Annotated in this window: 64 protein-coding genes, 16 pseudogenes and 1 riboswitch (1 of these 81 running past the window's edge); of the genes and pseudogenes, 24 read left to right on the top strand and 56 right to left on the bottom strand. The window is 38.3% G+C overall.

Annotation, left to right across the window (positions count from 1 at the left end; genetic code table 11):
- Positions 1-18 precede the first annotated feature (18 nt).
- Positions 19-846: a tryptophan 2,3-dioxygenase gene (kynA, locus tag JCM13188_RS03870; RefSeq protein WP_054752275.1), complete on the bottom strand. Its 828-nt coding sequence runs from the start codon at positions 844-846 to the stop codon at positions 19-21.
- Between the two features lie 154 nt (positions 847-1000).
- Here kynA and cysK point away from each other — a divergent pair.
- The 8 genes and pseudogenes from cysK (at position 1001) to JCM13188_RS03905 (ending at position 8671) form a co-directional block, all read left to right on the top strand.
- Positions 1001-1929: pseudogene (gene cysK / locus JCM13188_RS03875) on the top strand (cysteine synthase A).
- 205 nt (positions 1930-2134) lie between these two features.
- Positions 2135-3131: pseudogene (locus JCM13188_RS03880) on the top strand (Fe(3+) ABC transporter substrate-binding protein).
- A gap of 278 nt (positions 3132-3409) precedes the next feature.
- Positions 3410-4609 carry an ABC transporter permease gene (locus JCM13188_RS03885; protein ID WP_369404808.1) on the top strand — a complete coding sequence of 400 codons (1200 nt, stop codon included), beginning with the start codon at positions 3410-3412 and terminating at the stop codon, positions 4607-4609.
- On the top strand, positions 4519-4881 hold the full coding sequence (locus JCM13188_RS20330) for an ABC transporter permease (protein WP_369404828.1): 363 nt from the start codon (positions 4519-4521) through the stop codon (positions 4879-4881). Before JCM13188_RS03885 ends, JCM13188_RS20330 begins: the two co-directional genes overlap by 91 nt.
- 4 nt (positions 4882-4885) lie before the next feature.
- A pseudogene (locus tag JCM13188_RS03890) lies at positions 4886-5621 on the top strand (ABC transporter ATP-binding protein).
- A 372-nt stretch (positions 5622-5993) separates the two neighbouring features.
- Positions 5994-7235, top strand: a complete 1242-nt coding sequence (locus tag JCM13188_RS03895; RefSeq protein ID WP_054752277.1) for an MFS transporter — start codon at positions 5994-5996, stop codon at positions 7233-7235.
- Positions 7236-7318: 83 nt separating this feature from the next.
- Positions 7319-8128: a pyridoxine/pyridoxal/pyridoxamine kinase gene (gene pdxK / locus JCM13188_RS03900; protein ID WP_054752279.1), complete on the top strand. Its 810-nt coding sequence runs from the start codon at positions 7319-7321 to the stop codon at positions 8126-8128.
- Between the two features lie 72 nt (positions 8129-8200).
- On the top strand, positions 8201-8671 hold the full coding sequence (locus JCM13188_RS03905) for an S-ribosylhomocysteine lyase (RefSeq protein ID WP_054752281.1): 471 nt from the start codon (positions 8201-8203) through the stop codon (positions 8669-8671).
- Between the two features lie 190 nt (positions 8672-8861).
- On the opposite strand, the gene JCM13188_RS03910 is transcribed toward JCM13188_RS03905, so the two are convergent.
- The 3 genes from JCM13188_RS03910 to JCM13188_RS03920 form a co-directional block, all read right to left on the bottom strand.
- A complete protein-coding gene (locus JCM13188_RS03910) occupies positions 8862-9626 on the bottom strand; it encodes an ABC transporter permease subunit (RefSeq protein ID WP_054752284.1) in 765 nt (254 codons plus the stop codon).
- Positions 9619-10140, bottom strand: coding sequence for an ABC transporter permease subunit (locus JCM13188_RS03915; RefSeq protein WP_054752287.1), 522 nt, complete (start codon positions 10138-10140; stop codon positions 9619-9621). The genes JCM13188_RS03910 and JCM13188_RS03915 overlap by 8 nt, the downstream gene beginning before the upstream one ends.
- Positions 10141-10252: 112 nt before the next feature.
- On the bottom strand, positions 10253-10486 hold the full coding sequence (locus tag JCM13188_RS03920) for a hypothetical protein (RefSeq protein ID WP_054752289.1): 234 nt from the start codon (positions 10484-10486) through the stop codon (positions 10253-10255).
- Between the two features lie 252 nt (positions 10487-10738).
- Between JCM13188_RS03920 and JCM13188_RS03925 the strand changes: the two genes are divergently transcribed.
- Positions 10739-11353 carry a spore coat protein gene (locus JCM13188_RS03925; RefSeq protein WP_054752291.1) on the top strand — a complete coding sequence of 205 codons (615 nt, stop codon included), beginning with the start codon at positions 10739-10741 and terminating at the stop codon, positions 11351-11353.
- Positions 11354-11644: 291 nt separating this feature from the next.
- On the opposite strand, the gene JCM13188_RS03930 is transcribed toward JCM13188_RS03925, so the two are convergent.
- Entirely contained in the window at positions 11645-12133 is a 489-nt protein-coding gene (locus JCM13188_RS03930; protein WP_054752292.1) for a polysaccharide deacetylase family protein, read from the bottom strand.
- Positions 12078-12314, bottom strand: coding sequence for a polysaccharide deacetylase family protein (locus JCM13188_RS17840; protein ID WP_279401358.1), 237 nt, complete (start codon positions 12312-12314; stop codon positions 12078-12080). Before JCM13188_RS17840 ends, JCM13188_RS03930 begins: the two co-directional genes overlap by 56 nt.
- A 233-nt stretch (positions 12315-12547) precedes the next feature.
- On the opposite strand from JCM13188_RS17840, the gene JCM13188_RS03935 reads away from it, so the two are divergent.
- From JCM13188_RS03935 to phoU, 7 genes and pseudogenes are all read left to right on the top strand, one after another.
- Positions 12548-12829 carry a DMT family transporter gene (locus JCM13188_RS03935; protein WP_439646604.1) on the top strand — a complete coding sequence of 94 codons (282 nt, stop codon included), beginning with the start codon at positions 12548-12550 and terminating at the stop codon, positions 12827-12829.
- A pseudogene (locus tag JCM13188_RS03940) lies at positions 12829-13150 on the top strand (DMT family transporter). The gene JCM13188_RS03935 and the pseudogene JCM13188_RS03940 overlap by 1 nt, the downstream one beginning before the upstream one ends.
- A 176-nt stretch (positions 13151-13326) precedes the next feature.
- Positions 13327-14301 (top strand): annotated as a pseudogene (locus JCM13188_RS03945) (PstS family phosphate ABC transporter substrate-binding protein).
- A 99-nt stretch (positions 14302-14400) separates the two neighbouring features.
- A pseudogene (gene pstC, locus JCM13188_RS03950) lies at positions 14401-15305 on the top strand (phosphate ABC transporter permease subunit PstC).
- A 1-nt stretch (position 15306) separates the two neighbouring features.
- Positions 15307-16189, top strand: a pseudogene (gene pstA / locus JCM13188_RS03955) (phosphate ABC transporter permease PstA).
- 53 nt (positions 16190-16242) lie between these two features.
- Positions 16243-17052: a phosphate ABC transporter ATP-binding protein PstB gene (gene pstB / locus JCM13188_RS03960; protein ID WP_054752295.1), complete on the top strand. Its 810-nt coding sequence runs from the start codon at positions 16243-16245 to the stop codon at positions 17050-17052.
- A gap of 28 nt (positions 17053-17080) precedes the next feature.
- A complete protein-coding gene (gene phoU / locus JCM13188_RS03965) occupies positions 17081-17737 on the top strand; it encodes a phosphate signaling complex protein PhoU (protein ID WP_054752297.1) in 657 nt (218 codons plus the stop codon).
- 313 nt (positions 17738-18050) lie between these two features.
- On the opposite strand, the pseudogene JCM13188_RS03970 reads toward phoU, so the two are convergent.
- From JCM13188_RS03970 to JCM13188_RS04020, 13 genes and pseudogenes are all read right to left on the bottom strand, one after another.
- A pseudogene (locus JCM13188_RS03970) lies at positions 18051-18586 on the bottom strand (YdeI/OmpD-associated family protein).
- Positions 18587-18695: 109 nt separating this feature from the next.
- Positions 18696-19070 carry a glutamate ligase domain-containing protein gene (locus JCM13188_RS03975; RefSeq protein ID WP_439646605.1) on the bottom strand — a complete coding sequence of 125 codons (375 nt, stop codon included), beginning with the start codon at positions 19068-19070 and terminating at the stop codon, positions 18696-18698.
- Positions 18983-19763, bottom strand: a pseudogene (locus JCM13188_RS20335) (Mur ligase family protein). The gene JCM13188_RS03975 and the pseudogene JCM13188_RS20335 overlap by 88 nt, the downstream one beginning before the upstream one ends.
- 41 nt (positions 19764-19804) lie before the next feature.
- The gene (locus JCM13188_RS03985) at positions 19805-20113 is read right to left on the bottom strand and encodes a Mur ligase domain-containing protein (protein ID WP_054752302.1); all 309 of its coding nucleotides are present in this window, start codon (positions 20111-20113) and stop codon (positions 19805-19807) included.
- Positions 20114-20336: 223 nt separating this feature from the next.
- A complete protein-coding gene (locus JCM13188_RS03990) occupies positions 20337-20945 on the bottom strand; it encodes a queuosine precursor transporter (protein WP_279401359.1) in 609 nt (202 codons plus the stop codon).
- Positions 20935-21342 (bottom strand): preQ(1) synthase, encoded by a 408-nt coding sequence (gene queF / locus JCM13188_RS03995; protein WP_054752305.1) that lies wholly within the window; start codon positions 21340-21342, stop codon positions 20935-20937. The genes JCM13188_RS03990 and queF overlap by 11 nt, the downstream gene beginning before the upstream one ends.
- Positions 21343-21771: 429 nt before the next feature.
- Positions 21772-22678 (bottom strand): annotated as a pseudogene (locus tag JCM13188_RS04000) (glycine betaine ABC transporter substrate-binding protein).
- Positions 22651-23337 (bottom strand): ABC transporter permease, encoded by a 687-nt coding sequence (locus JCM13188_RS04005; protein ID WP_279401360.1) that lies wholly within the window; start codon positions 23335-23337, stop codon positions 22651-22653. The pseudogene JCM13188_RS04000 and the gene JCM13188_RS04005 overlap by 28 nt, the downstream one beginning before the upstream one ends.
- Positions 23330-23725 carry a hypothetical protein gene (locus JCM13188_RS21680; RefSeq protein WP_439646606.1) on the bottom strand — a complete coding sequence of 132 codons (396 nt, stop codon included), beginning with the start codon at positions 23723-23725 and terminating at the stop codon, positions 23330-23332. The genes JCM13188_RS04005 and JCM13188_RS21680 overlap by 8 nt, the downstream gene beginning before the upstream one ends.
- Positions 23715-24302 carry an ATP-binding cassette domain-containing protein gene (locus JCM13188_RS21685; protein WP_439646607.1) on the bottom strand — a complete coding sequence of 196 codons (588 nt, stop codon included), beginning with the start codon at positions 24300-24302 and terminating at the stop codon, positions 23715-23717. Before JCM13188_RS21685 ends, JCM13188_RS21680 begins: the two co-directional genes overlap by 11 nt.
- A 116-nt stretch (positions 24303-24418) precedes the next feature.
- Positions 24419-24601, bottom strand: a pseudogene (locus JCM13188_RS21690) (M20/M25/M40 family metallo-hydrolase); the annotation flags it as partial.
- Positions 24602-24686: 85 nt separating this feature from the next.
- Entirely contained in the window at positions 24687-25703 is a 1017-nt protein-coding gene (locus JCM13188_RS04015; protein ID WP_439646608.1) for a M20 family metallo-hydrolase, read from the bottom strand.
- A gap of 10 nt (positions 25704-25713) precedes the next feature.
- The gene (locus JCM13188_RS04020) at positions 25714-26106 is read right to left on the bottom strand and encodes a hypothetical protein (RefSeq protein WP_054752307.1); all 393 of its coding nucleotides are present in this window, start codon (positions 26104-26106) and stop codon (positions 25714-25716) included.
- Between the two features lie 75 nt (positions 26107-26181).
- Here JCM13188_RS04020 and JCM13188_RS04025 point away from each other — a divergent pair, with 75 nt between their 5' ends.
- On the top strand, positions 26182-26712 hold the full coding sequence (locus JCM13188_RS04025; protein WP_054752308.1) for an ASCH domain-containing protein: 531 nt from the start codon (positions 26182-26184) through the stop codon (positions 26710-26712).
- Here JCM13188_RS04025 and JCM13188_RS17850 read toward each other — a convergent pair.
- The 14 genes and pseudogenes from JCM13188_RS17850 to JCM13188_RS20355 form a co-directional block, all read right to left on the bottom strand.
- Positions 26645-26977 (bottom strand): thioredoxin family protein, encoded by a 333-nt coding sequence (locus JCM13188_RS17850; protein ID WP_279401361.1) that lies wholly within the window; start codon positions 26975-26977, stop codon positions 26645-26647. The genes JCM13188_RS04025 and JCM13188_RS17850 overlap by 68 nt on opposite strands.
- Before the next feature lie 42 nt (positions 26978-27019).
- Positions 27020-27475 (bottom strand): SRPBCC family protein, encoded by a 456-nt coding sequence (locus JCM13188_RS04030; RefSeq protein ID WP_054752310.1) that lies wholly within the window; start codon positions 27473-27475, stop codon positions 27020-27022.
- A gap of 229 nt (positions 27476-27704) precedes the next feature.
- The gene (locus JCM13188_RS04035; RefSeq protein WP_279401362.1) at positions 27705-28628 is read right to left on the bottom strand and encodes a type II secretion system F family protein; all 924 of its coding nucleotides are present in this window, start codon (positions 28626-28628) and stop codon (positions 27705-27707) included.
- Between the two features lie 3 nt (positions 28629-28631).
- Positions 28632-29498 carry a type II secretion system F family protein gene (locus JCM13188_RS04040; protein WP_054752312.1) on the bottom strand — a complete coding sequence of 289 codons (867 nt, stop codon included), beginning with the start codon at positions 29496-29498 and terminating at the stop codon, positions 28632-28634.
- A gap of 109 nt (positions 29499-29607) precedes the next feature.
- Positions 29608-30904: pseudogene (locus JCM13188_RS21695) on the bottom strand (TadA family conjugal transfer-associated ATPase).
- 152 nt (positions 30905-31056) lie between these two features.
- Complete coding sequence (locus JCM13188_RS04050; protein ID WP_054752314.1) at positions 31057-31845, bottom strand: CpaE/TadZ family protein; 789 nt, start codon at positions 31843-31845, stop codon at positions 31057-31059.
- A gap of 20 nt (positions 31846-31865) precedes the next feature.
- Positions 31866-32072, bottom strand: a complete 207-nt coding sequence (locus JCM13188_RS04055) for an RcpC/CpaB family pilus assembly protein (RefSeq protein ID WP_054752316.1) — start codon at positions 32070-32072, stop codon at positions 31866-31868.
- 29 nt (positions 32073-32101) lie between these two features.
- The gene (gene cpaB, locus JCM13188_RS04060; RefSeq protein WP_054752318.1) at positions 32102-32575 is read right to left on the bottom strand and encodes a Flp pilus assembly protein CpaB; all 474 of its coding nucleotides are present in this window, start codon (positions 32573-32575) and stop codon (positions 32102-32104) included.
- A gap of 14 nt (positions 32576-32589) precedes the next feature.
- Positions 32590-32991 (bottom strand): hypothetical protein, encoded by a 402-nt coding sequence (locus JCM13188_RS17855; protein WP_279401363.1) that lies wholly within the window; start codon positions 32989-32991, stop codon positions 32590-32592.
- Positions 32960-33484 carry a pilus assembly protein TadG-related protein gene (locus tag JCM13188_RS17860; RefSeq protein ID WP_279401364.1) on the bottom strand — a complete coding sequence of 175 codons (525 nt, stop codon included), beginning with the start codon at positions 33482-33484 and terminating at the stop codon, positions 32960-32962. Before JCM13188_RS17860 ends, JCM13188_RS17855 begins: the two co-directional genes overlap by 32 nt.
- Positions 33485-33499: 15 nt before the next feature.
- Positions 33500-33883, bottom strand: coding sequence for a TadE/TadG family type IV pilus assembly protein (locus tag JCM13188_RS04070; RefSeq protein ID WP_054752320.1), 384 nt, complete (start codon positions 33881-33883; stop codon positions 33500-33502).
- 1 nt (position 33884) lies between these two features.
- On the bottom strand, positions 33885-34394 hold the full coding sequence (locus JCM13188_RS04075; RefSeq protein WP_054752322.1) for an A24 family peptidase: 510 nt from the start codon (positions 34392-34394) through the stop codon (positions 33885-33887).
- 33 nt (positions 34395-34427) lie between these two features.
- Positions 34428-34616 (bottom strand): Flp family type IVb pilin, encoded by a 189-nt coding sequence (locus JCM13188_RS04080; RefSeq protein ID WP_054752324.1) that lies wholly within the window; start codon positions 34614-34616, stop codon positions 34428-34430.
- Positions 34617-34631: 15 nt separating this feature from the next.
- Positions 34632-34859, bottom strand: a complete 228-nt coding sequence (locus JCM13188_RS20355; protein ID WP_439646609.1) for a DUF192 domain-containing protein — start codon at positions 34857-34859, stop codon at positions 34632-34634.
- 266 nt (positions 34860-35125) lie between these two features.
- Positions 35126-35215: riboswitch (cyclic di-GMP riboswitch) on the bottom strand.
- A 342-nt stretch (positions 35216-35557) separates the two neighbouring features.
- On the opposite strand from JCM13188_RS20355, the gene JCM13188_RS04085 reads away from it, so the two are divergent.
- Together JCM13188_RS04085 and JCM13188_RS04090 are read left to right on the top strand one after the other, a co-directional pair.
- Positions 35558-35965, top strand: coding sequence for a hypothetical protein (locus JCM13188_RS04085; protein WP_054752326.1), 408 nt, complete (start codon positions 35558-35560; stop codon positions 35963-35965).
- A gap of 271 nt (positions 35966-36236) precedes the next feature.
- Positions 36237-36956, top strand: coding sequence for a hypothetical protein (locus tag JCM13188_RS04090; RefSeq protein ID WP_054752328.1), 720 nt, complete (start codon positions 36237-36239; stop codon positions 36954-36956).
- A 95-nt stretch (positions 36957-37051) separates the two neighbouring features.
- Here the strand turns inward: JCM13188_RS04090 and JCM13188_RS04095 are convergent, their stop codons facing one another.
- The 7 genes from JCM13188_RS04095 to JCM13188_RS17875 form a co-directional block, all read right to left on the bottom strand.
- Entirely contained in the window at positions 37052-37285 is a 234-nt protein-coding gene (locus JCM13188_RS04095) for a 4a-hydroxytetrahydrobiopterin dehydratase (RefSeq protein ID WP_279401365.1), read from the bottom strand.
- 145 nt (positions 37286-37430) lie between these two features.
- Positions 37431-37907 carry a cupin domain-containing protein gene (locus JCM13188_RS04100; protein WP_054752331.1) on the bottom strand — a complete coding sequence of 159 codons (477 nt, stop codon included), beginning with the start codon at positions 37905-37907 and terminating at the stop codon, positions 37431-37433.
- Between the two features lie 120 nt (positions 37908-38027).
- Complete coding sequence (locus JCM13188_RS04105; RefSeq protein ID WP_369404829.1) at positions 38028-38399, bottom strand: EAL domain-containing protein; 372 nt, start codon at positions 38397-38399, stop codon at positions 38028-38030.
- Positions 38393-38770, bottom strand: coding sequence for an EAL domain-containing protein (locus tag JCM13188_RS04110; protein WP_369404830.1), 378 nt, complete (start codon positions 38768-38770; stop codon positions 38393-38395). Before JCM13188_RS04110 ends, JCM13188_RS04105 begins: the two co-directional genes overlap by 7 nt.
- Positions 38755-39288 carry a GAF domain-containing protein gene (locus tag JCM13188_RS04115; protein ID WP_054752338.1) on the bottom strand — a complete coding sequence of 178 codons (534 nt, stop codon included), beginning with the start codon at positions 39286-39288 and terminating at the stop codon, positions 38755-38757. Before JCM13188_RS04115 ends, JCM13188_RS04110 begins: the two co-directional genes overlap by 16 nt.
- A complete protein-coding gene (locus tag JCM13188_RS17870) occupies positions 39264-39389 on the bottom strand; it encodes a hypothetical protein (protein ID WP_279401366.1) in 126 nt (41 codons plus the stop codon). Before JCM13188_RS17870 ends, JCM13188_RS04115 begins: the two co-directional genes overlap by 25 nt.
- A gap of 267 nt (positions 39390-39656) precedes the next feature.
- Complete coding sequence (locus JCM13188_RS17875; RefSeq protein ID WP_279401367.1) at positions 39657-39809, bottom strand: hypothetical protein; 153 nt, start codon at positions 39807-39809, stop codon at positions 39657-39659.
- Positions 39810-40079: 270 nt separating this feature from the next.
- Here JCM13188_RS17875 and JCM13188_RS04120 point away from each other — a divergent pair, with 270 nt between their 5' ends.
- Together JCM13188_RS04120 and JCM13188_RS04125 are read left to right on the top strand one after the other, a co-directional pair.
- Positions 40080-40313, top strand: coding sequence for a helix-turn-helix domain-containing protein (locus JCM13188_RS04120; RefSeq protein ID WP_054752340.1), 234 nt, complete (start codon positions 40080-40082; stop codon positions 40311-40313).
- A 28-nt stretch (positions 40314-40341) separates the two neighbouring features.
- Entirely contained in the window at positions 40342-40728 is a 387-nt protein-coding gene (locus tag JCM13188_RS04125) for a hypothetical protein (protein WP_054752342.1), read from the top strand.
- 379 nt (positions 40729-41107) lie between these two features.
- Here JCM13188_RS04125 and JCM13188_RS04130 read toward each other — a convergent pair whose 3' ends face one another.
- A complete protein-coding gene (locus tag JCM13188_RS04130) occupies positions 41108-41566 on the bottom strand; it encodes a hypothetical protein (protein ID WP_054752344.1) in 459 nt (152 codons plus the stop codon).
- A gap of 108 nt (positions 41567-41674) precedes the next feature.
- A pseudogene (locus tag JCM13188_RS04135) lies at positions 41675-42100 on the bottom strand (Rrf2 family transcriptional regulator); the annotation flags it as partial.
- A gap of 192 nt (positions 42101-42292) precedes the next feature.
- On the opposite strand from JCM13188_RS04135, the pseudogene hmpA reads away from it, so the two are divergent.
- Positions 42293-43518, top strand: a pseudogene (gene hmpA, locus JCM13188_RS04140) (NO-inducible flavohemoprotein).
- A gap of 50 nt (positions 43519-43568) precedes the next feature.
- On the opposite strand, the gene JCM13188_RS04145 reads toward hmpA, so the two are convergent.
- The 14 genes and pseudogenes from JCM13188_RS04145 to JCM13188_RS04195 all read right to left on the bottom strand — a co-directional run bounded on the left by JCM13188_RS04145 (position 43569) and on the right by JCM13188_RS04195 (position 56255).
- Entirely contained in the window at positions 43569-44453 is an 885-nt protein-coding gene (locus JCM13188_RS04145) for an ABC transporter permease (protein ID WP_369404813.1), read from the bottom strand.
- A gap of 53 nt (positions 44454-44506) precedes the next feature.
- The gene (locus JCM13188_RS04150) at positions 44507-45385 is read right to left on the bottom strand and encodes an ABC transporter ATP-binding protein (RefSeq protein ID WP_054752348.1); all 879 of its coding nucleotides are present in this window, start codon (positions 45383-45385) and stop codon (positions 44507-44509) included.
- A gap of 305 nt (positions 45386-45690) precedes the next feature.
- Positions 45691-46149, bottom strand: a complete 459-nt coding sequence (locus tag JCM13188_RS20360) for a cation:proton antiporter (RefSeq protein ID WP_369404814.1) — start codon at positions 46147-46149, stop codon at positions 45691-45693.
- On the bottom strand, positions 46094-46387 hold the full coding sequence (locus JCM13188_RS21700; RefSeq protein ID WP_439646610.1) for a cation:proton antiporter domain-containing protein: 294 nt from the start codon (positions 46385-46387) through the stop codon (positions 46094-46096). Before JCM13188_RS21700 ends, JCM13188_RS20360 begins: the two co-directional genes overlap by 56 nt.
- Positions 46387-47137 (bottom strand): annotated as a pseudogene (locus JCM13188_RS04155) (cation:proton antiporter). Before JCM13188_RS04155 ends, JCM13188_RS21700 begins: the two are co-directional and overlap by 1 nt.
- Positions 47138-47393: 256 nt before the next feature.
- Positions 47394-47555 (bottom strand): hypothetical protein, encoded by a 162-nt coding sequence (locus JCM13188_RS17880; protein WP_279401368.1) that lies wholly within the window; start codon positions 47553-47555, stop codon positions 47394-47396.
- Positions 47556-47664: 109 nt separating this feature from the next.
- On the bottom strand, positions 47665-48732 hold the full coding sequence (locus JCM13188_RS04160) for an SLC13 family permease (protein WP_369404831.1): 1068 nt from the start codon (positions 48730-48732) through the stop codon (positions 47665-47667).
- A gap of 54 nt (positions 48733-48786) precedes the next feature.
- Positions 48787-50174, bottom strand: a pseudogene (locus tag JCM13188_RS04165) (tripartite tricarboxylate transporter permease).
- Positions 50175-50251: 77 nt separating this feature from the next.
- A complete protein-coding gene (locus JCM13188_RS04170) occupies positions 50252-50749 on the bottom strand; it encodes a tripartite tricarboxylate transporter TctB family protein (protein WP_054752352.1) in 498 nt (165 codons plus the stop codon).
- Positions 50750-50825: 76 nt separating this feature from the next.
- On the bottom strand, positions 50826-51836 hold the full coding sequence (locus JCM13188_RS04175; protein WP_279401369.1) for a tripartite tricarboxylate transporter substrate binding protein: 1011 nt from the start codon (positions 51834-51836) through the stop codon (positions 50826-50828).
- A gap of 509 nt (positions 51837-52345) precedes the next feature.
- Positions 52346-53020 carry a response regulator gene (locus JCM13188_RS04180; RefSeq protein ID WP_054752357.1) on the bottom strand — a complete coding sequence of 225 codons (675 nt, stop codon included), beginning with the start codon at positions 53018-53020 and terminating at the stop codon, positions 52346-52348.
- Positions 53021-53026: 6 nt separating this feature from the next.
- Complete coding sequence (locus JCM13188_RS04185) at positions 53027-54613, bottom strand: ATP-binding protein (protein WP_054752359.1); 1587 nt, start codon at positions 54611-54613, stop codon at positions 53027-53029.
- A 94-nt stretch (positions 54614-54707) separates the two neighbouring features.
- Positions 54708-55442: an aspartate/glutamate racemase family protein gene (locus JCM13188_RS04190; protein WP_054752361.1), complete on the bottom strand. Its 735-nt coding sequence runs from the start codon at positions 55440-55442 to the stop codon at positions 54708-54710.
- A complete protein-coding gene (locus JCM13188_RS04195; RefSeq protein ID WP_279401370.1) occupies positions 55443-56255 on the bottom strand; it encodes a maleate cis-trans isomerase family protein in 813 nt (270 codons plus the stop codon).
- Positions 56256-56512: 257 nt separating this feature from the next.
- Between JCM13188_RS04195 and JCM13188_RS04200 the strand changes: the two genes are divergently transcribed.
- The gene (locus JCM13188_RS04200; protein WP_054752362.1) at positions 56513-57289 is read left to right on the top strand and encodes an FAD-dependent oxidoreductase; all 777 of its coding nucleotides are present in this window, start codon (positions 56513-56515) and stop codon (positions 57287-57289) included.
- 19 nt (positions 57290-57308) lie between these two features.
- A protein-coding gene (locus JCM13188_RS04205; protein ID WP_054752365.1) for an FAD-binding protein crosses the window boundary here: on the top strand, positions 57309-57671 show its 5' end (the start). Its footprint extends 465 nt past the window's final position; the window shows 363 of its 828 coding nt (coding positions 1-363); its start codon is at positions 57309-57311; its stop codon lies beyond the right edge, outside the window.

Raw genomic sequence — 57671 nt, forward strand, 5'->3', positions numbered from 1 at the left:
GATGACGGGGGTCTTCTATTATAATTTCGTACGAACGTTCCAGAGCTCTGGGAAAAAGTAATGATCCAGTACTTTTTTCAAATAACCAACACCTGATGAGCCCCCAGTTCCAGTTTTATGCCCAATGATTCTCTCGACCGTTTTCATATGACGGAAACGCCACTGCTGCATCCAGTCTTCGATATCAACTAACTTTTCGGCTAACTCATATAAATCCCAATACTTTTCAACATTTTGATAGACTTCGATCCAAGCCGCCTCAACACTCTCATTCGCCTCATAAGTCTTTGTATAGTCACGTTCTAATACTTCTTGATTAATGTCAAAACCTGATTTTGCTAAGGCTTCGATTGCTACATCATATAATCCAGGTGCTTCATAAGCCTCTTTTAACATGGCATGAAGTTCAGGGTCCTTTTCGTAAATTTTTAACACGTGAGGCGTTTTATAACCTAAAGCGAATTCAACCATACGATATTGATACGACTGAAAACCAGAGGCCTGACCTAAGTAGTCGCGAAACTCGAGATATTCAGCCGGCGTCATAGTAGCTAACACATCCCATGCCTGTATAATCTGGTTCTGTATTTTAGACACACGCGCTAGCTTTTTAAACGCGCTATCAAAATTTCCGGATTGAATGGCTTCGCTAGCCGCCTGAATTTCATGAATCGTTAACTTCAGCCACAGCTCACTCACCTGATGAATGACGATAAATAACATCTCATCATGGTGACCGGACAATCGATGCTGCGCATTCAATATGGAATCTAAATCTAAATAATCACCATACGTCATTCGCTCTTTAAAATCAGTATGGATTCCTTTTTCATTCTTAAATGTCATACAGTTAGCCCCTACCTTTTTTCTTTTATCTTAACACATAATTCATGGCCAAAATTAAGATGCTATAATAAGATAAACTAAGCATTTGAATTCAACTAATCCCTATTGATAAACTATGATTAGGTTGAATGAAAATTGTAAGGGATGTGAAAACATGCGTGTTGTCAATAATATAGCTGAATTAATCGGAGATACACCACTTGTTAAACTAAATCGACTAAGTCCAGCAAACGGAGCTGACGTCTATTTAAAGCTTGAGATGTTTAATCCAAGCGGAAGTGTTAAAGATCGCGCGGCTTATAACATGATTGTCGAGGCTGAAAAAGAAGGTCTACTAAAAGAAGGTTCAACGATTATCGAGCCAACGAGCGGCAACACAGGCATTGGCCTGGCGATGAATGCGGCTGCACGTGGTTATAAAGCGATTCTAGTGATGCCGGATACGATGACAAAGGAACGCATCAATTTACTAAAAGCTTACGGAGCTGAAGTCGTGTTAACGCCTGGCGATCAAAAATGCCTGGCGCAATTGAAAAAGCCAAACAGCTTTTAAACGAAATTCCAAACAGCTTTATGCCAATGCAATTTGAAAACAAAGCGAATCCAGATGCCCACCGAAACTCCACTGCTAAAGAGATTAAAGAAGCAATGGACTTCTTAGGCAAACCCCTTTCAGCATTTGTAGCAAGTTCAGGAACTGGCGGAACGGTGACAGGCACTGGTGAAGAACTTAAGAAGATTTATCAAGATTTAACGGTTCATGTCGTGGAACCAGCAGGGTCACCTGTCTTATCAGGTGGTAAACCTGGGAAACATAAACTAGTCGGAACAAGCCCAGGCTTTATTCCTGATACACTTAACTTAGATGTTTGCGATGAAATTTTAAAAATTGAAGACGATCAAGCCTATAACGTGACTCGTCGCCTCGCACGTGAAGAAGGTATTCTCGTTGGACCTTCAGGCGGTGCTACGACTTACGCTGCGTTAGAGGTTGCTAAGCGCAAACAACCAGGTGATGTGATTGTCGCCATTGCCCCTGACACAGGTGAACGTTATCTATCTGGTGACTTATTTGATTTTTAATCGGCTAAAATCCACTCTTTTAATGGGAGTGGATTTTTTTATTTGTGAAAAAACTAAAGTTATTTCTAAAAACATCTTGACTTGAGAATGATTATCATTAACAATATAAATTGAAATTGATAATTATTCTCATCCATTACAAATCTAGAAAGGACGTTACTAACATGCATAAAAAATATTATTAATCGGTTCACTTGTATTATTAATGTTTTTCCTAGCTGCTTGTGGCGGGGAACAAAGTGCATCTAAGGATGACGAGCTTAACTTATACACAAGTCGCCATTACGATATTGACGATGAACTTTATAAACAATTTGAAGAGGAAACAGGTATTAAAGTTAATGTCATTGAAGGTAGTGCAGATGAATTAATTGAGCGCATGAAACGTGAAGGTGAACAAACGGCTGATCTTTTCTATACATCAGATGCAGGACGTCTTCATCGAGCTAAAGAAGAAGGCTTATTGCAAAGTGTTGAGAGCGACACTTTAAATAAAAATATACCAGAGAAGTTACGCGACAAAGATCAAGAGTGGTACGGATTAACTAAGCGTGCACGTGTCATTGTCTATCATAAAGATCGCGTTGATCCGAGTGAACTTTCTACTTACGAAGATTTAACTAACTCTAAATGGGAAGACCGAATTTTAATTCGCTCTTCTGAAAACATTTATAACCAATCACTATTAGCTTCATTAATCGAATTAAATGGTCGCGAGGAAGCTAAGGCTTGGGCTGAAGGCATCGTAAATAATATGGCACGTGACCCTCAAGGTGGTGACCGAGACCAAGCGAAAGGTGTTGCAGCTGGCGAAGGTGATATTGCTGTCATGAATACTTATTATTTAGGCGGTATGTTAAATTCAGCTGATGAAGAAGAAGTTAAAGTAGCTGAACAACTAGGTGTCTTCTTCCCTAACCAAGAAACGACAGGAACACACGTAAACGTTAGTGGTATTGCTGTTACTAAGCATGCACAAAACAAAGAAAACGCAATAAAGCTAATTGAATTCCTATCGTCAGAAGACGTTCAAAAACAATTTGCAAGTGCAAACTACGAATACCCAGTTAATCCAAATGTCGAACCTGCTGACACACTTAAGCAATGGGGGAGACTTTAAAGAACAAGATATCAATTTATCAATTTTAGGCGAAAATAACGCTGAAGCAGTCAAGATTTTTAATGAAGTCAATTGGAAATAAGCATCATCAGGTTGTTGTCCTCAACAACCTGATTTTGTCTATTTTATAACAAGTAGTTAAAAACGCTTACTCTAGGCTTTATTTTTTGTAAGATGGATATGGTGATAGAACTAAAGGGCGTGAACACTTTTGAGTTGGATTAGAAATATTAAAAACAACATGAATAGCTGGACGATTTTAAGCATCATATTTGTCAGCCTTATATTACTCCCAAACTTATCCATCATTATTCAATTTTTAGTGAATCAAATGAAAACTGGACTCATATTAGAGAATACATGCTTGGTACTTACATCACGAATTCTCTTACTCTAATTATATTTGTTGGTTTACTGACTGCATTGATTGGTTCAAGTCTCGCATGGATTATTTCAGCTTATGATTTCCCTTTACGAGGCTTTTTTCAGTGGGGATTAATCTTACCACTCGCGATCCCACCTTATATTGGTGCATACACATATCACGGTATCTTGAACTATACAGGCGTCATTCAAACAACTTTAAGAAACCAATTTGATCTCACAGTTAATCAAGATTATTTCAATATTATGAACATGCCTGGGGCTGTTTTTATATTTGTCATGTTCTTATTTCCATATGTATTTACAATCACGAAAGCCTTTCTTGCTCGCCAGTCAACATCTTTAATTGAAAACGCCAGAATCTTAGGTAGTAGCTCTTGGCGAATTTATTTTAAAATCGTCCTTCCAATTACAAGAGCATCGATCGTTGCAGGTGTCAGTTTAGTTATTTTAGAAGTTTTAAATGACTATGGTGTTGTAAAATATTATGGGATTCAAACGTTTACAACTGCCATATTCCAGACCTGGTTTGGATTGGGTGATTTAAACTCAGCGATTAAACTATCAGGCACTCTTATGCTGATCATTTTAGGGTTACTTATATTAGAACGGGTGCTTCGTGGTCGTAAGCGGTTTAGTTTTACAACTACTAAAGTAAAGCTTTTAAAGCCCATTAAGTTAAAAGGGCGACATAAGTGGCTAGCCTTTAGCTATTGCATGGCCATTTTTCTGTTAGCATTTATGATTCCATTTATACAATTAATCGGTTGGAGCTTGTTAACTTACGAACAATTTTTCTCAAGTGAATTATTAACCGTCATTGGAAACACCGTACTTGTGGCATTCACTGGTGCAACACTGATCACAATTATGGCAATTGTTATAAGTAATTTCTCTAGGCTAAATCGCGGTTTAACTGCAAAACTCTTCCCTAAAATTACTATTTTAGGTTATTCTATACCTGGTGCTGTCATCTCAGTTGGAGTTGTCACCTTATTCATAGGGATTGACAAAATAATTTACAATTGGGGATGGACATCATCTTACGTATTAAGTACAAGTGTATTTATGTTAATTTTGCATATATCGTACGTTATCTTGCTGTTGCATATAATTCTGTTGAATCTGGATTTGAACGCATCGGAACGAATTTCACAGAAGCATCTCGTATGCTAGGAAATAGTGTGACACAATCATTTTTTAGAGTAGACATCAAATTAATTCGCGGTGCTATATTCGGAGGATTTATTCTAGCTTTTATAGATATACTAAAAGAACTACCTTTAACTTTAATCTTAAGACCCTTTAACTTTGAAACACTTGCGACAAACGCGTTCAACTATGCCACGAATGAAATGATTCAAAAGGCGGCAGTTCCATCGATTTTAATTATATTGATCAGCGCATTATCAATTTATGTTTTCCATTATGTGTTAGAAAGGGAGTAAACCTATGTTTGTTCATATCCGAGACTTACATTTCCAATATCAAAATACTGATGAGCGAACAATTGACCAGTTTAATTTAACTATTAATCAAGGTGAAATTACGACTATTCTTGGCGAATCTGGCAGCGGTAAAAGTACATTATTAAGATTAATTGCCGGGTTAGAAATGCCAACGAAAGGTAACATTATGGTTGGTGATGACTGCATGTGCAGTCAGTCAAAGTTGTTCAGCCTGAAAAACGTGGAATTGGCATGGTATTTCAAGATTATGCTTTATTCCCACACATGACTGTAAAGGAAAATATACAATTTGGCCTATTAAAGTGGTCACGCAAAGAAAAAAAGGCACGCTTGCAAGAAGTTTTAGAGCTAGTAAACTTAGAAGGCTACGAAAAGCGTTATCCGTATGAATTAAGTGGTGGCCAGCAGCAACGAGTCGCCTTAGCACGTGCACTTGCACCTAAACCTAAATTATTACTCTTTGATGAACCTTTCAGTAATTTAGATGCTGATTTACAAATTAAAATTAGAGAAGAACTACGTAAAATTTTAAAAACAACTGGAGTAACCTCTATTTTTGTAACCCATGACCAGGAAGATGCACAAGCACTAGCAGATCGCATAGTCATTTTAAAAAATGGTCAGATACTGATACAGGAACTCCTGAAGAAATCTTCGGTACAGACTGCGACATTTCTGAGCGATTAGCCGTTAAACCAAGAGTGCTGTCGAAGTTATAACTAAACTCCCTCTCGCTTTAAACAAGCGAGAGTTTTATTTTGCCTACCTCCTCCCCTCTCTCTGGAAATGCGAACAGTTTTCTAGCAGATGCATACAGTTCTCCCTGATATGCGAACAGTTTTCTCCCAAATACGGACAGTTGAACTACAAACGTGAACAGTTCCTGCGAAAATACGAACAGTTTCATCGAAAATGTGGACACTTCGTTCGAAAATGTGGACAATCAATTGATTGAACACGACCCCAAGCTGTCTTAAATCTTTGCTGTTACTCCGCCTAAGCAGGTTATTCGACATCAACTTGGAATTGTGATATTATTTAGCCTAGCGAAATAAACGTGTTCCGAAACATTAGAAAGAAGGGTCTATATAATGGATCAGCATTCACGAGCAAAGCGTAATTTGGCGATCATGTGGTTCGCCAATTTTTTTGTGGCAGGTAGTATGACAATGGTGATGCCGTTCCTCTCACTTTATATCGAGACGTTCGGCAATTTCTCAGATGATTATGTACAAAAATGGGCAGGATATACATTTGGAATTACATTCTTAACCGCGTTCTTAGTATCCCCGCTCTGGGGTCGTATAGGTGACCGTTACGGAAGAAAACCAATCCTAATCATAGCGGCATTTGGTTTAGGTACAAGTGTCTTCCTAATGGGAGAAGTTCAAACGGTCTTTCAATTATTTTTACTAAGATTTGTCATGGGTGTCTTTACTGGGTTTATCCCTTTATCACAGGCGCTCATATCGACTCAAACTGAAAAAGGCATCTCTGGGCGCGTTTTGGGGACGCTACAAACAGGTACCGTCACTGGTACGCTAATGGGACCGATGCTTGGTGGTGTATTAGCCGATACATTTGGTTATGCTCAAGCCTTTCAGTTCACATCAGGTACTATTTTCTTAGCAGGCGTCCTTGTCATCATTGGATTAAAAGAGTTCAAAGTAAAAGATGATGAAAACGAACAAGAAAGTTATTCTAGAAAAGAAGTAGTAACTTTTATTTTAAAACAACCGATGCTAATTTCAGTCATCATTCTATCAATGTTTATCCAAGTGGCTCACTTCGCGGTGCAGCCGATTCTAGCACTGTATGTCAGTGAATTAAATGGTCCGGAAAACTTAGCATTCATTTCAGGAATCGCATTTTCCATAACTGGACTTGGTAACTTACTTATGACGAGACGCTGGGGCCGTATTGCCGATAAAGTCGGTTATGAAAAGATCCTAATTGCATTGCTCTTAGCAGCTGGATTAGTTTATTTACCTGGTGCGTTCGTTACTGAAGTATGGCAGCTTGTTATTGTGAGATTCTTGCTCGGAGTCACACTCGGCGGAATTATTCCGGTTAGAATGGCATACATTCGCCAGGTCGCACCAATTAACATGCAAGGTGAAGTGATGGGTTACAATACAAGCCTCCGATTCTTAGGTAACATGCTCGGACCTGTCTTAGGCGGAGTGGTGGCTGGTTTTTACAACATTTCATCTGTCTTTATCATGACAAGTGCAATGCTATTTGCCTGTGGTCTTATTCTCTTTTTCATCAAATTCAGAGAAGATCATGCAGAATCATCGGTTCGTTCTAGGACCAAGCATTCTACGTCTTAAAAATTTACTAATATAACTTATTTGTCATAAGTATGAAATTGTCTTAAAATACAAACAGGAACTAAGAAAGTGAGGGAGTCTCCATGAAAAAAGCGTTAGTATTAGCTGGCTCTGACACCAGTGGTGGAGCAGGCATTCAAGCAGATATTAAAACATCTCAAGAAATTGGCATCTATCCGATGACAGCTTTAACAACGATTGTTGCACAAAACCCATCGACAAGCTGGGCGCATGATGTGTATCCAATCGAGCTTGATACAGTAAAAGCACAACTGCACACGATTCTAGATGGTGTAGGTGTTGATATTATGAAGACAGGTATGCTTCCAACAGCGGAAGTGATCAAACTTGCGGCTGAGGTGATTGAGAAGCATAACTTACCGGCTGTTATTGACCCTGTTTTAGTGTGTAAAGGTCAGGACGAAGCTCTACATCCTGAAAACTCTGAAGCATTACGTGATGTTTTAGTACCAAAAGCACTAGTGACAACGCCTAACTTATTTGAAGCAGGACAGCTGGCAGGTATGTCGAACATCACAACCGTAGACGAAATGAAAGAAGCTGCTAAACGTATTTACGAACTAGGCGCTAAAAACGTCATCGTCAAAGGCGGTTCAGAAGTTGAAGGCGACAAAGCTGTTGATGTATTTTATGCTGGGGATGAGTTCATCTTAATTGAAACAGATGCCATCGACACAACTTACACACACGGTGCAGGCTGCACATTTGCATCTGCGATTACGGCTTATATCGCCAAAGGGCAAGAGCCTTTAGAAGCCATTAAATCAGCTAAAACATTTATTACAAATGCGATTGAAGGCGCATCAGAATTAAATCAATATGTAGGTTCGGTTAATCAATTTGCGAATCGCCATAACCACGTTAATGTCTAAAACTGGGAGGTCGGCTTGTGCCGATTTCTCGGTTTTTTTTAATACACAAAACCATTGAGAGGAGAATGCTAAATGGCTAATAAAATGAATGTTGAAAGCTTTAACTTAGACCATACAAAAGTCAAAGCACCTTATGTTCGCTTAGTTGGTGTTACGGAAGGCCCAAACGGAGACAAAATCCATAAATATGACATCCGTTTTAAACAACCCAATAAAGCGCACATGGACATGGATGCCCTACATTCTATCGAACATTTAATGGCCGAAAATATTCGTAATCACTTAGATCATGTCGTTGATATAAGTCCAATGGGTTGTCAGACTGGGTTTTATCTAGCCGTATTAAATCATGATGATTATGATGAAATTTTGAATGCATTAGAGCAAACGTTTAAAGACGTTTTAGCTGCTGATGAAGTACCAGCCTGTAATGAAGTTCAGTGCGGATGGGCCGCAAACCATAGTCTAGAAGGTGCTAAACAGCTCGCTCAAGAAATGTTAGATCAACGAAGCGATTGGGAACAAGTCTTCGGAGATGACTAAAAACTCGAGCCGTGATGCTTAACATCACGGCTCATTTATTTAGATATGTGGATACCGCTTCAATTGGTCTCGTTGATGAATCTCTATTCCCCTAGATAATAAATAAAACGAAAAATGGTAAAAACAAATGCTGCAAGCGGATACCATATAATCCATTCGTAATTATAAAGAAACGATTGCCACTGTCCGATCAACCCTGCCCATTCATTGTTTTAGAAAGGTAAACCTCAGGACCATGCAACCTTAGAATTGTTCCACCTAAAAATAACTTAAAGATCCCTAGCTGACCAATCAGAGTCAGTGTAAGAATCATTTCTTTTACCATCATCGATAAAAGGGTCCCTTTTAGATGAGGGAAAACTTGCTTAGTGGTCACCCACCAAGGACTGGCGCCTAATGACTTAGATGCGGTTATAAACTCGTTCTTTTTCAGTTCAATAGTCTTACTTTTAGTTGCCGAAAACACCCCTGGAATGCCGATTAACACCATTAGGACGGTTTGAAGAGTAGTTAGTTCAAACACGGATAATGTAGAATTAATGGTAATTCCGACTAACACGAAATATAACACTAAAAATTGCGGGATTCCCCCTAACAAACCAAAACCGAACCCTAATTTATTCGATTTAGAATTGTTCAGATTTCCAACTAAAATGCCGAGGCCTCCACCAACGACAACTCTTATAAAGGCTACGAATAAACTAATAAAAATCGTATATTTCGCTCCATACAATAACAACGTCAATATATCATAACCCCACTGATCCGTCCCAAATGGATGCTTAGCTGATGGTGGCGCAGGGTTTGTAACCATTTCATAATCTTCACCTTGTGAGATATACTCTACTTCCATTGTGTAATTATCATCATATGGCGCAATAAATGGTCCGATAATTGCGATGATGATCAGTATTAGAGTTAAGCTTAACCCTGTCCAAAGTCTCCAATTAGTCATTAGCAAAAATCCTTTCGAGAAAACGAATAAATAAGGTTAGACATAGGTATAAAAGCATATAGACAACCATTAATGCGATCAGCGTATTGACCGTTAAATTAAACTGATACGAGTAATTATTAAAAATAAAAGCCGATAAGCCATTGATATTAAACAAATACTCAACTATAAATAGGTTTGACATCATAATCGCAAGTATTTTATGTAAGTCTGCTTTTAAAAATGGCAATACATTTCGGATAACATGGTTGAAGATAATAGGTAACCGCCTTATTCCTTTTGCTTTTGCATTTAAAATGTAGTCTTCTCCCATCACATCAAATGTTCTCTCAGATAAATTACGAATTAGATAAATGAGCGGTATTAAAATCATCACGATTAATGGCAATAGTACAGCTGGTTCTTCAGAAGATTTCGTGGCCACTCTTGATACAGCAACTCCGTATTCCTCGTAAATATAAACAACCACTAGTTGTAAAAAGATAATCATGATGAAGTCTGGAATGACACTCAAAAACCTATTACATCTTTAACCCATTCCTTTTTAGTCAAACTAACCCATATCGATAAGACCAAAGATAATGAAATTGCAATTAAAGCAGCTACTAATAAGTATAAAAATGAGGTCATAAAATGACTTGGTACATCTGCAAAAAAAAGTGCTGAGTCCGATCCTTGCCTTCTGTATATGTAAATGATTCTCCTGACAAAACCCCGTTAAAGTATGCTAACGTTTTATCATAAATGATGGACCATTCAATGAGTAGTGAATCACCGAAAATTGTTACAGTTAACGGTAAGCTAGCTAATATAAAAATGACAGCGCCAACTAAACACAATGTTGAGATCGTTCGATACATGTCTATTCCCCTATAATTTAAAAAGAGCCTGTTGGCCCAATTTGTCTAAATATATTTAATTTTATAATAACATTTATTCATCAAATTGTAAGCGACTTATAGTTATTTTGTAGGATTACTAGTGAATCATACTTCTTGCCTAATGGTAATTTTTAAAACAATTTATAGTAAGTAACAGTATTGAAACTGCATATTTAAACGTGTTTTGAACCACCTTAATAATGTAATCCAAATTATAAAGGAGGAATGACTATGCATCAGCAACAGAACCCAAATAGTCAAATGAAAAACTCAAATCAAATGCCAGCTCAACAAAGCCATTCAGCACATGAAATATACGATGTAAAAGAAGTATTAGGTGGTTTAATCGGTACAATGGAGCACTACAAAATTTACGAACAAGGTATTCAAGATCAAAATTTAAAAACGATCTTAAACAAGCAACATCAACATTTAAAGCAAACCTATAACACACTAGTGGATGCTTACCAATCTGGACAGCGCCCTCCCCAACCGACAACCACTTATAACATGGAATTAAGCAACGATGTTACTTACGGTTTAACTCCAGGTCAACCTAAGTCACCTAAGGAAAACCCTTCACAGCTTAATGATGAATGTTACTCAGGATTTATGTTAGGTCATTTGAAACAGTGTGCATCAGGTGCAACCATGGCAGCTCTTGAAGCAACAAACCCTGTTGTACGTCGTGTGTTACAGGACAGTATTCCTAACATTTGTGAGATGGCATATGAAATTTTCTTATACCAAAATGACAATGGCTATTATCAGGTGGCACAGTTTGATCAACAAACTCAAGATCAACTGCTTAACGGTTTTACTAAAGCATCACAACAACAACATTAGCGTTTTAAAACCCGTCCTATTTGACGGGTTTTTTACATATTCTTAGAAAATAAATTAATTAATTCGATTAATTTTTTGGACAAGGGGTAAATAAAACCAAAGGAAGCTGATTCTAGTGGCAAACAACCAAGGAAAGAGTGGCGAAAACCGCAAAGAGAAAACAAACAAGGAATATGGCCGTCAAGGTAAATACGCAAAAGGAAACAAAGAGAATAGCGATTCAGATGAGTAATTTAAAAAGAAGCATTTGCATCCAGCGCAAATGCTTCTTTTTTTTTGAGAAGGTCTTCTTTACTGTAATCCGACAACTTGAAGATCTTCCGATTGTAAATAATCTAAAATTTGCGGCAAGGCTTCTACCGTATCAGGATTTTCATGTAAAATGTAGATGCCACCTGCAGAATCAACGGTATAAAAATAGTCTAGAATATCTTGGGCTTCAGCTCGATTCCAGTCTTTAGGGTCTCGGTTCCACATGACCATCTTAAGGCCTTGATCTTTCACCACTTCAACGACTTCTTCATCTGCAGAACCAAACGGCGGTCTGAACAACTCTACTTGATGACCGACTAAGCCTTCGAGCCCTGTAACTGCCTCTAACATATCATTTTCTAATAGTTGAGGCGTAAGCTCAGTCAAATTGTTATGTTCATAAGAATGACTGCCCACCATATGCCCTTGGTCCTTGACATAATGAACAATTTCAGGGTGTTCCTCAATTTTCTCACCTATAAAAAAGAATGTCCCAGCTACTCCCCCGTTCTGACAAAATATCAGCAATCACTTTTGTGTACTCCGAAGGACCATCATCAAAGGTTAAGGCTACGTATTGCCTTGGGAGTGATGAAATATAATCTTGATCCACTTTGTACACAGGAAATGACCTTTCCTCATCAGCAGCTAAACTTGACGACAAACTCGTAATACCAATTATTCCAACAATAAATAATGATTTTATCATAATCATGCCTCGCTTTCCAAAAGGCATTTTGAATCGTGTGTCATAATTTATCCAAATCCGATAAAATTATTCATCATAACCCGTTTCAATAGAATTCACTGAATACCAGTGATAAAATTTAAATATATGAATTTTCGCCCGAGAGAGCTATTCTCTCGGGCCTTCTCTATAAATAAGGGGTGATCTGATGCAGCGCGCTTGGATTCAAGTCATTATAGGCGCTTTTTGAAGTTATGTGGGTAATCGGACTTAAACATGCTGATACATTAATTGAATGGCTGATGACCGTTATCGCCATTTTTATAAGCTTTTACTTGCTTATTATGGCCGGCGAAAAGCTACCAGTTGGCACGTCCTATGCCGTATTTGTCGGACTTGGAACAGCTGGTACAGTCGCATCTGATATCTTATTTTTCGACGAGCCCTTTAGCTTTGTTAAAGTCGGCTTTATTGTGCTTTTATTATTTGGAGTCGTGGGTCTTAAACTAGTCACAATTGAACGAGGTGAAACTTAATGTACTGGACATCTTTGATTTTTGCAGGCATCTTTGAAATGTTAGGCGTTTTTAATGATTAATGTTTACCATCAGAAAAAAACATGGTCGTCACTCTTTATGCTTATTTTAGCCTTCTCGTTAAGTTTTGTACTTCTATCCGTTGCCATGACCGTTTTACCTATGGGGACAGCGTATGCAATTTGGACTGGAATTGGCGCTGCTGGTGGAGCCATAGTCGGAATTATCTGGTTTAAAGAACGTGCGACAGTTTTTAGAATATTATTTATTTCAGTTATTATCACAGCGACAGTCGGTTTAAAATTAGTGTCGCCTGCTTAACCATTCAGAATTTAGTTCTGAATGGTTTTTCTTTATCCCCCTTCACCTCCCGCCAAATCAAGGATTTACAATTTCTTAACCTTATCTTTACACTTACTTTACAGACATTTGAAACAATCCCTTTTATGATGAATTTGTAACGAAAAATTAGAACATTCCTAAGGGGGACATTCCAAATGACTAAATGGTCAAAGCTTTTCATTCTATCAATCTTATCTCTAGCATTAGTAGCATTAGCTGCTTGTGGATCCGATGAGGGTTCTATTGAAGCAGCAAGCGGAGACAATAATGAAAAAGGAAGTCAAGAATTAGAAGGTAGTGTTGTCATCGATGGATCTGGAACTGTTTATCCGTTAATGGCAAAAATGGCTGAGGAATACATGATTAATTCACAGCCTAACGTATCAGTTGAAGTAAGTCGTTCTGGTACAAGCGCAGGATTCGAGAGATTTTTAGTCGAAAATGGAACAGATTTTAATGATGCATCCCGTCAAATTAAAGAAGAAGAGAAAGCTAAAGCTAAAGAATTAGGAATTGAGTATAAAGAGTTAAAAGTCGCATTAGATGGTATCTCAATTGTCATCAACCCTGAAAATGATTTCGCAACAGAATTAACTGAACAGCAAGTCAAAGATATCTTCATGGGTAAATATACAAAGTGGTCAGACATTAACCCTGACTGGCCAGATGAAAAGATTCAAACGTATGGCCCTAACGAAAACCATGGAACGTATGAGTTTTTCTACGAAGAAATTCTAGGTGAACAAGACCTAGCATCAAGCATTAATTTACAACAGGAATATTCCACTCTAGTTAAGCTAGTTTCAGAAGACAAAAATGCGATTGGTTTCTTCGGTTTTGGTTACTATGACAACAATAAAGATAAAGTAAAAGCCGTTAAAGTAGACTTTGGTAACGGACCTGTAGCTCCGTCGCTTGAGACAATCGCTGAAGATGGTCCTTATGCAAACTTTACACGTCCAGTATTCACTTATTTAAATGTTAACCACGCAAAAGAGAAGCCTCAAGTACTTGATTATGCCATTTGGTTAATGGAAAAACGTCAATAACTATGCTGGTGAAGTTGGCTTTGCTCCATTGCCAGATGAGGAAACTAAAAACTAGCAAACGAACTTAAAGAATTGAAGTAACCACTAGAATGAGAGCTTCAATGCTCTCATTTTAGTTTGCTTTTTTCCTTGAAAGGAGGAAAAGTTCTTATGACATCACGAAGCGAATCAGTCCAAGACATGATTGAACAAAAACGTAAATCCAAAATTTATCATCACTTTTTGAAAAACTTATTCCATCAATATTATTTCTATTTGCTCTTATTTCTATTTTAACGACCATTGGTATTATTTACACATTACTCAGTGAAACGATTGAGTTTTTCAAAAGGGTTCCTATAACAGAATTCTTCACAGGAACTGTGCTAAAACCTTTAAGTCAGAACCCAGAATTCGGGATTTTGCCTTTAATTAACGGGACGATCATGTCATCCCTCATTGCCATGTTAGTAGCTGGCCCAATTGGCATGATGGCTGCAATCTATTTAAGTGAATACGCATCAGATCGCGTCAGAAGAACATTGAAACCTATGCTAGAAATTTTAGCCGGTATTCCTACAATCGTATATGGGTTTTTCGCCTTTACGTTTGTGACACCTTTACTAAGGTCTATTTGGCCGTCAATTGATGCCACGAATATTTTAAGCCCTGGAATCGTCATGGGTGTCATGATTATTCCAATGATCGCATCCTTATCAGAAGATGCAATGAGTTCAGTACCGAACTCTATTCGCGAAGGTGCTTTTGCATTAGGTGCAACAAAGCTCGAATCGACTTTTAAAGTTGTGATTCCAGCTGCCTTATCTGGTATTATTGCTTCATTTATTTTAGGAATCTCCCGTGCAATCGGAGAGACGATGATTGTCACCATTGCAAGTGGAAGCTCGAAAAACTTTACGTTTGATATTACTCAGTCAATGCAGACAATGACTGCATATATCGTAGAAGTCGCTGGTGGTGAGGCCCCGGCTGGTTCAACTATTTACTTTAGCTTATATGCCGTAGCGATGACCTTGTTTGTTTTCACATTACTCATGAATTTACTAGCACGTTACGTGTCCCGTAAATTTAGGGAGGAATACTAACATGAACTATGTAAACCTAGAGCAAGTTCAAAAGAAAATGAATACACGGATCTTAAAAAATAACATCCTTAAATATATATTCTTTATTGCAACAACGATTGGTTTAGTCGTATTAGCAGCATTAATTATTCAAGTGTTAACACAAGGACTTAGCGCCATTAATATGGACTTCCTAACAGGACGTCTATCTACTGAAGCAAGCCGTGCAGGAATTATGGGAGCAATACTCGGAACCTTTTGGTTAATGGCCGTCGTTATTCCAGTGACTTTAATCGTTGGAATTGGATCAGCTTTATACCTTGAACTTTACTTGAAAAGAGGAAAAACTCAATCGTTGATCCAAACCAATATCGCCAATTTGGCCGGCGTTCCGTCAATCGTCTATGGAATATTAGGATTGACCATTTGTCCGTGCTATGGACTTTGGAAGTATTGTACTTGCAGGTGGCCTGACCCTATCATTGCTCATTTTACCGATTGTCATTGTAGCAGCGCAGGAGTCAATCCGTTCAGTGCCACAGCATTTAATAGAGGCATCGTATGGAATGGGTGCAACTAAATGGCAAACGATCAGACGTATTATTCTACCTGCCGCTTTACCCGGGATGCTAACAGGGGCTATATTAGCCATTTCTCGTGCAATTGGTGAAACAGCGCCGCTAACGGTCATTGGAATTCCAGCACTACTCATTCCGTTTCCGGAGGGTATCTTTGATAAGTTTACAGCATTACCAATGCAAATTTATTACTGGACATTAGATTCAACATTAGTCGATGCTTATGCGAATCTAGCTGCAGCTACGATCATTGTATTACTCGTTCTGTTATTTGCACTAAATTCGATTGCGGTTCTTATTCGTAATAAATTTCAACAGCGTTATTAGAATAATGATTCGCTTTGGTGGACACTTTCATTTTAATAAAAGGAGTGACTCACATGAGTACAGCAACACTTAAAAAGGAACGTATTGAACAGACTCCACAAACTGAACAAAACATCGTTTTTAACTCGAAAAGTTTAAATTTATGGTATGGGGAAACGCATGCATTAAAGGATATTAACCTAGCCATTCCAGAAAAAGAAATTACAGCTATTATTGGACCATCTGGTTGCGGTAAATCAACGTACCTTAAAACATTAAACAGAATGGTCGATTTAGTCCCTTCTGTTAAAACATCTGGAGATATTGAGTATCGTAACCGAAATATTTTAAATAAAGACTTTAAAGTTGAAGAACTTAGAACTCGCGTTGGAATGGTGTTTCAAAAGCCAAATCCTTTTCCGAAGTCCATTTATGAAAATGTAGCATACGGCCCTAAAATACACGGAATTCGAAGTAAAAAATTACTTGATGAGATCGTCGAGAAAAGTCTAAAAGATGCTTATATTTGGGATGAAGTGAAGGATCGTCTTAAGGAAAATGCTTATGGACTTTCAGGTGGTCAGCAACAACGTCTATGTATTGCACGCACGTTAGCTATAGAACCAGACGTCATTTTAATGGATGAACCAACATCTGCTTTAGACCCAATCTCAACATTAAAAGTTGAGGAGCTTGTCCAAAAACTAAAGCAGGACTACAGCATTGTGATTGTCACACACAACATGCAGCAAGCTGCTCGAATTTCTGATAAAACTGCCTTCTTCTTAAACGGAGAAGTTGTAGAATTTAATGAAACAGAAACGTTATTCTCTAACCCAACAGACCAGCGTACGGAAGATTATATAACTGGTCGCTTCGGATAAATCTTATTAATTGAGAGGGGCTTGTACTATGGTAAGAGAGAATTTTGAAGATCAATTAAATGAACTGAAGCAACGTGTGTTTAAGATGAGCGAAATGGCTAAAACGTCTTTAACAAAAGCAACGTACGCTCTTGAACATCAAGATTCTGAGCAAGCTCAAGATGTGATCAATCAAGATGAAAAAATTAATTCTATTGAAGATAATATTAATGATGATGCCATTTGGTTAATTGCACAGCAGCAACCAGTTGCTAAAGACCTTAGAAGACTCGTTATGACATTAAAAGCAACGAATGATATTGAACGAATTGGAGATCTTGCAGTTAATATTTCGAAATCCGTGATCAGGATTGGAAAAGCAGAGCTTCCAGAAGAAAAGCAGCAAGTTCTTCATACGGCATCTGTCGTTAAACAAATGATCGATTTAGTCATAGATGCCTATATGAGCGAAAGTATCGAGTCTGCTTATGAAATTTCAAGAATTGATGATCAAGTGGACCGTGAATATGGAGAATCTGTTGAAAAACTACTGAAGCACATGACGGAACATCCTGATGAAATCAACCCTATCACACAACTCGCCTTTATCAGCCGGTATTTAGAACGTGCAGCAGATCACGTTACAAACATCGCTGAAGGCATCATTTATTTAGTCAAAGGAAAACATGTAGATTTAAATACCTAATCCCCTAATTGATATAGATTACCCCCTAGAAAAACTTGGCTGAAGGCCAAGTTTTTCTTATAAATTTCAGGGTTTGTTTAGTGGTGTAATCGATGGGTATTTGTGATGATACTTGGTGACCCACACCATCCTTGATTGAAGCATTTTCACTAGACAAGTTATCTGTATACTAGACAATTCAAGGGTTTTACTAGACGATTTTGAGAATTTACTAGACAAATTCGAGAAATTACTAGACAAGAATGGGAATTCATTAGACAAAACTGAAATTTTTCTAGAAGATTTTTTCAAATACTAGACAAAACTTAACCCATTAATCATTCAGGCCCCTTCCATCCAGAATCCTAAGCATGTGCTTTTCGATTCTAGATTTTCTTGTTTCTGATTTTTTAGCCTTAGAGAAATAAATGATATAGGCACGCTGCCTTCCTGGTGTTAATGATTCAAAAGCTTCTTTAAAGGCAGGGTTTTCATCAAATTTTAATTGTAGTTCTTCAGGCATCTCATCTTCTCGCCTATTAGGTTTAGGATCAAGTCCAGCTTTTTCATGTTCGATAGCTTCTTCTAAATATGACTTAATAATTGTTTCAATCTGATCTATATTTTGTACATTAGTGAAACGCAGTTGACGCTGTGATTGTGAATGCTCACCTGGTTTAATCAACAAATGATGAGGGTCCTTTAATAGAGTTCCATTGAAAAACATAATGGCACAATAATGTTTGAATCCTTGTATTATAGCGACATTACGGTTGTCCACCATATAACAAGCTTGCGCCACTTGAGCTCTTCCGTTAAACCACAATCTAGCATCATCGATCTTAACTTTTTTATCTCATCACGCCACATATGTACATGGCTTAAATACTCATCAACTTTAGGATCTATACGATTTGTCACGCTAACAGACACCTCACAGTTCAAGTTATTAGCTAGCTAACTTGTGCGACTCACTTCCCTAACTCTGTCTCTTAAAAGTTTTGACTGTTTCTAAATCATTAGAAGTACCAAGCTCAAACTCCTCTTTATACGACTCATGACCTTTACCAGTAATGACAACCCAATCTCCGTCTTCTGCAAATTCAATTGCCCTCTCAATCGCTTTCGTTCGATCGTAGATAACTTCACCTTTTCCATAATTCTGATGGAATTCATTTAAGGTTTCTTCCATTTCTGACATAGTTGAGTTATTTAAGTCATCTAACGTTAGAATATAATAATCACTAACCTTTGCTGATTTATCCATCATGGCCTTCCTTTTCGAAGGGTCACGTGAACCGCGAAAGCCAAAGACATGTATAACTTGATTTGCACCGGCCCCGTGTTTAAACAATGATAAAAACCTTTTGGTGTATGTGCATAGTCGACAACAATCGTTTTATTTCCTGGGAAATTGACAATTTCAAATCGCCCGCTTACATTTTCCACATCATTTAACGCCTTAACAGATTGCGCTCGATTCAATTTAAATATATCCCCAACTAATAAACTAAAAGCAGCATTAAACCGGTTATGCAAACCTGGCATTTTCAAATCCAGTAATACGGTAGAACGATCACTCTTAATTGTTGCACTATGGTGATGAGGGCTAACGATTATATCAGCTACTGAACTGATGCCAACTGAATAAACGTCGGTCCCTTTTTCTTTTAATAAGGCATAAGCTCTCCCGCCCCATTCATCATCAATATTCACGAAAGCCTTTCCATTTGTTTTAATAAACCAAAAATTTTAAATTTAGACTCAAAATATTCAGCCATACTGTAATGATAATCTAAATGTTCTGAATCTAAATTAGTAAAACGGCTGCATCTAACCTAAGCCCTTCAACACGATGCTGTTTTAAAGCATGTGATGAAATTTCAACAATGACCACATCATCTTGGCTTTCATAAAGTAAGTGTTGTAGTGCGGCAGTGCCAGGAGTTGTGTTTTAACTTTTATAAGACGTTCCATTAATGAAATATTCAATCGTTCCAATTAATCCGACTGAATAACCATTAGCTTCGAATACAGCTTTTAGCATATAACTAGTCGTCGTTTTTCCGTTCGTACCCGTAACACCAATTACTTTTTATGAGAAGAAGGGTGATGATAAAACTCACATAACATACGTCCTAAAGCCTCTTTACTATTTTCAACTTGAACATAAGGTACCGTTAGAGTTAAATTGTCTTCACCTACTATAATCTGGGCTCCATTTCGAATAGCCTCATCTATATAAACATGTCCATCATGCGCATAACCTTTGACAGCTACAAACATCGACCCTGGTTTAACTTCTCTTGAATTGTCTGTAATATGATTTATATCTAAATCAGGTAGTTCATTTTTATATAAAACGTTTACCTGTTTTAAAATTTTACTTAAATTCATCGTTGGTTCCCCCAAACTATTCATACCTTAGTCTAGTTTACCCCATATTGCATCAAGAATAACTCAATCAAAAGTACATTTATTTTGTCAATTTCTACCGAAAAATGTTGGATTTAGAAATCTAAATGTACTTCTAATTAAGCAAAAAAAAAAGCTCCGGGTTCCCTCCCGAAGCTTAGAATATTAAGATGTTGCCTGTATAGGCTCATCCATTCTCTTTTGTTTACGCTTTTTCGTTAATAAATAAAAAATCGGTGTATCTAAGACCGCAATACCTAATTTTGATCACATACTGACTTAAAATCATGATCCAAATATTTGGAACAGAACCGATGAAAGCAATCGTGATAAACACGGTTGTATCAATTAGCTGTGACGATGCTGTACTGATATTATTACGAAGCCATTTATGACGAGTATTGGTCAGCTTTTTTAGTTTTGAAAAAATCACAACATCTAAATACTGTGACGTTAAATAAGCTGCTAGCGACGCAATAACGAACCGTGCATTTTGACCTAACAATGTTTCGTAAGCCTGTTGTGATTCCTGAGCAAATGGCGCAGCAGGAAGCATCTGTCCAAAGAGGATCATAACACTGGCAAAGATTTGGGCAATAAACCCAAAAATAATCGTCTGCTTTGCTTGTTCACGCCCATAATTCTCATGCACAATGTCCGTGATTAAAAATGTTACAGCATACACAACGACTGCCGCTGGAATCGTCAAGTTTTCACCTAGCATGACTATTTTCCCTGCAATGACGTTGGCAACCACTAAGCTACTAGCAAAAATAACATTAAGTAAAATTAACTTCTGATCTTTACTCATCATGTTCACGCACCGCTTTAGTCGTTAGTTCAATACCACCACGTGCTGATTGATAAACCGTCACTTCAACGCGTTTAGGCTCTATAGCATAGCTAACATCATCTGCGATTTGTGCTGCTAATGATTCACAGAATGCTCCTTGATCTCTAAATGACCAAAGATAAAACTTTAGCGATTTTGATTCAATACACTTATTTTTCGGCGTATATGTTATTTCAACCCGGCCAAAATCAGGCTGACCCGTTTTCGGACAAACCGCCGTAAACTCCAATGCATTAAATGTAATCTCCTGTACGTTCGGGGCATCAAATGCCTCGTTTTTAAGAATTTCGCGCCCTTCTTCAACGCTATTTGGTCTTGGCATTGGCCCAGACCTTGGTAAATAATAGTTTTCAGACATAAGTCTCATCTCCCTTAGTTTTGATTAAGCAGGATTTTCCGAACTGCTCGTGCCGAAGCACAAGTATATATTATACCAGACAATAAGCCAGTTTTACATAAGAAAAGCGTAGGGCGGTGATTGGGCGCATTACGCTAGATAGTGCTATACAACATAATTTATCAGAACTTAAGTTAAAATTTTATTATCTTACCTTGCAAGAAAAGCCCATTTAACGACCCTAAAATCAGATATATCTACCCCTTTTCAGAATTTATCTACCCAGAAATTTGTCGACGGAGTAAAAAAGCTATTTTATCTACCCTTTAAATGAGTATATCTAACTTTGTTAAGAAAAGCGCACCTTGCGTTAAACCTACATAATAAGCCGAATCATAGAAATTTTTATTCTTCCCTAGCATTTAAAAAAGACGGGGGTGTATCCCCGTCTTAATCAATCAAACCTTTATCCTGTAAAAATTGTTTAGCAACCTCTTCTGGTTTCATATTGTCAATGTCTACTTTAGCATTCATTTCTTGCATTTCCTTTTCAGAAATTTGACCAGCGAGTTCGTTGATGACACCTTTTAGATCTGGATGCTTTTCTAATGTTTCCATTCTAACGAGCGGAACGGCGTCATACTTAGGAAAGAATCCTTTGTCATCAGTTGTTGTCTGCAGATTATAACGTTCAATTCGGCCATCAGTTGTAAAAGCCGGTATAAGATCTACTTCTTTGTTATGAACCGCCTCATACATCACATTCGCATCTAGTGAATCCTTTCGGCTAAATTCAAATGGATACGTTTCAATCATAGCTTCATACCCATCACCTTCTCTTTCATAAAAGGCGTGCGGGGCTCCAAATGACATCTCTTGATTTTTTGATATATCAACTAAATCAGAAAACGTTTCGGCATTATATCCAGCGTCCTGGTGATAAGCTAGCGTATAAGTGTTTTCAAACCCTAATGGCTGAAGCCAAGTCACATTGAATTTTTCTTCATAACCTTCGCGAACCCGCTTCAAAACACTTTCTGATGATTCGCCTTCTTTTGCTTGCTCTTTTAACACAGCTTCAAGTCCTGTCCCCGTATACTCAACATAAACATCAATGTCACCTTTATCAATTGCAGGCGTGATCACTGCTACTTCACCTAAACCTTCTTCATACTGAACATTTTAGGTCTGTGTGAGCTTCAACGTACTGTCCAATAATTTGAGGTAAAATATACTGTTCTGTCCAAGGCTTCCCGCCAATTTTAATGGTTTGCTCATCGCCAGAGCTACTACATGCAGTCACTAAAGCTAACAAAAGGGCCAATATCATTAATACAACTCTTTTTTTACTAAGCATAAACATCCTCCTACTGATCTATTTTCATACCTTTCGGCGTCGTTTTTTTTTTTCTCTAAATACTTTAATATATAATCGAATGCAATTGCTAGAAGTGCAACAGAAATGGCACCAGCTAGGATTAAATTAGGCTTATAACCTTGAAGGCCACGGTAAATAACATCACCTAATCCACCTGCACCCACAAAGGTTGCTAACGTCGCAACTCCAACAGTTAATACCGTCGCAGTTCGGATTCCCGCCATGATAAATGGTAATGCGAGAGGAATTTCAATTTTAAGTAACCGCTGATTTGCTGTCATTCCCATTGCACTAGCGGCTTCAATCATTGCTGGACTCACTCTTGAAATCCCTGTGTAAGTGTTACGCACAATCGGAAGCAGAGCGTACACCGTTAAGGCAATCAAGGCACTATTTGTACCAAGGCCAATAATCGGTACTAAAAATCCAAATAGCGCTAAACTAGGGATTGTTTGTAAAATAGCCGTGATACCAATAATCGGTTCGGCAAAACGCTTGGCTCTCGCAACCCAAATGCCTAATGGTAACGATATTAAACAAGCAATCGAAATAGATACAAATGATAACCATAAGTGCTCAATAAAAGCCGTTTGAATAAGATCACGGCGATCCATAACCGTCATAAAGAATTCATTCATCTAGATCACCTCTTTCTGAGGCCAATGCCTTAATAAAGGCATCTTTCGTTAAATAACCGATGACTTTATTTCCATCCGTAACTTTTGCTACGTCATACTGCTTTTCCACAAAAAGTTCCGTTAATGATTGCAGGGTTTCCGAAGCATCTATTTCGTATTGGTTTCCATCCGGTTGATTTGGGATTAACCAATCTTGATAAAATTTCACTGTTTTATGTGATGTTTTTAGGAATCTAGACATTCGATCTTTCCCAATAAAGGATTTCACAAAATCTGTTTTAGGATTTTGTAAAATATCATCTGGTGTTCCGTACTGCTCAACTTCCCCTTCTTTTAAAATAACAATTCTGTCAGCTATTTTAAGTGCCTCATCCATATCATGTGTCACAAAGACAATCGTCTTTTTTCAGTTGTTTATGTAAAGCTTTAAGCTGATCCTGTAATTGTTCACGGCTAATCGGGTCAAGCGCACTAAATGGCTCGTCCATTAAGATAATCTCTGGGTCACCAACTAATGCCCTAGCAACGCCTACTCTTTGCTGCTGACCACCACTTAGTTCAAGTGGATAGCGATCTCGAAACGTATCTGGTTCTAAATTAACCATTTCCAGCATTTCGTCCACTCGCTCATTTATTTGCTCATCAGACCACTTTAGTAATTTCGGAACGACTGAAATATTCTCAGCAATCGACATATGAGGAAACAATCCGATTTGCTGAATGACATACCCAATCGAACGTCTTAATTCAACGACATCTTGGTCATAAACAGAGACATCCTTGATGAGAATGTCGCCTTCACTTGGGGATATTAAACGATTAATATGCTTCAATAAAGTAGTTTTACCACAACCACTTGGTCCAATGATACACGTCAGTTCACCAGGGTTTAGTTTAAGATCAATTCCTTTTAAAGCCGTCGTGCCATCATCAAATGCTTTAACTAATTGCTTGATTTCAATCAACGATTCTCCCCCCTTAACTGTTACTTACCCTAAACTTTACCATTAAAATCATTAAAAAGAAAAAACGACTCTATTTTAAAGAGTCGCTTTTAGTATGCTTATATAACAATTTTCAATCACTCATCACAAACTTTTTCAATAAATCGTTTTAAAACATGAACCGTCTGGGTGCAGTCATTAAGTGACGACCACTCTTTTGGGTTGTGGCTGATGCCGTCTTTACTTTGTGTGAAAAGCATTGCTGCTGGAACATAACGACCGACTACCATTGCATCATGTCCCGCACCACTAGGCAAGTAGAATGGATCTTGTCCTAATACCTCTTTGGCAGCCTCCCCTGCTTTTGTTGCATATCTTGAGGAATCTCAACTGGGTCGACGCTCATTAGTTCATCAAGATCCACTTTAATATCGTGCTCGCCTGCAACAGCTTCAGCACACTCTTTGACTGAACGGACAATGGCATCTTTCCATTCTTTTTGATGTCCCGAATATCAACTGTGAGCTCTACTTCACCTGGGATAACGTTCACCCCATTAGGTTTAACCTCGAGCTTTCCAACTGTCGCAACGCCAGAGTCACTAACCTGAGGCGGGAAGTCTTTCACTTTTTGGATGAAATCACTCGCGGCAACAAGTGCATCCTGACGGTCATTCATCGGTGTGTTACCAGCATGGCCTGCAGCACCTGTGAATACTACTTTTAGCCAAGTCGGACCAGCGATGCCAGTAACGACACCTGCCGGAAGCCCGGCTTTTTCTAGCCTTTTCCCTTGTTCGATATGGACTTCAATAAATGCATGTACTTGGTCTAAATCCCGTTTGGCACTTGCAACACTCTCTGGAGTTAAGCCTACACCTTTTAGAACTTCTTCGTACGAACGACCTTCATAATCTACTCGCTTGCGTTCTTTTTCCGAATCGATTTCACCTACAAAAGCTTGGCTTCCCGTTAAACCGCCATTAAACCTTGCTCCCTCTTCATCTGAGAAAATGACGATTTCAAAAGGTCGCTTCGGCTGATAACCTTGTTCACGCCACGCGGAGACGACCTCTAAAGCTGAAAGCACCCCTAATGGGCCGTCAAAATGCCCACCGTGAGGCACGCTGTCCACGTGCGATCCAGACAATACCACAGGCAAATCCTCTTGTCCTTCAAGTCTTCCGAATACGTTACCCGCTCCGTCCATCTCTACTTCTAGTCCTTCTTCCTCCATCCACTGCATTACCAGTTTTTTTGCCGCAAGCTCTTCTTGTGAAAATGCAATTCGAAGGCAGCCTCCCTCTTCAGTCCAGCCTGTTTTCGCAAGTTCAGCTAACCGGTGAGCTAGTCTTTCCCCGTTCACACCTGAATGTGTCCATTCATCGTTATACCCGTTCATAAGCTGATCGTAAAAATTCATTATGTGCCTCCTATTTTTCATCTATTTGTTTACTTAAGGTTAATAGGAAGAATAACCCAAAACTTACTAAAAGAATAGTTCCACCCACGATAAAATAGACTGTTACAAAACCGTCTGGTAATCCGAGTGGCCGAGTGTAGTAGATCCACATTCCAGTTGTTAATCCAAACGCTCCTAGAATGGCTGTCCATACGTGAGCCGTTGCTAATTTTGTTTTGACTTTATAAAAGATTTTATAAAATACAGCCCAAGCAAATAAAGAAAGCCAACCCACAACTAAAATGTGCGCGTGAACTGACTTGAACTGCAAATCCATAGACCCTGCCATATGTGAACCAATAAACGCTCCCACGACCGCAAATAAAGCTGAAAACCTTAATAACGTCGTACTATAATTTTGCATCTCCAAAACCCCTTCCAACGTGTTAAACTATGATTAAGTCCATTATGACATAAATATTGGTAGGTGAATGAAGAAATGATTAAACAATCTGTGAAAACCATGTGGGGACAATTTATTGAAACATTAAATCCACAAGAGGCTAAATTTGCGGATTACGAAGCGTGGCCTTTTGGTGATGGACCTGAGCTTGCAGAGGAATTAGCCGGGTTAGTTAAAAGCGGTGATAAAACGGCTACGTGCTCTTTATATCAATCCTATTTAGATGACTTAGAAGAACTACCAAAGGTTGGAGCTTATAACGTCATCACAGACTGGAACGGTAACCCGATCGTCATTACGCGTACAATGAAAGTCGAACTCATACCTTTTAATGAAGTTTCTGAGGAATTCGCTTATAAAGAAGGTGAAGGAGATAAAAGTTATGACTACTGGAGGCGTGAGCACATTAAATTTTTCAACCGTGAACTCGCTGAAAGTGGACGAACGTTTGATGAAAATATGTATGTCGTTTGTGAAGAATTTAAAGTTGTCTATGAGGCTAACCTAATATGCCCTCATAGATTTTACTCACTTTCTCATCGAACTGATCCATTTGAACAATTCTAGCTTCTCTTAAGTATTCCTTGCCATCAACAAACAAGATTAATACAGGCACTGTGAAGATCGAAAACCGTCCCGCTACTTCTGGCACCTCATTGACTTCTATATGTCCAAGTTCAATTTGCGGATAGTTCTCCATTAGATTTTGAACTTGCGGAAGTAAACTATGACATACACTACAACCTTCACGGGAAATATACAAAAAGGATAACTGATGCTCTAATAGTTCATCCACTTCACTTAATTGGTGCAACCTTTTAAACTCACGCATTTAACCACCTCTATAAAGATAGACTGTCCACCTTTGAACAGTCTACTCTTGAGTTTCCTTATAATTTAATTCCACATATTGCTTAAGTTTATTCAAGTGTTCCCCGTCTTCTTTTTGAATAATTTTATTAATCACCGGTTTCGTAAGCAAGTTACGAATACCTTTTGTTTTGATTGTTCCTACAAAATGAACGTCTGTCCCTTCTTCAATTTCACTTAGTGTATAAGAATAATGAAGGTCAAGCCCATTTTGTTTACTATACGTTCCAAATGACGTGTTTGGCTCATAGTCGACCACTTCTAAGATATTTTCAACTTTTTGCTTTTGCTTACCAATGCTCCTAACCTCTTTGATCTTGGTGCCTACGGTCATTTCCTCATCTAACACCTCAACACTCTCAATGTGGTCTAGTACTTTGGGTGCATATTCGAATGTCGATAACACCTTAAACACCACATCAACAGGAGCCTTTATATGTACATCTCGTTTAAATCCCATCACATTCACCTCTATGATTATTCTATCATAAAAAAAGAATGCATAGCACAGTGTGAAACTATGATATAGCTAATTTAAAGCAACATTTCTAATGAGCGTGGTTTCAATTTTATGGGTGTGTTTTCACTTCTAAGGGAGTATCTCACAATTTTATAGGTGTAAGTCCTGTCCCTACATAGACTTAATAAAGCTTTCACGCTAACCAGGCGCAAAAGCTTCAACTTAATCCTTATTGATTTGCGAACATTTCAATGATCTGAATAATAGCTGGGCCCAATAACACGATAAAGATACACGGAAAAATGAACATTACGAGTGGAAAGAGCATTTTAATCGGAGCTTTCATCGCCTGCTCTTCTGCTCGCTGTTTTCGGCGCTGACGAATTTCTTCTGACTGAACTCGAAGTGTCTGCACCATCCCAACCCCTAATTGCTCAGCCTGAATAATACTTCCGATTAACAGCTTAAGGTCATCAACGTTAATCCTTTCACGGACACCGGATAGTGCTTCTTTTCTTGTTTTACCTAGCTTTAATTCCTCTAAGCACCGAGTAAATTCAGTAAAAAGTACTCCTTTTTGTTTACCCACAACCTTACTGATCGCCGAATCAAAGCCCAATCCAGCTTCCATACTTACAGCTAATAAATCAATGAAATCGGGTAATTCTTTTACAGCCTGCGTTTGCCTTTTTGCTGTTTTCATTTTTAAATAGACGACCGGTAAGTAAAAAGCCATACCAAGCCCTAACAACACTAAAAATAACCCCCGTCCGAACGACACATTGCCTAATACAGACAACATACTGAACAATAACGGTAGGGAGACAACCAAAATGAGCTGAGCGATTCGATATTCAAATGGTGCAAGCCCCATTGGGTTACCTGCACGCAGAAGCTTTAGTTCTAACTTCTCTTGTCTATCAGCCGGCATATTTCTTCGGAACTTACGTTTAAATTCCTTAAGCTTCGGCTCTACTAATCGCTTAAATAAAGGTTCACGTTTGTCCACTGGTTCATCTAATGACGGAGTTGAACCATCGGCACCTAATATCATTGCTTTCCTCGAATGAACTTTTACACTTTTTTCCCTTCGGCTTAACAAGATGCCACCTATAATGAGCACAATCATGATCAAATACAAGAAAGGAACCATTCCTTACACCTCAATTGATGTTACTTTTTGAATTAAAACAAACCCAATAACCATTGATATACCTGCGACGACTAACAGTCCAATCCCTACAGGATGTGTAAATAAAACCGTGATGTATTCAGGATTTATTAAAAATAACATCCCCGCTAAACCAATTGGTAATAGTCCAACAACAACACCTGACATTTTACCTTGTGCCGTGAGTGTTTTAATTTGACCTTGGATTTTAATTCGCTCTCGAATCGTGAACACAATTTTTTCAAGAACCACAGCCAAATTCCCGCCGACTTGACGCTGAATGACAATGGCCTGAATCATGAGGTCTAAATCTTCACTTGGCACACGCTCTTTCATGCGATTGAGCGCTTCTTCAACTGATGAACCATACTGCATTTCTTTAATTAGTTGTTCCAGCTCTTCTTTTACTGGAGAAGGAGACTCATTCCGAACGTTTTGAATCGCCTGCGGAAAACTAAACCCAGCCCGAAGTGCACTTACAATAGCTGAGATCATTTCTGCCAAGTGATCATTGAACTGACTAATACGTTTTTTCTTCTTATAATTCAATACAAACTTTGGAAGCATTACACCAAAAATGGCCCCAACTAATATAAAAACAACGTGGCCAAATATCAGCTTAAACAGCCCTGCAAAGAACGCGACAGAGATCCACTTAAACATGATGAGCTCTTCTGGTTTAATCGGAATACCGGCCTGTTTAAGTTCAAGTTCCAGCTTCTGGGTCCGATCTTGCTTTTGAAGCCGTTTTCTAATTTTACTTTTTGTCAGGTTAAAATTAACCGCCATTTTGACTTTCTTTTTATGTTCGTCTGGTGGAGCTGGTTCTTCATCGTACAAATACTGCTTCATTCGCTCCTTCATCCGGCGATCTTTATAGAAAAAATTTAGTTAATAGTGCAAGGAAAAACAACGTAGAAGTGAGCAACACACCGAGCCACATTAGTAAATTGATGCTCATTTAGCTCCACTCCTCTTCCTTTACAAACACATTTGTTGGAATATGAATATTCGCTTGTTCAAATCGGTCGATAAACTTAGGTCTAACCCCCGTTGGAACAAGCGCTCCTTGAATCTTCCCGTTAGAATCTATTCCTGTCTGTTCAAACTCAAATATATCCTGAAGGACAATGACGTCCCCTTCCATTCCTTGTACTTCCGTAATTTTCACGATTTTACGCGATCCGTCTTTTAATCTTGATTGCTGAATGATAAGGTCAATAGCACCTGAGATCTGATCGCGAATCGCCTTTATCGGGAGCTCTACTCCTGCAAGTAACACCATTGTCTCTAAACGAGATAACATATCGCGAGGACTATTCGAGTGGCCTGTCGCAAGCGAGCCATCGTGCCCTGTATTCATGGCTTGTAACATATCTAGCGCCTCTGCACCACGCACCTCACCAATCACTATGCGGTCAGGTCTCATACGAAGGGAGTTACGTACCAAATCCCTTATACTAATGGCCCCTTGACCTTCTAAGTTGGGTGGCCTAGATTCAAGCGACACGACATGATCCTGCCCGAGCTGTAGTTCAGCTGCATCCTCAATGGTTACGATCCGTTCATCATTCGGAATAAATTCGATAAAACATTTAGTGTAGTCGTTTTACCAGAGCCGGTTCCGCCACTGACAAAACATTCAACCTTGCTTTAACACAAGCATCTATAAACGTTGCCATTTCATGGGTTAACGTTCCAAAACTCACTAAATCGTTTATCGTAAAAGGGTCCGCAGCAAACTTACGAATCGTTAAGGTAGGTCCATTTAATGCGAGCGGTGGAATAATCGCATTTACACGCGAGCCATCTGGAAGTCTAGCATCTACCATTGGACTACTTTCGTCAATTCGCCTTCCTAACGGAGCGACAATTTTTTCAATGACATGAAGTACATGCTCATCATCACGAAAAGATAAATCTGTTAGCTCTAATCTGCCTTTGCGCTCACAATAGATTTGATCAGGTCCATTCACCATGACTTCCGAAACATCTTCATCCTCTAATAAAGGATTAATGGAACCATATCCCGTTAAGTCATTAACCAGCTCCTCAACGACTCGTTTTCTGTCAACGGTTCGATAATCATCTTTCTCCTTGATTAATTCGACGGCCAGTTCTTCAACAACAGGCACAATCTCTTCTTTTGGCTGATCACCTTTTATTTCTTTTAAGATCTCTTTATGTAATGTTTGTTTGAATGCCCGGTCTTTTTCATCTAATACTGGACGAGCCTTCACAACCTGCTTTGGCTTCATTTCTTGTTTAGTTTTGTCAGATGATTGTGGCTGTGCTTCATCTTTCGAAACAGAACCTTCCTGATGAACAGCTTTATTGGGTTGTTGTGGCTGCTCTTGATTTTTTAAACGTTCTAATAAACTCATATCAAAGCCCCCAGTGAACTTCTATATTAGAAAAACATTCTGGAGATTAATGAATGTTTCTTTTTACTTGGTTTTGATTCCACTTGATCATCAACAATGGATTGAGCTAACTTAAAAATCTTTTTAGCTAAATCTGATTTTGAATGACTGATGACTGCCGGATCTCCTAAATTCAGTGACTGCATCGCAACTTTATTGTTATTAGGTATGTCATGGAGTTTATCAGCTCTTAGCATACCTGGTATTTCTTCGGCTTTTATCAAACTATCAAGCCCATGCCGATTAAGAAGCACGTCAAGCTTTTCGTTCATTTGAAGCTGATGAATGGTCTCAATTAACCTTTTCGTATTTTTTAACGATGCTACCTCAGGTGTTGTCACTGCCAAAATCTGATCAGCAACATCCATAAAATCTATAGCCGAATCATCTATTCCATGTCCACCATCAATGACAATGTAGTCAAATCGTTCTTTAAGCAAATTAAGTGTGTTCTTAATAAACTCACCATCGATTAACTCAGCGTACTCTGGCCGCTCCGGAGCAGATAAAACGTATACGCCGCTTTTATGTTCTACTAAATAATTAGTGATATTGTGTGAATCTAAGCGATCTTGTTCATCTAATAGGTCTTTCATTGTTAAAGTTGGTTGAAGGTCCATAGCCATCCCCACATCTCCAAATTGGAGATCGCCATCAATCAGTACAACGTCCTTATTTTTCTTGCTTAATGCGATTGCTAAATTTACAGCTAAAAATGTTTTCCCTACGCCGCCTTTGCCACTGCATAGAGTTATGATTTGAATCATATCTGCCATGTTTCTCCTCCCCAATAACCTTACTCTTCGCCTTCTGTTATTTTAGAATGAAGCGTTAAATGAATCGCACCCTGTTCAGCTGCATTGACCAAGGCAACTGAATCATCAGGCATTAGCTCTAAAGTCACCTGACTATACTCTGCCACTTCGGTTCCATCATCTAGCGTCGTCATTCGTTTCCCAACAGACAACACACGAATATTTTCTAGTAGTAAAACAGATTCCATTTGATCAAGAAGATTCTTAGATTCCCCATTTAATTTCTTATTTTTGTCTCATCTTTAGTTTCATATGTAAAAATAACATCGACGTAATCTTCTGGTTGAATCAAATTCGAAACAGACCTCACAATATCTACACCAATAGAGACAGCCCGGTGCCCGTCTGTTACTTTTCGGGATACCCGTGCCTTCTCTTCCTGACTAGATTTTAGCCGATGAGATAACAAAAGCTCACCCGTCACCATATCGGCTGTCGCAAACTTTCCTTTAACTTCTTCTAAGGATTTGATTGCGGACGGATGAACCTGATCTTTTGGTAGCGTTTGAAATTGTAGGTCCTCTTCTGTTATTTTTTGATTTTCTTCAATATCCTGCGCTAGAGTAACGACATCAACCATTGGTGCTTCCTCAGTTGGTTCTGGCGTCTCAGATTGACTTGAATAGAAAAAAATGGCTGTTGTAAAAACTCCCATTAAAATCGCTAATAAAAATAATAATTTCGATTGCATTAAACTCACCTTACCTACTCTGTCAGACGTACGATGAATGCCCCACGTTCTGCTGCTTCATCTAGTTCAAAGCCTTGACCCGTTCGCTTAATAAACTCACCTTTAATCTCTTTTTCATTCCCATCCATCGGTTCTGTTAAATAAAAGTAAGCGAAACCTCTGATTTCTACTTCCTTCATTTGATTTTGGTCATGATTATGAGGTTTGTAAACGGGTATAAGTAACACTCTTGGACAATCTCGCTCATACATGTTGTCACAACTATTAATTAAAATATCTGTTGCGTTCTTCGTTTTACCGGCAATATTACCTGTCTCTGTTTCGACAATATCACCAACTTTTAATTCTTGATCAAAACCGTGAATTAACGTTTGTTCGTAGGTTTTAGCCCCGCCCCCTGCGAGTGCTAAAAACACCGAAGTTACCTGTGTCGACTTCTTCTTCATCCACTTTCAAGGTGTATTCTTGCCCATACACAAGTTCAATGGACTCATCAATTCCAAGCGGAGCTGCCCCCATTGCCCGGCCCATTACACCAATTCTCGCTGTAGCTTTAACGTTTATATCTACGTTGTCGATTCCAAATAACTTCATGAACGTAAGCTCTGTTGGTTTCGTTAATCGAACTGTAACACGCTTATCTTTTACTACCACTGTATCTTGTAACGAACTTAGTTCTTCGTGATGTGTCAACGTCTCCTCGACAATTCCTTCTACAACCGTTTCATCTCTTGTCAGCTCTTGTCCTCCCGATAATGCAGCTGCATTTGCCGCCTTCTGGAGATGAGCATGTGTTGAATATAAAAGGCCACCATCGACAACGAGTCCAGTTAGCGCAAGCAATCCTGTAAACGCTAAGGCGACTAATAACGTGGCGCCACCTTTTTCACTTTTCCAAAACTGAAACATTTCGCCGCCTCCTCATCACTCAACCCTAATCGTTGAGTCGGCTGTTAGTTCTATAGAATCTCCAAACACCTCTTCGGCAAATGGTGTAATGGGTTCAACTGGATACGTTAAGGTGACCGTTACATACTCACCAGACTGCCGCTCAGCTTCTGCTGGAGTAACGGTGATCGTAAGTAAATCAGTATCTCCTGTTTCAAAATGCCCCTTCGCAAAATCAATAATTTCTTCATCTGTATAGCCAAAACCGCCAAGTCTGACTGATTCTTGAGCAGTGAAATGGAGGCCCGAATAAGAATACATCATCCTGCCGACATCAAATATGCCGACTAACATTAATATTAACAATGGGATGATCAGAGAAAACTCTACAATAGACTGACCATTTTCATTGCGCAACATATTACATCACCACTCCATTCAATAAGAACGATAAACAAGCGCCACCGACAATTGCGACCCCATATGGAAAAGTTCTTTTCATGGAGTCACGATCTGGCATCAATAATTGAATTCCATATCTCATGCTAGAAAGGGCGTAATAGAGTTTTTTAAAGATTCCTTTTTGAAACAAAATAATTGCAATGCCAATGATTCCTCCAATAAGCGCCATATAAAAAGCCGTAAGTAGCACAAATCCAGGACCTTTTATAGCACCAATAACCGCGAGTAACTTTACATCACCAGCACCCATTCCACCCATCAGATATGGAATTAATAGAAGCCCAAATCCTAAGAAAAAACCTAGGAAAAAGCTTTTCACACCATCAATTCCAAATAACAAAGGTTGCAGGAGGAGAGCAAGGAAGAACGCCGGAAATAATACTTTGTTGTAAATTTTCCTGTGCTTAAGATCAGTGATAAGACAAATAAATAAGACCGTAAATAATAGTAGATTTAATATCCATTCCATTGCTCGGGGCCTCCTTTCCTTTAAATTTAATCATTAGGTAGTAGGTTCTGTTGGCTTTGTTTGGAAGCTAGTAATAACATCATTAAATACTTTCATAATTTCTTCACCAAATGTAACTAATACTCCAACAACTCCAACAGCAATAACACCTAATACTAAGGCATACTCTGCCATACCTTGTCCTTCTTCTTCGCGAATCATATTTAAGAAAAGTTCTTTCATTACAACTCTCTCCTTTTAATTTTTATTTTCTATTTCTAAATAGTGACCGATTTGAATATTGGTACGCGACACGGTACCAGTGGGGAGTTCTAGTACCGAGTGCGCACCTTTTTTCCGTCTTCCGAACTTACCTGGAGGTAGATTTTCGTCGATATCGACTACGACTAAATCTTTCGTTAAATACACAACATCAATGGGGGTAACGCATAAAATGTGTGTGTACCGATTGACAGGGTAAAATATGCAACCCGCAACCTGAGGCTAGCTCATCTGTAAACATTAATCCTTTAAGTCTTTTACTAAATGAGTAAGCTGGTCTAATATGACGTGCCACTTCTGCATCTGTACTCAGGTTGCGTAGGATCACGTTTGTCACCTCCATCCAAATTAAATTACCCCGCCATTACCGAATGACGGGGGTTCATTGTAAGGTAGGAGCAATGGATGACCTACATAACCGGTCACTTGTTAAATAGGACGCCCATACTGCTAACTTACATCCCTGATCTTTCGGTAGCTGGCTGGCATTGTGCTCAAAATGCACAGAAGCCCCTGTAGCTTTGCGTCACTGGTTTTCACCAGTTTTGCCTTTATCGAGATTAGGTCATTTTAGATTTCTGACTAATCTCTTAACGACATATTAATTCATAACGAGATTCATAGAAATCCGTCAAATAAACTATAAAATTGTCGATTCACTTCCAATTTATGATTGGTCCTAGATTTTATTTGGGACTATATGTTATGTCTTTTTCCAGTCAGAATGTCGTAATTTGTCGAATGATGGTAATTATAGTTATTACATTAGGTCATAATACCTCAGCTTTATTATTACGAAATTTTTTTCATTTTTGTCGGTTATTTTACAAAATAGTTCAAAAGTATTACTTATAAATGTAAAAAGTGTTATTCTCAGCAACTAATTGAAGTAGGAAGATAGGATGGATTTTGTTAAGATTAGGAGGGATAATGCTTTAAGAAAGCGTGATATCATGAACCGATTATTATTTTATCTATATACAAGCTATGCACTACTATTTATCTTAAATCTATTCATTGCTTGGGATGGGATCTTAACGATTCAAGGGGTTATTGGTGTATTGGCTTTAATCTTTTCTATTAGAGGGGCGAACCGTACCTACCAATCTATTGGAATCGTTTTTTTAATTATTGCTCTTGCTCTCATGGTTACATATGACCTGCCATTTCAAGATCTAGCAACTTATTTTACTTCAATGGCATTACTATTAACATTATTATATTTTATTCCGTTCATTAACCATTACATGATCGTTGGAGGTTATGAACAGTCACTTTTTAATTTACTTCAAAAAATACACCTAATTTAGGGAAGTTTTATGTAAAGTCATACCTGACAAGTTATACATTAACCTTATTTATTTTTATTTCAACCATTCCATTAGTTTATTCGCTGGTTAAAGAGAAGACTGCGCATTTATCCAGTCAGGTGACCCACCAATTTGCAACGCGAGCTATTTTAAGGCCCTTTGCAGCAGCTAATACGTGGAGTCCTATTGAAGTCTACATCGCAATGGTTGTCGCCTTTACAGGTTCATCTTACTTAATCTTACTGCCCGTTTATTTGCATTTTCAATCACTATGCTGCTGATTGATGCATCACTCGGCTATATGAAGTTCAAGCACATCACATTTGATGGGCCTGATGAAGACCAAGAAGACCTGCATGTGAATAGACGCCACCTTACATCACTTGCTGGATTTTTGATTTTATTTATTTTAGTAGCAGCGGGAGTGCATTTATTATCGGGGTTAGACTTCTTTGAATCTATTATATTAATTATTATTCCGTACACATTTTTATGGGCATACGCTACTAAAAAACAACGAACATTTATGCGTTATACACAAAAGGTTTGGGGCGATCACATTTGGACGATGCAAAATTTCATGGTGCTCCTGCTTCCAATTGGACTATTTAATGAGATTATTAGCCAAACCCCCATATTAGATGCTGCAATGACATCTTTCGCATGGCTTGAACAAACACCACTTCTGTTATTTATATTTATCCAGTTAAGCTCCATGGTGCTTGCATTCGTCGGGTTCCATCCGCTAGTCACTTTGAGCTTACAAGGGTTATTCGTCACACCATTTTTAGATACGATTAGCCCACTCAGTATCTCAGTTGTGATGATTGTATCCGTCATCGCTAATGATATGACCGGTACATTTAATATTCCTATTACAATGCTCAATCAATACTTTAAACGTAACCCATATCAACTGACGCTTTGGAACATTGGTTACGCCTTAACATTTGGTGGTGTAGGCGTACTCATTGCTTGGCTGCTTTTATGAACTTCACAAAAATAGCCACCAAACGCTTGGTGGCTATTTTTCCTGTTCGTTATACAATTTATCAAAATGGTGAACCATCTCAAAGTCTAGGTCCGTCATCCGCGCATTGACCATGATGAAATTTTAAGTGTAACAACCTTATAGTCAATCGCAATGTTCGGGTGGTGGTTCTTGCCTTCAGCATATTCAGCCACTTTTCGGACAAACTCAATTCCGTTTAAATAATCCTTAAACTTATAGCGGCGGCGAACCCAAATGTCATCTACTAACTTCCAGTCAGGAAGCTGATCGAGTTCTTGCTTGATTTGTTCATCAGTTAACTTTTCCATCATCATCCACCTCCTACTAAGAGTTTTCCCTACTCTATATTATTAAAACTGTCCCGCTATAACTACTGATGAGCATACCTATTGATAAGCTCTTGATCGATCCCTTTTTTCCTACCCTTTTTAGCCAACCATTTCAGTAATAATTTTAATATAATGGTAATTCAACAACATGAGAATCCTGCATCTCCAGGATAAGCGCGATATGAATACGGTCATTCGGAAAACCCTTCTCATCTGTTTTATCATCTTCCATGAGTCCGTACAAAATTCGCATCGACTGTTCAAAATGATGAGCAGGTGTCATTCTAATCCGAAACTTAACTGGTTCTTCGCTTGATGCATTTATGAACACATGATTGGTTTCCTTTGGAATGAGCAACTTTTTCCCAGCTTCTAAAATGGTCGAATGACTTCCCTTAACAACCTTCAATTTACCTTCTAACACCTCAAATTGCTCTTCAAAATGTTTATGATAGTGTAAGGGCTGCCCCTCACCATTAGGTGGTAATAACATTTCAACATACTCATATTCACCATTTGTATCTTGGCTTGATTCTAAGAATGTAATTTTCTCACCAGTGAATTTATGAATCATGGACTTTTCTTTAATGGCAGTCGCCAACAGCACCTCCTCCTTTCACTAATACCTATCTTAATAAATTCTATAAGAATCAATAAAACCTTTATAAACAAAAATAGCCGCCCAGGTTGGGCAGCTAAATCTATATGGTGATTAGGGGGATTAAAATTGTTCAAGATAAGTTTTCCAACCGTCTAATGTTAACGGTTTACTGAAATAGTATCCTTGATAAATATGACAGCCGAAGTCTTGGATAATAGATAAATGTTGATCACACTCAACACCCTCAGCGACCACATTTAAATCTAAATCACTACCAAGCTGGATTATGGTTTTACAAATCCGCCTGTCAATTGGACTTTTATCCACATCATGAATAAACGTCTTATCCAGTTTGATTGTGTCGACTGGAAGGTATTTTAGATAATTAAGAGATGAATAGGTCGTTCCGAAATCGTCAATCGCGATTTTCACACCTAAGTTCTTAAGCTGCTGAAATGTCACAGCGACATCCGATAAATTATCAATTATGATGTTTCAGTAATTTCAATTGCTAAGTATTCAGCTGGAAAACCAGTTTCATACAGTATTGCCTCTATACGATCAGCAAAATCTTGCTTACGAATATGCACAGCTGAAATATTAACAGACAACATAAACCTTTTTCCGGTCTGATCCATTAACTCTTTCATATCTTTACAAGCCCTGCGGCAGATCACTTCATCTAACCAATCAATAAAATCATACTCTTCTGCATGATCAATAAAATCAATCGGCGGCACAAGCCCTTTCTCAGGATGTTCCCAGCGAGCCAACGCTTCCACACCATGCAATTCTTCACCATCTGAAGTTAATACAGGCTGATAGTACGGATAAATATTCCCATTTTCTAAGCCCTTCTTAATCGATTCTGCATATAACGTTTAGAATCAACCTCTTCTTGCTGATGATTGTTTAATGGTTCGATTTCACCGTCATCATCTATTTTATAGTTAGAGATAATGAGACCCAATAATTCATTGTAAGCCGATAATGTGTCTAATTCTCGTTGCGATGGATAACGACTATACTTGGAATAAACCCCAAACACCGCAATAATATGAGATGTTCCTGGTTTATACACAGGTACTGACCAACAAGACTTTAGGCCATAAGGCTGCACAACATTTGCAAATGACCTCCACGTCTTGTCGTTATAAACATTTGGTGAAACCATTAGCTCGCCCCGAACAGCCGCCGTCCCACAAGTACCCAGTCCATCAAATAACCTAATGTGCAAAAAATTCTCCAACATGTCATCTGGTAGGGTATAGGCCGCTCCGTTCACAAATTCGGTGCGTTTCGAGTTTAACAGCATAATTGTACAGTAAGAATCCACAAACTGATCCTCAAAGTACTTTAACGCACGTTTAATACATCGCATAACGGAAGACCTTCCTTTAAGTATTCCGTTATATATTGATAACCAGACACAAACTCTTCTGGGCTCAACACTCTTTCTTCTAATAATTCTTTTTCACCCATCATAAGAGCCTCCCGATCGTAAGACTTTTTAAACTATTTCAATAGATTATTGCTAGAAATTTTGGTATGTACACTTGGATATATAGGCCTATTTTACGACACTTTGGAAAATTGCACCTTTTATATTGTAACATTTTCAAGTATGATGAAAAAGAGTGCTACCAAAAATCTAGAGAAGAATTTCTGGTAGCATATAAATTATGGACGAATAAAAATATGGACGACTTAATAAGGAAATGCTTTTGAGTTAAGTAAGTAATGTGGTGATTAATCCATTGCTCCTAAATCATCTTCACCATTACCTTTTCCGAGTAATTCAACTTGCATTGCAGCGTCATTAAGGTCACCAGCTGCGCTTACGTTTAATGAGAATCCAACGATTAGAGCAGTGATCACCGCGATTCCTAATAATTTTTTCATGTGTTTCACCTCCCCCAAACCTCAACTTTATTTTATAATTAGATATTATCAGAAAATAAAAGTCTTTGGATTTGGGATGAGAGCTGATTTAGGCTAGTACAGATTAGTTTTTCTTTGATTTTCTTCGATTTTCTCAAAAAATATAAACATTGGAATATTTCAAACTTTTGGAGGGAGAAATTAGATGGATCCTCGTGAAGAGATAGGAAAAAGAATATACGAATTAAGAAGATATTTCAAAATAACTCAAAAAGAATTGTGCGAAGGAATATGTACCCAAGCTATATAAGTAAGATTGAAAACGGTTCATTATCAATCGCTGCAGATATTTTATTTGAGATCGCAGAACGACTTGGGGTAGACATTAACTACTTTTACGACTCTACTTACAACTCACGTGTCGACTACGCCTTAGAAGTGGAGCTCGAAGCACGAGAATTAGTTCAGAAAGATGAATTTGAAAAACTAGAAGAATTATTATCTCGGGAAGAAAAACACCTCTAATGAATAATAAAAGTTTAAACAGTTTATTTTGTGGCATAAAGCCTTATGTACTCGATACATCTATGATAACTTTGAAGACTCAGAAAAACTACTTGATGAAGCCCTTATGCTTAGTAATACTAGTAAAAAATCTTATTCCGAGAGAGAAATACACATTCTGATTAACAAAGCCAACCTTCATACAGACAGAAAAAATTTTAATAGAGCATTTGAGTTATACGAAGATGCTAAAGACGCAATTGAAAAATTACCATATTTACACGATGAAAAGTTAGTTACTTTAATAAATTTTAATTTAGCTAGAATTAGCTATTTTCAAGAAGATTATAAAAAACCATTCAATATTCCGAAAATGGCATTAGTCATTGTAAAAAGAGACAATCACTTGATGGATATGGGCAGTTCCACTTTTTAATCGGTAATGCACAAAGGAGATTAAAGAACTTTAGTATAGCAAAAGAACATATTGAATTAGCTATTCAGATTTTTAAACTTATTAATCATACGAAATACTTATCCAATTGTGAAAAAGTACTCCAACGTATTCAAGAGGAGATTGAAGCAACTAATAATTCATTAATTTAGTTTGCATATACAAATATACCACAACATTTAAATTTCGTAATACTAATTTTAAAATACCTACTAATGGAGTAGTAAAGGCTTCCGTTAGTAGGTATTTTTATCTAACTTTGTTTGATTTTTTCTTAACATGAACTAAAAACCACGTGAACCAATAGGCTGGTAATACAACGGCTAAGTCCACTAATAGCAAGTAAAAGGAATTAAATCCTCTACCAAACTCTACAAGTCCTAATATCCTTTCCAAGTGAGCAATTCCGAATGCGAAAATGGCACTTGCTACTGTAATCCAAATATAGAAATTTTATTGTGTTTGTGCAATACTGATACACTAACAAAAATGCGACAGGTAAAGCTGATGCTGCCATATTAAAAATCGATGGTAACATTGGGGTTAGAAAATATGTATGAATAAAATATCGCTTCAGTTCAAGTACGTCTCCTGCATAATTCCACATGATATGGACGGCAAAACCAAAAAAGAACACTTCAAATAAACGTTCCTGATCAACAAATCTAATTAGTAACAATAGTGGAACGATTGTTATAGCTACCACTGCCCAGAACTGCCAATCACCGAATGATGAGTGATTGTCCCAGTAGCTGTTTGTAACTTGATCTAATTCTTGATATAAACTTTTGATTTTCGTCCAATATTCCTGGTAACTCACAGCTAAACCCCCGGTCATGAAAAAATTCTGACCTTTATAATTTGAGCTAACTATGGAAATTTATACTTAAACAAAAAATTCCCCACCAGTGCTGCGAGGGATTTGAGGCTATGAACTCATGTCCATTAAGACCCTAAGTTCATCTTTATTGGCAGTTAAATCTTTTAACGTGTATTGATCAAGCACTTTTAAAAATGCTATTAGAGCATCGTTAAGCACATGTTTCAGCTTACAAGATGGCGTGATGACACAACTATTGGCATCACGGTCAAAGCATTCCATCATCGCAAAATCATCTTCCATCATGCGAACCACATGGCCGATGTTAATCTTTTCAGGTGCCTTTGATAATGCTATGCCGCCGTTACGACCTCTTATCGTTTGAAGCAACTCACATTGACCGAGTTGATACACAATTTTACTCAAATGATTTTGAGAGATCCCAAATGTCTCTGAGATTTCTTTAATACTCGCAAGCTCTCCCTCTTCTTTAGAATTTACATATATCAAAACTCTAAGAGCATAGTCTGTATATTTTTTAGACGCATATGAACGCTCCTTATGTTTTTGTCATCTTATCTATTTTACCGCACCAGATTGATGTTCATCAAATTGAGATATTTCTTTAAAAATATTGTCATAAAAGATGCATTTATAATACTCCTTTTTATTTTACAATAAAGATGTAGAAAAAATACATCTTTTAACTCATAAGGAGTGTTGATGATGATTACGACACAAGAAAAACCAGCGTTGGATCAAAAAACAATTGATACGGTAAAAGCAACGGTACCTGTTTTAGCAGAACATGGTGAAGCGATTACAACTCGTTTTTATCAATTACTGTTTCAAAACCATCCTGAACTTAAAAACATTTTTAACCAAACCAATCAGCGCAAAGGACGTCAGCCTAAAGCACTTGCGAACACAGTTATGCAGCTGCTCAGTACATCGACCAGTTAGAGGCGATTGTTCCAGTTGTTAAACAGATTGCGCATAAGCACCGTAGCTTGAACATTAAACCTGAACATTATCCGATCGTCGGAGAAAATTTATTACAAGCGATTAAAGACACGCTCGGTGACGCAGCAACTGATGACATCATGACAGCATGGGAAAAAGCTTACGGTGTGATCGCGGATGTCTTTATTGACGTTGAACAAGAAATGTATCATGAAGTCAGTAGCCAAACAGGAGGCTGGACTGGATTCAGAAACTTTACAGTTGAGAAAAAGGTTAAAGAAAGTGATGTGATTACATCATTTTATCTAAAACCTGAAGACCAAGGCCTTTTACCCGAGTTTAAGCCAGGAAATTACATTACAGTGAAAGCTGACATCCCTGGAGAGCCTTACACACACTTACGTCAATATAGCATGTCAGATGCACCTGGAAAAGATTACTTTAGAATCAGTGTTAAGCGCGAGGATAGCATTGACGACAATCCTGAGGGTGTTGTAAGTAATTATCTTCACAATCAGGTTGAAGAAGGTGATGTCCTTCCAATAAGTGCTCCTGGTGGTGATTTTTACTTAGATACAACCAGTGAAAAACCTCTTGTTCTATTAAGCGGCGGCGTTGGTCAAACTCCGATGTTAAGCATGCTCAATACGGTTGTCCGAAAGCAGCCAAACAGACCCGTTTATTACATTCATGCAGCTCAAAATAGTGCAGTTCATGGATTGAGGAAAGAAGTTCAAAACATCTCAAATGAGCATCTTCAAGTACAATCATTTACTTGTTACAGCGAACCACTTGCTGATGATCAGTATGACCTTGAAGGCTATGTCAATTTAAATTGGATGAAAGAGATCATTCCAAGTAATGACTGTGACTTCTACTTCTGTGGTCCTGAAGGCTTTATGAAAGTGGTTAAACAAAGCTTATCTGACTGGAATGTACCAGACGAACAAATCAATTATGAATTCTTCGGACCTAATGTTGAATTATAAAGTTAAGGAGCTGACCCACATCCGGGCCAGCTCCTTTTGAGTTGTAAGAATTATTGCCCAGCTACGTCTCGTTTATTAAATGAGAACCATGACACAGCTAAGAATATGACGAGGTATGCAATCAAGACAGCTATAGAGAAACCTAATGTCATACCTTCAAACATCACATTGCCTGTTTCGTATTGTTTTAAATCTGTATTTGCAAATAGAATAAATTTCGCAAAGTCATAACGTTGTAAAGCCCCTACAATCATGTTACCGCTAAACATTAAGAAGATCGCAAGTCCAATTGCAAGTGAACTATTTCTAAATAAAGTTGAAATCATAAAGGCAAATGCCGTCATCATAACTAAATTGACCATGCTATAGCCATATGTTGAAAACACTTCCCCAACGACAGAAACATATTGTAATCCATCTGCTGTTTCTGTTACGAAGTGAGGATTCATACCTTCAAATCCGAAGAATATGCCACCTACAATAATTGATGACAATATAGTTGTAACGAGTGTGGCTAATGCAAATAATAGTACTGCCATAAACTTCGTAAATAAAATCATCGTTCTGGATATTGGACGGATGAGTAAAAGCTTTATCGTCCCCCACTTAAATTCACTTGAGACAATACCTGCTCCAATAATAATCGTAAATAAACTAATCAATGAAGCTAACATTGCATTATCTAACGTGAATTGCCACGCTTTAAATCCAGTTGGTCTAATATCATTTTCTAAATAGTAATTGTTTTTAGCTATTTGGGATGAATACATTCCTTCAAATCCTACTTCTTCAGCTTCTTGCTTCAGCTCCTCATTCTCTTGCGTTAGCTCTTCTTGCCAGTTGTCTGAATAGCTAGTTGTTATAACATCATCAAAATCGTTGTTAGGACGCCTGAACCAATTATTAACGCTAAGATCACGCCGTACATCACCCAAGTTGATTTACGTATATATGTTTTAATTAATTCATTTCTTAACAAACCAAAAACTTACCCAATGACATTACCTCCCGTCAGTTCTAAGAATTGATCTTCTAATGTTGCTTTAACTGGTGTTACTCCATAAACTAATATCTCATTTTCAATTAACTGCTTCACGACGTTTGGAATGTCCTTTCGGTTTAATTCTACAATCAGTTTGTCTGATTCCTTTTCAACCGTAAGCCCTGATTCTTTTAATATTTCCTCTGCCTGCACACTTTGTTCCACGTCAAGAATTACTTTTAGACCTGCATCTTCTGCTTCATCGTCACCACGAACTGATCTTTCTTGAATGATTTCTCCCTGCTGGATAATGCCAATTCGATCACACATGAGTTCAATTTCTGAAAGCAAATGGCTCGAAATCATAACGGCCACATTGTCCTTAACTGCTAAATCACGTATGTAATCACGAATTTCACGAATACCTGCTGGGTCAAGTCCATTTGTAGGCTCATCCAAAATTAATAAAGCCGGTTTATGTAAAATTGCCTGAGCAACTCCGAGACGTTGACGCATCCCTAAAGAATACTTCCCAACTTTATCGTTTATGACCTTCTCTAGCCCCACAAGCGATACGACTTCTTTAATACGCTCTTTCGTAATCCCTTCATACATACGAGCGTAGTGCATTAAATTCTGCCACCCAGTCATAAACGGATATAACTCAGGGTTTTCGACTATGGCACCGATATTCTTTGCCGCTTCTTTGTATTCTGATTGAATACTCTTTCCAAGAATTTTGATATCTCCACCTGACAGTTTCATCAGACCTACTACCATACGAATAGTAGTCGTCTTACCTGCACCGTTCGGACCGATAAACCCGTATACTTCACCTTGATTGATGGTTAAATCGAGCCCTTTAATAATCTCTTTTTTGCCGATTGTCTTTTTAACATTTTTTAAGTTCTAATGCAACCTGACTCAAGAAAACACCTCTCCCCAATTTTTTGTATTCCAACAAGTATTACGGTTTGTTCAGAGTAAAGTTTCAAAAACTTTTCTCTATAGAAGGGACTTACGTTCATAAAAGTAAAAAAGCCGTTCATAAAAAGCAGATACCCGTTTATAAGAGAAGAAGTTACGTTCATATAAGTCTGATTATCATTTATAAAGAGAGGAAAGCCGCTCATTAAAACAACACTAATGAAAAAAGCTTCCACGCATTCTTTGCGTAGAAGCTTTTGAGTTTAATGATCTGTATTCATTTTTGACTCAACCGTTTCAATCTCATCAATAATATTACTCATATGCTTAGATCCCACATCATCAGAGATCATCTCTCGTCTGACCAACTCTTTAACAGACTGATATTCTTTATATAGGGCATCACGCTTAGCACTTCGAATATGTTTAATCTTAATCTCAGGGTATTGCTCATAAAGTTGTTCAAGCTGTTCATAAAGTTTCTTCAACTTCTCCTGATAGTTATTCTTTAGCTCTTCTAACTCCTCACGGGTAATGAACGATTTGCGTTGCATATCTTCCCAATCGTGAATAGCCGTTTCGTAACGATATATGCTCGCAATGACCTCTTCGTAATCTTTAACACCTTCATCTTTTTGAATAATTCCAACCATCTTAATAAGTGGCTTAATCGTTAACCCTTGAACAATTAATGAAAACAGAACAGCGCTTAACGTCAGCACTAAAAATGTCTTCACGACCATCAAAATCAGTAGGTAAACTTAGCGCTAAAGCAATCGATAAGCTACCTTTAAGTCCGCCCCAATTCAAGGCGTGCTTAAATTTTAAAGGAAAATCTTTAATAAATGACAAACTTGTATAGACCGCAATGGCGCGTGAGGCAATGACAATTAAAATACCAAGCAACACCATGCCCCATTTTCCAGTTAAATCAATTTGATTAATTTCGAGTCCAACCATCAAAAATATAATTGAATTTGCGATAAAAGCAATAACGCTCCAAACGTGTTGATGTTTAACTTCGTCACAGGACTCATTCCGATGTTTCCACCATAATTACCAAAAACAAGTCCCGATATTACAACGGCAATCACACCACTTACATGAATCATTTCTGCAGTGAAATAACTACCGAAAACAACAGCATGGAAAGCGTAATTTCCATCGGGTAATTATCAATGAAGCTTACAGCGCGAGAAGCTAATAATCCAAATGCCGCGCCGATAATTAAGCCACCCAAAGCGAACTTAAGAAATAATAACGTGCCTTCACCTAGGCCAGCCCAACCCATGTTGATGTAATCTAACAGGTAAACCGAGGCAATCGTAAATAACACCACCGCAATCCCATCGTTAAACAAGGATTCCCCTTCAATAATGGTGGTTAATTTCTTCGTGACACCTAATGATTTAAAGATTGATAATACACTGATCGGGTCCGTTGCACTCATTAAGGCAGCAAACGTAAAGGCGACCACTAATGGTAAATCTAATAAAAATATACGCCTGAACCAATCAGTAAGCTTGATATAAAGGTCCCTACGAAAGCAAGCGTGAAGATTGGTTTTTTGTTTTCTTTTAAATCTGAAAAGGGTAGATTCAGTGTTGCTTCACCTAAAAGTGTTGGAAGAAAAATAGAAATAATCACAACCTGAAAAACAGCCGACTGAGTAATAAACTCCTGTGCCTCTTCGATTCCAGGAAGGTGCATAAGCCCAATTAACAAACCGACAATGACGAGGGCAATGCTGTAGGGCTGTTTAAAACTTCGTTGCCAGGATAGACACTGCAATGCTGATCGTTAACAAAATTAATATCTGAATAAATACGTCATTAAACTCATGTACCATAACGAACCACCTATATAATTATTTATTCTTAGTATGTACTTATACCCTATAATTCATTTCAATATAGATGGTCATTTAAGAAAAAAACCTTTACACGAAAATCGCGTAAAAGGTCATTTACCAATATAAGAAGACAGCAGCGATAGCAACCACAGACATCATAATACTTGATATGATTCCAGTCATGATCATTTCAGATTTTGTTAATACACCTTCTAAGCTAGCATAAAAAGTTGATGGAGAATGAATGGGAATAATGAGCGTCCCACCGATTACCATTACCATTAGTGCCGATAAGGCAGCGGAGATACATGAATGATTTCCGCGTACGAAATCATAATTGGAAATACAACCGCAATAGCAGAGGATGAGTTAGTAAATAGCAACCTTAAAATCCAAATAAAAATACGACGCAAATCACTAACCATAACGCCTGTGCATCTGTTGGCATAAGGGCACTTAACCCTTCAGCAATTAACTGTGCTGTTCCATTATCAGATAAAACTAACCCTAATGAAAAAGATGTTCCTAGCAGTAAGAAGCTTTCCCAATCAAAATCCTTAATTAATCGTGAATCAACTAAGCCTATTTGAGGCAATGACAAAAACACAAAAAGGAGCATAGGCGGTATAATGATTGGAACCACATTTGGATCCGTGATTAACCAAGCGATAATCATGATAAAGAATGCTGTAATCGTTGGCCTAAACTGCTGATGTTTGTTCACTTTCTCTTGGTTTTGATTCTGGATAATAGATGCGTTCACCATCACTGACTCATTTGTTTTCCATTTTAGAAAAATAAAAACAACAATTGCCGATAAAATCATCGCTGTCCACAACGGAATGGAAAGTAACGTAAACCACTCTAACCAGCTTAGTCTGCCCACACCATACTCAACCATCAACTGGTAGGCAAACACAGAAAAGCCACCACCTGTAAAAATAATGAGCGTGGCATGCTGATTAAAGAAACTAATAATATACAAACCGAACTTCTTGAACAAACTATCTGACTTATAACGGTACAAATCATTTATTTTTGAAACTAAGGGGTATAAAAGCTTATAACGAGCCATAGCTGAAGGTAAGAAGATCGGTAGCACTAATAGTAATAGTGGTAGGCCAATTAGTATACGTTGCACCTTACCTTTACTTATTTTTTGAAAAAGCTGGGCGACCACTTGGTCAAATTGTACTTTGACTAAAACTTGACTGATTAAAGACAATAATACAATAAAATAAAGAGCCGGGGACAAAAACCCCCGGAATGCATCTTCATCTTGTTCAACTACACCTAAACCAATCATTAGAGCTAATATTAGAATACTAGATGCTCCGGATGGAATAGGTGCAACTGTCCATAAATAAATGGCTAAACCTAGTATGATTAAAGTAAATTGTTGGTCCTGTGATAGTGATTGGAAAAATCTAACGTCATTATTAAATAGACTAATAAAGACACACTACCGAGCCAAATCCACAATCTTTTCATAGCTAACAACCTTTAGTTAAGCTTTTCTTTTGTTTAAAATACCTTTAACAATCGGGAATGCAAATGATAATACAGATAAAATAATGAGTGACAGTGAAATAGGGTCTTCAAATAAAATCGAAATCGATCCGTTTGAAATGGTCATCGCCTGACGGAATGACTGCTCCATCATACCTCCTAAAATAAACGCTAGAATAAACGGAGGAGCTGGGAACGCAAACATTCGCATGACAAACCCTAGTACACCAAATGCAACTAATAAATATAAGTCAAATACACTAAAGCTAATGGCATATACACCGATCAAGCTAAACATTAAAACTAATGAAATTAACATCGGGCGCGGTATCGTTAAAATTCTAGCAATGTAAGGAATTAACGGTAAGTTTAATACAAGTAAAAAAACATTACCGATATACATACTTGCTATAATTCCCCAGAAGACCTCTGGACGGTCGCCCATTAACATTGGGCCTGGTTGAAGACCTAATACTAAGAATGCTCCGAGCATAACAGCCGTCGTACCGGACCCTGGAATACCTAAACTTAACAGTGGAACAAAGGCACCACTTGTTGCGGCATTATTGGAAGTCTCGGGTGCTGCTAATCCTTTAACGGCACCTTTACCAAACTCCTCTGGCTTTTTCGAAATTCTTTTTTCAGTGATATAACTAATAAATGATGCGATAGTTGCACCTGCACCAGGTAAAATACCTAGAATAAATCCTAAGAATGAGTGTCTACCAATTGGGCCGCTCATTTCTTTGGCATCACTCTTAGAAATCTTTAAACTACCAATATCTTTACCAGAGCCACCAAGTGACTTATGACGGTTCATGACTAGATAACACACTTCAGCAATAGCAAATAAACCTAATGCAATCACTAAGAAGTCAATACCATCTAATAGATTGGCACTATCAAATGTAAATCTAGATGTCCCTGTTTGTGGGTCAATACCAATTGTCGCAATCATAAAACCGACAACTGCAGAAATTAAAGCTTTTACTGTAGATCCTTCTGATAAACTTGAAATCGCTGTTAGACCAAGTAACATTAATGCAAAATAAGCAGGTGGTCCGAACGAGACGGCAACACTTGCAAGCATTGGTGCAAAATCATCAGTAACACAACACTGATCGTACCACCAGCAAAAGAAGAAATCGCAGCAATAGCAAGAGCTTTACCTGCTTTTCCTTGTTGCGCCATCGGATACCCATCAAAGGATGAGGCAACCGTACCTGATATTCCTGGTGCATTTAATAAAATGGAAGATGTTGAACCACCAAAGACAGCACCATAATACACACCTGCCATCATCACGAGCGCAAGTGAAGGGTCCATACCATACGTAATTGGAATCATAATAGCAATTGCACTGATTGGGCCAAGCCCTGGTAACATTCCGATAAACGTACCAACAAATACCCCTAGTAAAACGAATAGTATTCCTTGCCAGCTAAAGGCAACTTCAAAACCTGTTAAAATCCCATCGATCGCTCCCATATAACCCCTCCTCTCTTAATTGGTAATATTCCTTGTGGAAGTCTAATCTGTAGTAAATAAACAAATATACTGTATAAGAATATAGGGAATAAAATAGATACAATAGCATTTGAAATGTGTTTTTTATAACCTAAGAACCAAGTACAGAAAAACACAAATAATGCTGTAACCACAATAAATCCTAGGATTTCAAATAAAGCTATATAAAGTAATAACAAGACAAGTACGCCTAGTAAGACTAAGACATCTTGTTTAGGAATTTTCCGTTTTGCTTTTTGTTCTTCTGAATCATTGTCTTTAGAGAAAAATAACGCAATAGATAGAACTAATAACGTCCACCCCAACGCTTTAGGTATTGCATCCGCATCAACAGGGATGTATGGATAGGTTGGAAGCTGATGCGCCATATATAGATAACCTGCTGAAAGCAAGAACAATATCAAACCAATCTTGCGGTTAACCCCTTTAAACAATGAAACCCCTCCTCTCAATCTATACGTAAAAACATTCAGAAGCCAACGGGTCTCCCGTTGACTTCTATGAATGCGATTATTTTGTTAAGCCAAGTTCATCTAATAATGACTTAAGATTTTGTTTTTCTTCATCTAGAAACTTCTTGTACTCTTCGCTTCCCATGAACATTTCATTCCAACCATAGTTAGAACGAATTTCAGCGAATGCTTCTGATTCACTTAATTCTTTAAATTTCTGTTCATAGTATTTAACCGCTGCTGGGTCCATGTCAGCAGGACCGAAGAAACCTCTCCAGTTCACAAACGTTTCATCAATGCCTTGCTCTTTAGCTGTTGGGAACGTAGAAAGAACTTCACCTTCTAAACGCTCTTCTGAAGTAACGGCTAGAACCTTAAGTTTATCTGCACGTACTTGTTCTGCTACTTCCGCAACACCTGTTGAGAATACGTCGGCACTACCGTTTAATACTTGCGTTACACCGCCAGCATCTGGAGCAGATACGTATTTAATTTTTGTAATGTCTACTCCCGCTGCTTTCGCAAAGCGTACGAACTGAATGTGGTCCATACTACCAGGAGAAGATGTACCAACTACTGTTACACTTGATGGATCTTCTTTCATATCTTCAAAAAGCTCATTTAAGTTATCCCATTTAGCATCTTTAGCAACCGCAAACGCACCATAGTCTGCAATCACATTTGCAATTGGAGTAAAGTCTTCATGACCATATTCAGATTGACCATTTAATGGTACTAGTAAAATTGGAGAAGATGATACGAATAAGTTGTGATTGCTTCCTGCCTGCTCAGCCATGTAAGCCCAGCCAATCGCACCACCAGCACCTTCTTTATTCACAACTCCCATATCTTGTTCAATAATACCTTCTTCCGTTAATGTTTGGGCAGCCATACGAGCTGTTGTATCCCAACCACCACCAGCGCCTGCTGGAGCAACAATTTCAATAGATTCTGATGGCGTGAATTCTCCATTACTTTCGCCTGAAGCTTCCTCAGATCCACCTTCAGATTCCGAATCACTTGAATCTCCTTCTGATGAGCTATCCCCACCACACGCTGCTAAAACCATTAACAGCATTGCAAAATTGAGAATGCTAAAAATTTCTTCATCATTCTACCCCCTAAAATTTAATAAATTGTTAACTGATTTGTTTCAAAAATGTCAAAATTGAATCGCTACTCATCATACTAAAATGAAAATTCTAATTTGTAACCGTTTTCAAAATTAACGGTATAAAGAAAAATAAAAACATTTTGTTCATTTTGTTCACGACACTAGAAAAGCGCGGAGCGCCTGTTTAACCACGCAGTGCGCCGACTAACTACGGCCGCGTCCTGCGGCCAACGTCGGCACTAGAACGTCCTGTTCGTCGCTGAACCGGCTAAACTGAGATAAAGGAAACACGATGAGTTTCGCGAATCGATGTTGACTTATCGTAGGTTTAGACAGGAAGTCACCCAGTGATTGGGCGCTACGCGCTAGACAGTGCTAAATAAACATAATTAGTCGAAGCGTGACTAGAAATTATTATATTTAATAGCTTATAAAAAAAGAGCCAAAAACAGTCCTAGCTGCTTTTAGCTCTTATAATACTTTCGCTCTGGTCTACCCACAATTCCGTATTCTAATTCTGCTTGACACTCACCTTCTGAAATTAAATATTCTAAATATCTACGGGCAGTCGTTCTAGAGGCTCCCATCTGCCTGCCCATCTCCTCAGCTGTTAGCCCTTTTTCCTTTTCAAGAATTTCCTTCACCTTTTTAAGTGTTAAAGGATCAATTCCTTTCGGAGTATCTTGTTTCATATGAGATTCAGATAATCCTTCTTGACCGAAATACTGATCTAACAGTGTCTGGTCAACTTCATCATGCTTACTGAACTCTTCTTTAAATTGTTTAAACTTCTCTATCGCACTGACAAAACGATCGAGCGTGACTGGTTTAATAATGTAATCAAAGATCCCCTTTTTCAAAGCTTCTTGTACAATTTCACGGTCGTTACCGGCACTGATCATGATAATACCAATTTGAGGATCAATCGATCTAATCTCATCAATGGCCTCCGTGCCTAAACGATCTGGCATATAAATATCGAGAAGTAATAAATCAACTGGATGTTCTTTCAAATTTTGCATTGTATCTTTAGCATTTAGAGCTTTGAAAACAACCTCACAGCCACCAACTTTATTGACAAATTCCTCGTGAATCATCGCCACACGATAATCATCTTCTGTAATCCCTATTTTTAACACGTTTAATCAGACCTCCTCTCTTTTCGGTAGATACACGGTAAATGTTGTCCCTTCTTCACTGCTCTGTAATTCAATCGAACCATTTAATTCTTGAACGGTTTCCTCAACAATGGATAGACCATACCCTCGGTCAGTTCCTTGCTTGGTTGAAAAACCTTTTTCAAAAATTTGTTCTTGAATAGCATCTGGGATCCCTTTTCCGTTATCAGTTACTTCAAAAATAATATCGTTCCCTAAATCGGTTACGAAAAATGTAACCTGCTTATTATGACGATCTTTCACAGCATCAAAGGCATTATCAATTAAATTGCCTAAAATCGTAATCATCTTTGATGTGTTAAACCACTCAGGAAGTTTGGATAACGAGCTATTTTCATCTATGACAAGATCGACTTTCTTCTCCGATGCTTTACCAATTTTTCCGGTTAAAATCGCTTGAACGGATTCATCTTCTATATACTTAAACAGCTTCTTCGTTTGATGTTGATGCTGCTTGTATTCTTCTTGAATTAGATCTATTGCTTCTTGATAGTGCCCGAGTTGCAGCATGCCTGAAATCACATATAATTTATTCGTGTACTCATGCGTCTGAGCCCGTAAGTCTTCTGAGTAACTCTTCACTTCAGATAACGCATTTAACATTTCTTGAATCTCAGTTTTATCTCTAAAGCTCGCAACCACTCCAACAACCTGTCCATCTTGTTCATAGATGGGTGTCCGATTAACAATTACAACACGATTTCTCAAAATCATTTCATCATCAATCATTGAGTTGCCACTTTCAAGAACTTTAAACATTTTAGTGTCTGGTAATACTTCATCAATATGTTTATATTTTGCTTCTTCAGTTAGTCCTAACATTTGCCTTGCTGAATGGTTCAAGATCGTAATGCGTCCCTCTCGATCAATAGCGACAATCCCTTCTTTTACAGAACGTAAAACCGCTTTTCTCTCACGATATAACGAAACAATTTCATGTGGTTCCAATCCTAAAATATCATTTCGAATGCTCCTCGTTAGTAAAACACTTCCGAAGCTTCCGAGCATGAGTACGATTAGAGCAGATATTAGTAACACCTGCATTCGGTCAAAAATGGTACTTTTTATATCTTCTAACATAAACCCTACTGATACAAGGCCAATGACTTCCCCTTTTTCGTTAAAAATAGGCGCCTTACCACGAAGTGATGGACCAAGAGAACCAATAGCTTCCGATTGATAATACTCACCATGGATGAGAGCTTGGTCATTATCTCCGCCTACCATCCTCTTACCGATCTTATATTCCTGAGGGTGGGAGTAACGAATGCTGTCTTTGTTTCCGACAACTATAAATTCTGCTCCTACCTGCTCACGTATTCTTTCAGCTATCGGTTGAATGACTTTAGAAGGGTTCTCAGATTCAAAGGCATCAATCACCTCTGGCATTAACGAGATGGACGTAGCCACATCTAATGCTCGTTGTCCCATTGATTCCTTCGTCTGGTTCCATTCGATATATCCATTAATACCTGTGATAACAACCGTCACGAATAGTAGTAGCGTGGTAATCATCGTTATGATTTTAGTTTTCAGGGAAAATTTATGACGCATCTGCCTTCTCCTCTTTATGTGTTCTTGGATGCAAATAAATAACACTTTCATTTTAGTACATTGTACCATCTCGAAAGTGTTATAGGGATGCTGTTTACATAAACCCTTTATACCTCTTTTTCACTAAAGCAGAATGAACGTATTCGATCATCGTTATATAATCGAACACCGGAAGCCCGGTTGCCTGCTGGATAGCCTTGCCATAAGGCGGTAGACTGCTGCATTCTAACAAAATCATCTTCACCTCTGGTTCACGAGTCACTAAATCTATCGCAACTGACAAGGCTTCTTGTTCAACCACCTCAGGGTCTAGAAGGCCATTTTCAACATGCGCAGCCAGGCGAAAGTGTTCTTGTGTTTCCATACCAATAACCGATATTTTGCCAGGGTCCACATATAATCCCATACCGCTAATTAAATCGTGATCAAAGTATGTCGAATGACTACAAATAATGCCGATTTTCTCATTTGGTCCGAGCATGGCGGACATAAATGGTAATTGAAGAAGGCTCGATAAAAATACGGGCACCTTTAATTCCTTAGCAATTTCTTTTTGAAACATGGCCATATAACCGCAATCACCTGTTATGGCGCGTACACCTTCTTTTACAAGCTCGTGCCCCGCTTCAAGAAGAGGCTCAACTAATGCCTGGTCCTTTGTTAATAATTGATCAAACGTCAAACCTTGGACTCGCTGGAACCTAACAGGAAATGAATACGTGGTGGCATTTCCAACATCACCTGGCACAAACGGTGTGTACGTGTCCATTAACAATATACCAATCGACTCACCATAACTCACCTGACCCGGGTTCGCTCGGTATAACATCTATGAGTCCTCCGATATTGGCCTGCTAAAAAGTTCCCCAAACCCTGTCTGATTGGTTAACTTTCCAGCGATTCTTAGTGCTTCCCAAAAACTGACTTGGTTTGCGGTTAACACAGGCTTCTGAACAGCATCTTCTAGACCTTCAAGCCAAGCAGCCGAATGCAGGGCTGTATCTGGTATCAATAATGTGTCGGCATTAGATGTATCATACTGAGTTACAAAGTCGATGACATCTTCACGGCGTAACGTACCAACTTCCGCTGCGGTTATGATACCTTTACTTGAGTATTTAACAACTTCAAACCCGTGTGACTCGAGAAATTCTTTAAATAGCTGAGCGATATCTTTTGGGTAAGTCGCCGCAATCGCGACACGATTAGACCCCATTGCATCTAAAGCATGAATGAACGCCATCGCTGTTGTCGATGCCGGCACCTTTAAAGCATCTTCTAAAACTTTTATCTGCTCCTGAACACCTTCAATGCCTAATGTAAAACTGGCACTCGTTGATGTCCACATGACCGACTCAACGCCTTCTCCTTTTAAGTATTCCGCTCCTTCAAGTAATCTTTTATTACTGCCCATTTCTGTTAACGCCTCAACCGTATGCGCATCTCGATTAAAATTCGTATGTACTAATTTAACATCAACGGATGGTTCCACCATCATACTGAGGTAAGGATAATCATCCTCTGCCGCAAACCCAGGATATAAAAACCGATCTTCGTCACCGAAACCCCTCCTTTCCAATAGACTATGACGGATGCTTGCGACTTTTTCTAACTTTTTAGAGCAGTATAAAATGTTTTTCAATTAACCGTCCCCAACATTAGATTAATCGACCTCAATTTTGGGTTTATCTAATACTTTTTCAGATTTATCGACCCCAGTTTTGGATTTATCTACCCTTTTTACGATATATCGACCTTTTAATCCGTTTTATCTACCCTTATCTCAGATTTATCTATTAATCTTTAACTTTTCACTTCATATTCGACCAATTTTTGAGACATTTTTTAAAAAAATCATGATACGCTTAAGTCAAAAGGTTTTCTGAAAGTGGTGATCGCGTGAAAACAATCGAGACGGATGTTCTAGTCATTGGCTCTGGAACTGCTGGGCTATCAGCAGCTACATATGCAGCGCAAGACAATAAACGAGTACTCATCTTAGATAAAGGTGCGCTCGGCTGGAGCGGCTCTTCAACGGGAGCCGTTCAGGTGGCAGGACTTGGGTCGTGGTCACACGAACAAGATGGGCCTGAACCATACTTACAAGATATTTATAAAAGTGGGCGTGGCCTTAGTAGCCCCGTACTTGCACAAACTCTTGTGAATGACATTAAAACTAGATTAGAAGATTTAATCGACTGGGGACTGAAACTGGACCGCGAAGGTGAGCAAGTGACTGTGTCCCACACTTCCGGACATTCCCTCCCTCGCTCAGTTAGTGCCAAAAAAGGTAAAACAGGCCTTGGCCTTTTACATACGTTAAGAAAAAAAGTAACCAAAGACGACCGGGTAGCAACATGGAGTGATGTGATGACCGTCGAACTTCTAAAGACACACAAACGAGTCTATGGTGCACTAGTGTTGGACTTATCGGACAACACATTTTATAAGATTAAGAGCAAAGCAACTATTCTAGCAACGGGCGGAGCCGGACAACTATATCCTATAACTAGTAACCCCGTTCAGTCGACTGGTGATGGTTATGCCCTTGCACTAAAAGCCGGTGCATCTTTAATAGATTTTGAGCAGGTGCAGTTTTATCCAGTTAGTATTATGGAACCAAAGTCTATCGCAGGTCTGTGCATCAGCTTTTATCATTATTCGAAACTTTTTTAATAAACATGGCGAACGATTTATGAAAAAATACGCTCCAGACACACTTGAAGATGCCACTCGTGATAAGCTATCTATTGCCATTGCATCCGAAACCGCTGAAGGCCGTGGTCCGATTTGGCTCGATGCAACAGAAGTCATCGATCAAGTTAAAAAAGAGTTTCCACACGAGTACCAGCTTTGTAAAGATAGGGGAGTCGACCTTGCGATTGAGCGTGCTCAAGTTGGCCCGGCAGCTCACTTTATAATGGGAGGAGTCCGAATTGATCAGGACGGCCAAACGGATTTAGACGGGCTTTTCGCAGCAGGTGAAGTGGCGGGTGGTCTGCATGGAGGTAATCGCCTTGGCAATAACGCCTTATCTGAGTGCCTCGTTTTTGGTGCT

Origin of the sequence: Piscibacillus salipiscarius JCM 13188, assembly GCF_001311865.1 — a bacterium.
In the GTDB taxonomy this organism is placed as follows: domain Bacteria; phylum Bacillota; class Bacilli; order Bacillales; family Alkalibacillaceae; genus Piscibacillus; species Piscibacillus salipiscarius.

Bases quoted from the DNA above. Each gene is read 5' to 3' on its own strand.
- kynA (WP_054752275.1), bottom strand. From the start codon at position 846: ATGACATTTAAGAATGAAAAAGGAATCCATACTGATTTTAAAGAGCGA.
- JCM13188_RS03885 (WP_369404808.1), top strand. From the start codon at position 3,410: ATGCTTGGTACTTACATCACGAATTCTCTTACTCTAATTATATTTGTT.
- JCM13188_RS03895 (WP_054752277.1), top strand. From the start codon at position 5,994: ATGGATCAGCATTCACGAGCAAAGCGTAATTTGGCGATCATGTGGTTC.
- pdxK (WP_054752279.1), top strand. From the start codon at position 7,319: ATGAAAAAAGCGTTAGTATTAGCTGGCTCTGACACCAGTGGTGGAGCA.
- JCM13188_RS03905 (WP_054752281.1), top strand. From the start codon at position 8,201: ATGGCTAATAAAATGAATGTTGAAAGCTTTAACTTAGACCATACAAAA.
- JCM13188_RS03910 (WP_054752284.1), bottom strand. From the start codon at position 9,626: ATGACTAATTGGAGACTTTGGACAGGGTTAAGCTTAACTCTAATACTG.
- JCM13188_RS03920 (WP_054752289.1), bottom strand. From the start codon at position 10,486: ATGTATCGAACGATCTCAACATTGTGTTTAGTTGGCGCTGTCATTTTT.
- JCM13188_RS03925 (WP_054752291.1), top strand. From the start codon at position 10,739: ATGCATCAGCAACAGAACCCAAATAGTCAAATGAAAAACTCAAATCAA.
- JCM13188_RS17840 (WP_279401358.1), bottom strand. From the start codon at position 12,314: ATGATAAAATCATTATTTATTGTTGGAATAATTGGTATTACGAGTTTG.
- JCM13188_RS03935 (WP_439646604.1), top strand. From the start codon at position 12,548: ATGTGGGTAATCGGACTTAAACATGCTGATACATTAATTGAATGGCTG.
- pstB (WP_054752295.1), top strand. From the start codon at position 16,243: ATGAGTACAGCAACACTTAAAAAGGAACGTATTGAACAGACTCCACAA.
- phoU (WP_054752297.1), top strand. From the start codon at position 17,081: ATGGTAAGAGAGAATTTTGAAGATCAATTAAATGAACTGAAGCAACGT.
- JCM13188_RS03985 (WP_054752302.1), bottom strand. From the start codon at position 20,113: ATGAATTTAAGTAAAATTTTAAAACAGGTAAACGTTTTATATAAAAAT.
- JCM13188_RS03990 (WP_279401359.1), bottom strand. From the start codon at position 20,945: ATGATGAGTAAAGATCAGAAGTTAATTTTACTTAATGTTATTTTTGCT.
- queF (WP_054752305.1), bottom strand. From the start codon at position 21,342: ATGTCTGAAAACTATTATTTACCAAGGTCTGGGCCAATGCCAAGACCA.
- JCM13188_RS04005 (WP_279401360.1), bottom strand. From the start codon at position 23,337: ATGAATGAATTCTTTATGACGGTTATGGATCGCCGTGATCTTATTCAA.
- JCM13188_RS04015 (WP_439646608.1), bottom strand. From the start codon at position 25,703: ATGAATTTTTACGATCAGCTTATGAACGGGTATAACGATGAATGGACA.
- JCM13188_RS04020 (WP_054752307.1), bottom strand. From the start codon at position 26,106: ATGCAAAATTATAGTACGACGTTATTAAGGTTTTCAGCTTTATTTGCG.
- JCM13188_RS04025 (WP_054752308.1), top strand. From the start codon at position 26,182: ATGATTAAACAATCTGTGAAAACCATGTGGGGACAATTTATTGAAACA.
- JCM13188_RS17850 (WP_279401361.1), bottom strand. From the start codon at position 26,977: ATGCGTGAGTTTAAAAGGTTGCACCAATTAAGTGAAGTGGATGAACTA.
- JCM13188_RS04030 (WP_054752310.1), bottom strand. From the start codon at position 27,475: ATGGGATTTAAACGAGATGTACATATAAAGGCTCCTGTTGATGTGGTG.
- JCM13188_RS04035 (WP_279401362.1), bottom strand. From the start codon at position 28,628: ATGGTTCCTTTCTTGTATTTGATCATGATTGTGCTCATTATAGGTGGC.
- JCM13188_RS04040 (WP_054752312.1), bottom strand. From the start codon at position 29,498: ATGAAGCAGTATTTGTACGATGAAGAACCAGCTCCACCAGACGAACAT.
- JCM13188_RS04050 (WP_054752314.1), bottom strand. From the start codon at position 31,845: ATGGCAGATATGATTCAAATCATAACTCTATGCAGTGGCAAAGGCGGC.
- JCM13188_RS04055 (WP_054752316.1), bottom strand. From the start codon at position 32,072: ATGGAATCTGTTTTACTACTAGAAAATATTCGTGTGTTGTCTGTTGGG.
- cpaB (WP_054752318.1), bottom strand. From the start codon at position 32,575: ATGCAATCGAAATTATTATTTTTATTAGCGATTTTAATGGGAGTTTTT.
- JCM13188_RS17860 (WP_279401364.1), bottom strand. From the start codon at position 33,484: ATGTTTCAGTTTTGGAAAAGTGAAAAAGGTGGCGCCACGTTATTAGTC.
- JCM13188_RS04070 (WP_054752320.1), bottom strand. From the start codon at position 33,883: ATGTTGCGCAATGAAAATGGTCAGTCTATTGTAGAGTTTTCTCTGATC.
- JCM13188_RS04075 (WP_054752322.1), bottom strand. From the start codon at position 34,394: ATGGAATGGATATTAAATCTACTATTATTTACGGTCTTATTTATTTGT.
- JCM13188_RS04080 (WP_054752324.1), bottom strand. From the start codon at position 34,616: ATGAAAGAACTTTTCTTAAATATGATTCGCGAAGAAGAAGGACAAGGT.
- JCM13188_RS04085 (WP_054752326.1), top strand. From the start codon at position 35,558: ATGGATTTTGTTAAGATTAGGAGGGATAATGCTTTAAGAAAGCGTGAT.
- JCM13188_RS04090 (WP_054752328.1), top strand. From the start codon at position 36,237: ATGCTGCTGATTGATGCATCACTCGGCTATATGAAGTTCAAGCACATC.
- JCM13188_RS04095 (WP_279401365.1), bottom strand. From the start codon at position 37,285: ATGGAAAAGTTAACTGATGAACAAATCAAGCAAGAACTCGATCAGCTT.
- JCM13188_RS04115 (WP_054752338.1), bottom strand. From the start codon at position 39,288: ATGCGATGTATTAAACGTGCGTTAAAGTACTTTGAGGATCAGTTTGTG.
- JCM13188_RS17870 (WP_279401366.1), bottom strand. From the start codon at position 39,389: ATGGGTGAAAAAGAATTATTAGAAGAAAGAGTGTTGAGCCCAGAAGAG.
- JCM13188_RS17875 (WP_279401367.1), bottom strand. From the start codon at position 39,809: ATGAAAAAATTATTAGGAATCGCGGTGATCACTGCTCTAATCGTTGGA.
- JCM13188_RS04120 (WP_054752340.1), top strand. From the start codon at position 40,080: ATGTACCCAAGCTATATAAGTAAGATTGAAAACGGTTCATTATCAATC.
- JCM13188_RS21700 (WP_439646610.1), bottom strand. From the start codon at position 46,387: ATGGTTGGACTCGAAATTAATCAAATTGATTTAACTGGAAAATGGGGC.
- JCM13188_RS17880 (WP_279401368.1), bottom strand. From the start codon at position 47,555: ATGGTAATCGGTGGGACGCTCATTATTCCCATTCATTCTCCATCAACT.
- JCM13188_RS04175 (WP_279401369.1), bottom strand. From the start codon at position 51,836: ATGGTTTTAGCAGCGTGTGGTGGGGATAGCTCATCAGAAGGAGATTCA.
- JCM13188_RS04185 (WP_054752359.1), bottom strand. From the start codon at position 54,613: ATGCGTCATAAATTTTCCCTGAAAACTAAAATCATAACGATGATTACC.
- JCM13188_RS04190 (WP_054752361.1), bottom strand. From the start codon at position 55,442: ATGTTATACCGAGCGAACCCGGGTCAGGTGAGTTATGGTGAGTCGATT.